The sequence below is a fragment of the Streptomyces xylophagus genome (genome assembly GCF_000716435.1).
Classification (GTDB): domain Bacteria; phylum Actinomycetota; class Actinomycetes; order Streptomycetales; family Streptomycetaceae; genus Streptomyces; species Streptomyces xylophagus.
Window position 1 is genome coordinate 1 of the sequence record NZ_JNWO01000029.1, and the last position, 57,671, is coordinate 57,671.

48 protein-coding genes, 2 tRNA genes, 1 pseudogene and 1 riboswitch (1 of these 52 running past the window's edge) are annotated in these 57,671 nt (G+C 70.2%); of the genes and pseudogenes, 22 read left to right on the plus strand and 29 right to left on the minus strand.

The window, feature by feature from the left end; translation table 11 throughout:
• Positions 1 to 415 precede the first annotated feature (415 nt).
• On the minus strand, positions 416 to 964 hold the full coding sequence (locus tag OO70_RS41945; protein ID WP_043684080.1) for a MarR family winged helix-turn-helix transcriptional regulator: 549 nt from the start codon (positions 962 to 964) through the stop codon (positions 416 to 418).
• Positions 965 to 1,062: 98 nt separating this feature from the next.
• On the opposite strand from OO70_RS41945, the gene OO70_RS41950 reads away from it, so the two are divergent.
• A complete protein-coding gene (locus OO70_RS41950) occupies positions 1,063 to 2,346 on the plus strand; it encodes an MFS transporter (protein ID WP_199827509.1) in 1,284 nt (427 codons plus the stop codon).
• A 1-nt stretch (position 2,347) separates the two neighbouring features.
• Here OO70_RS41950 and OO70_RS41955 read toward each other — a convergent pair whose 3' ends face one another.
• Positions 2,348 to 4,006 (minus strand): ATP-binding SpoIIE family protein phosphatase, encoded by a 1,659-nt coding sequence (locus OO70_RS41955; protein ID WP_043684086.1) that lies wholly within the window; start codon positions 4,004 to 4,006, stop codon positions 2,348 to 2,350.
• Positions 4,007 to 4,221: 215 nt separating this feature from the next.
• The gene (locus OO70_RS41960; protein WP_043684088.1) at positions 4,222 to 5,589 is read right to left on the minus strand and encodes an NAD(P)/FAD-dependent oxidoreductase; all 1,368 of its coding nucleotides are present in this window, start codon (positions 5,587 to 5,589) and stop codon (positions 4,222 to 4,224) included.
• 377 nt (positions 5,590 to 5,966) lie between these two features.
• On the opposite strand from OO70_RS41960, the gene OO70_RS41965 reads away from it, so the two are divergent.
• Both OO70_RS41965 and OO70_RS41970 read left to right on the plus strand, forming a co-directional pair.
• Positions 5,967 to 6,740 (plus strand): TetR/AcrR family transcriptional regulator, encoded by a 774-nt coding sequence (locus tag OO70_RS41965; protein WP_043684090.1) that lies wholly within the window; start codon positions 5,967 to 5,969, stop codon positions 6,738 to 6,740.
• Between the two features lie 446 nt (positions 6,741 to 7,186).
• On the plus strand, positions 7,187 to 9,100 hold the full coding sequence (locus OO70_RS41970) for a sigma-70 family RNA polymerase sigma factor (RefSeq protein WP_043684092.1): 1,914 nt from the start codon (positions 7,187 to 7,189) through the stop codon (positions 9,098 to 9,100).
• On the opposite strand, the gene OO70_RS41975 is transcribed toward OO70_RS41970, so the two are convergent.
• Both OO70_RS41975 and OO70_RS41980 read right to left on the minus strand, forming a co-directional pair.
• Positions 9,087 to 12,326: a BTAD domain-containing putative transcriptional regulator gene (locus OO70_RS41975; protein WP_043684204.1), complete on the minus strand. Its 3,240-nt coding sequence runs from the start codon at positions 12,324 to 12,326 to the stop codon at positions 9,087 to 9,089. The genes OO70_RS41970 and OO70_RS41975 overlap by 14 nt on opposite strands.
• A 379-nt stretch (positions 12,327 to 12,705) precedes the next feature.
• Complete coding sequence (locus tag OO70_RS41980; protein WP_043684094.1) at positions 12,706 to 14,805, minus strand: asparagine synthase-related protein; 2,100 nt, start codon at positions 14,803 to 14,805, stop codon at positions 12,706 to 12,708.
• 671 nt (positions 14,806 to 15,476) lie between these two features.
• Here OO70_RS41980 and OO70_RS41985 point away from each other — a divergent pair.
• From OO70_RS41985 to OO70_RS42000, 4 genes are all read left to right on the plus strand, one after another.
• Positions 15,477 to 16,901, plus strand: a complete 1,425-nt coding sequence (locus OO70_RS41985; protein WP_043684096.1) for a hypothetical protein — start codon at positions 15,477 to 15,479, stop codon at positions 16,899 to 16,901.
• A gap of 149 nt (positions 16,902 to 17,050) precedes the next feature.
• Entirely contained in the window at positions 17,051 to 18,301 is a 1,251-nt protein-coding gene (lhgO, locus tag OO70_RS41990) for an L-2-hydroxyglutarate oxidase (RefSeq protein ID WP_078651764.1), read from the plus strand.
• Between the two features lie 115 nt (positions 18,302 to 18,416).
• Complete coding sequence (gene trmB / locus OO70_RS41995) at positions 18,417 to 19,190, plus strand: tRNA (guanosine(46)-N7)-methyltransferase TrmB (RefSeq protein WP_234337058.1); 774 nt, start codon at positions 18,417 to 18,419, stop codon at positions 19,188 to 19,190.
• 62 nt (positions 19,191 to 19,252) lie between these two features.
• Positions 19,253 to 20,560 carry a PrsW family intramembrane metalloprotease gene (locus tag OO70_RS42000; RefSeq protein WP_043684100.1) on the plus strand — a complete coding sequence of 436 codons (1,308 nt, stop codon included), beginning with the start codon at positions 19,253 to 19,255 and terminating at the stop codon, positions 20,558 to 20,560.
• A 17-nt stretch (positions 20,561 to 20,577) separates the two neighbouring features.
• On the opposite strand, the gene OO70_RS42005 is transcribed toward OO70_RS42000, so the two are convergent.
• The 6 genes from OO70_RS42005 to OO70_RS42030 all read right to left on the minus strand — a co-directional run bounded on the left by OO70_RS42005 (position 20,578) and on the right by OO70_RS42030 (position 27,005).
• The gene (locus OO70_RS42005; RefSeq protein ID WP_043684102.1) at positions 20,578 to 21,522 is read right to left on the minus strand and encodes an aldo/keto reductase; all 945 of its coding nucleotides are present in this window, start codon (positions 21,520 to 21,522) and stop codon (positions 20,578 to 20,580) included.
• 73 nt (positions 21,523 to 21,595) lie between these two features.
• Positions 21,596 to 22,603 (minus strand): M23 family metallopeptidase, encoded by a 1,008-nt coding sequence (locus OO70_RS42010; RefSeq protein WP_043684104.1) that lies wholly within the window; start codon positions 22,601 to 22,603, stop codon positions 21,596 to 21,598.
• An 11-nt stretch (positions 22,604 to 22,614) separates the two neighbouring features.
• Positions 22,615 to 22,771, minus strand: a riboswitch (cyclic di-AMP (ydaO/yuaA leader).
• 246 nt (positions 22,772 to 23,017) lie between these two features.
• Positions 23,018 to 24,172, minus strand: coding sequence for a PP2C family protein-serine/threonine phosphatase (locus tag OO70_RS42015; RefSeq protein ID WP_043684106.1), 1,155 nt, complete (start codon positions 24,170 to 24,172; stop codon positions 23,018 to 23,020).
• A 124-nt stretch (positions 24,173 to 24,296) separates the two neighbouring features.
• A tRNA-Met gene (locus tag OO70_RS42020) sits at positions 24,297 to 24,370 on the minus strand.
• Between the two features lie 52 nt (positions 24,371 to 24,422).
• On the minus strand, positions 24,423 to 25,628 hold the full coding sequence (locus OO70_RS42025; RefSeq protein WP_043684109.1) for an alginate lyase family protein: 1,206 nt from the start codon (positions 25,626 to 25,628) through the stop codon (positions 24,423 to 24,425).
• Positions 25,629 to 25,874: 246 nt separating this feature from the next.
• A complete protein-coding gene (locus tag OO70_RS42030) occupies positions 25,875 to 27,005 on the minus strand; it encodes a dihydrofolate reductase family protein (RefSeq protein WP_043684111.1) in 1,131 nt (376 codons plus the stop codon).
• Between the two features lie 84 nt (positions 27,006 to 27,089).
• On the opposite strand from OO70_RS42030, the gene OO70_RS42035 reads away from it, so the two are divergent.
• The 6 genes from OO70_RS42035 to OO70_RS42060 all read left to right on the plus strand — a co-directional run bounded on the left by OO70_RS42035 (position 27,090) and on the right by OO70_RS42060 (position 34,356).
• Positions 27,090 to 27,587 (plus strand): MarR family winged helix-turn-helix transcriptional regulator, encoded by a 498-nt coding sequence (locus tag OO70_RS42035; protein ID WP_043684113.1) that lies wholly within the window; start codon positions 27,090 to 27,092, stop codon positions 27,585 to 27,587.
• A 172-nt stretch (positions 27,588 to 27,759) separates the two neighbouring features.
• Positions 27,760 to 28,401 (plus strand): GTP cyclohydrolase II, encoded by a 642-nt coding sequence (locus OO70_RS42040; RefSeq protein WP_043684115.1) that lies wholly within the window; start codon positions 27,760 to 27,762, stop codon positions 28,399 to 28,401.
• A gap of 180 nt (positions 28,402 to 28,581) precedes the next feature.
• Positions 28,582 to 30,795, plus strand: a complete 2,214-nt coding sequence (locus tag OO70_RS42045; RefSeq protein WP_043684116.1) for an MMPL family transporter — start codon at positions 28,582 to 28,584, stop codon at positions 30,793 to 30,795.
• A gap of 192 nt (positions 30,796 to 30,987) precedes the next feature.
• Positions 30,988 to 31,932 carry an SGNH/GDSL hydrolase family protein gene (locus tag OO70_RS42050; RefSeq protein WP_043684118.1) on the plus strand — a complete coding sequence of 315 codons (945 nt, stop codon included), beginning with the start codon at positions 30,988 to 30,990 and terminating at the stop codon, positions 31,930 to 31,932.
• A gap of 131 nt (positions 31,933 to 32,063) precedes the next feature.
• Positions 32,064 to 33,770: a carboxylesterase/lipase family protein gene (locus OO70_RS42055; protein ID WP_078651765.1), complete on the plus strand. Its 1,707-nt coding sequence runs from the start codon at positions 32,064 to 32,066 to the stop codon at positions 33,768 to 33,770.
• 79 nt (positions 33,771 to 33,849) lie between these two features.
• Complete coding sequence (locus OO70_RS42060; protein ID WP_234337059.1) at positions 33,850 to 34,356, plus strand: TetR-like C-terminal domain-containing protein; 507 nt, start codon at positions 33,850 to 33,852, stop codon at positions 34,354 to 34,356.
• 39 nt (positions 34,357 to 34,395) lie between these two features.
• On the opposite strand, the gene OO70_RS42065 is transcribed toward OO70_RS42060, so the two are convergent.
• The 6 genes from OO70_RS42065 to OO70_RS42090 all read right to left on the minus strand — a co-directional run bounded on the left by OO70_RS42065 (position 34,396) and on the right by OO70_RS42090 (position 39,643).
• Positions 34,396 to 35,115: a leucine-rich repeat domain-containing protein gene (locus OO70_RS42065; protein WP_043684120.1), complete on the minus strand. Its 720-nt coding sequence runs from the start codon at positions 35,113 to 35,115 to the stop codon at positions 34,396 to 34,398.
• A 12-nt stretch (positions 35,116 to 35,127) separates the two neighbouring features.
• Entirely contained in the window at positions 35,128 to 35,574 is a 447-nt protein-coding gene (locus OO70_RS42070; protein WP_043684122.1) for an NUDIX domain-containing protein, read from the minus strand.
• Entirely contained in the window at positions 35,571 to 37,880 is a 2,310-nt protein-coding gene (locus OO70_RS51470; protein ID WP_051742101.1) for a hypothetical protein, read from the minus strand. Before OO70_RS51470 ends, OO70_RS42070 begins: the two co-directional genes overlap by 4 nt.
• A 196-nt stretch (positions 37,881 to 38,076) precedes the next feature.
• Positions 38,077 to 38,502, minus strand: a complete 426-nt coding sequence (locus OO70_RS42080) for an arsenate reductase ArsC (protein ID WP_043684124.1) — start codon at positions 38,500 to 38,502, stop codon at positions 38,077 to 38,079.
• 29 nt (positions 38,503 to 38,531) lie between these two features.
• On the minus strand, positions 38,532 to 39,266 hold the full coding sequence (locus OO70_RS42085; protein ID WP_043684126.1) for an aquaporin: 735 nt from the start codon (positions 39,264 to 39,266) through the stop codon (positions 38,532 to 38,534).
• A complete protein-coding gene (locus tag OO70_RS42090) occupies positions 39,263 to 39,643 on the minus strand; it encodes an ArsR/SmtB family transcription factor (protein WP_043684128.1) in 381 nt (126 codons plus the stop codon). Before OO70_RS42090 ends, OO70_RS42085 begins: the two co-directional genes overlap by 4 nt.
• Before the next feature lie 83 nt (positions 39,644 to 39,726).
• Between OO70_RS42090 and arsM the strand changes: the two genes are divergently transcribed.
• Positions 39,727 to 40,548, plus strand: coding sequence for an arsenite methyltransferase (gene arsM / locus OO70_RS42095; RefSeq protein ID WP_043684130.1), 822 nt, complete (start codon positions 39,727 to 39,729; stop codon positions 40,546 to 40,548).
• Between the two features lie 4 nt (positions 40,549 to 40,552).
• Here arsM and OO70_RS42100 read toward each other — a convergent pair whose 3' ends face one another.
• The 4 genes from OO70_RS42100 to OO70_RS42115 all read right to left on the minus strand — a co-directional run bounded on the left by OO70_RS42100 (position 40,553) and on the right by OO70_RS42115 (position 43,691).
• Positions 40,553 to 41,146, minus strand: a complete 594-nt coding sequence (locus OO70_RS42100; RefSeq protein ID WP_043684132.1) for a TetR/AcrR family transcriptional regulator — start codon at positions 41,144 to 41,146, stop codon at positions 40,553 to 40,555.
• Between the two features lie 114 nt (positions 41,147 to 41,260).
• Entirely contained in the window at positions 41,261 to 42,127 is an 867-nt protein-coding gene (locus tag OO70_RS42105) for an alpha/beta fold hydrolase (RefSeq protein ID WP_043684134.1), read from the minus strand.
• A gap of 18 nt (positions 42,128 to 42,145) precedes the next feature.
• Positions 42,146 to 42,892, minus strand: a complete 747-nt coding sequence (locus tag OO70_RS42110; RefSeq protein ID WP_043684136.1) for an SDR family NAD(P)-dependent oxidoreductase — start codon at positions 42,890 to 42,892, stop codon at positions 42,146 to 42,148.
• 79 nt (positions 42,893 to 42,971) lie between these two features.
• Positions 42,972 to 43,691 carry an SDR family NAD(P)-dependent oxidoreductase gene (locus OO70_RS42115; protein ID WP_043684138.1) on the minus strand — a complete coding sequence of 240 codons (720 nt, stop codon included), beginning with the start codon at positions 43,689 to 43,691 and terminating at the stop codon, positions 42,972 to 42,974.
• 211 nt (positions 43,692 to 43,902) lie between these two features.
• Between OO70_RS42115 and OO70_RS42120 the strand changes: the two genes are divergently transcribed.
• From OO70_RS42120 to OO70_RS42140, 5 genes are all read left to right on the plus strand, one after another.
• The gene (locus tag OO70_RS42120) at positions 43,903 to 44,256 is read left to right on the plus strand and encodes a VOC family protein (RefSeq protein ID WP_043684140.1); all 354 of its coding nucleotides are present in this window, start codon (positions 43,903 to 43,905) and stop codon (positions 44,254 to 44,256) included.
• A gap of 28 nt (positions 44,257 to 44,284) precedes the next feature.
• A complete protein-coding gene (locus OO70_RS42125) occupies positions 44,285 to 44,659 on the plus strand; it encodes a DUF427 domain-containing protein (RefSeq protein ID WP_043684213.1) in 375 nt (124 codons plus the stop codon).
• Positions 44,660 to 44,960: 301 nt separating this feature from the next.
• Positions 44,961 to 45,899, plus strand: a complete 939-nt coding sequence (locus OO70_RS42130; RefSeq protein ID WP_234337060.1) for a Ppx/GppA phosphatase family protein — start codon at positions 44,961 to 44,963, stop codon at positions 45,897 to 45,899.
• 96 nt (positions 45,900 to 45,995) lie between these two features.
• Complete coding sequence (locus OO70_RS42135) at positions 45,996 to 46,859, plus strand: cation:proton antiporter (RefSeq protein ID WP_234337061.1); 864 nt, start codon at positions 45,996 to 45,998, stop codon at positions 46,857 to 46,859.
• On the plus strand, positions 46,856 to 47,698 hold the full coding sequence (locus OO70_RS42140) for an aminoglycoside N(3)-acetyltransferase (protein ID WP_051742104.1): 843 nt from the start codon (positions 46,856 to 46,858) through the stop codon (positions 47,696 to 47,698). The genes OO70_RS42135 and OO70_RS42140 overlap by 4 nt, the downstream gene beginning before the upstream one ends.
• Positions 47,699 to 47,854: 156 nt before the next feature.
• Here OO70_RS42140 and OO70_RS42145 read toward each other — a convergent pair whose 3' ends face one another.
• Positions 47,855 to 48,463, minus strand: coding sequence for a TetR/AcrR family transcriptional regulator (locus tag OO70_RS42145; protein ID WP_043684144.1), 609 nt, complete (start codon positions 48,461 to 48,463; stop codon positions 47,855 to 47,857).
• 57 nt (positions 48,464 to 48,520) lie between these two features.
• Between OO70_RS42145 and OO70_RS42150 the strand changes: the two genes are divergently transcribed.
• Positions 48,521 to 49,420, plus strand: coding sequence for an alpha/beta fold hydrolase (locus OO70_RS42150; RefSeq protein ID WP_106971866.1), 900 nt, complete (start codon positions 48,521 to 48,523; stop codon positions 49,418 to 49,420).
• Between the two features lie 82 nt (positions 49,421 to 49,502).
• Here OO70_RS42150 and OO70_RS42155 read toward each other — a convergent pair whose 3' ends face one another.
• From OO70_RS42155 to OO70_RS42165, 3 genes are all read right to left on the minus strand, one after another.
• Positions 49,503 to 50,456 (minus strand): LysR family transcriptional regulator, encoded by a 954-nt coding sequence (locus OO70_RS42155; protein WP_158711580.1) that lies wholly within the window; start codon positions 50,454 to 50,456, stop codon positions 49,503 to 49,505.
• Between the two features lie 201 nt (positions 50,457 to 50,657).
• On the minus strand, positions 50,658 to 51,032 hold the full coding sequence (locus tag OO70_RS42160; RefSeq protein WP_043684150.1) for a (R)-mandelonitrile lyase: 375 nt from the start codon (positions 51,030 to 51,032) through the stop codon (positions 50,658 to 50,660).
• Between the two features lie 98 nt (positions 51,033 to 51,130).
• The gene (locus OO70_RS42165) at positions 51,131 to 52,600 is read right to left on the minus strand and encodes an MFS transporter (RefSeq protein ID WP_234337062.1); all 1,470 of its coding nucleotides are present in this window, start codon (positions 52,598 to 52,600) and stop codon (positions 51,131 to 51,133) included.
• Positions 52,601 to 52,791: 191 nt separating this feature from the next.
• Here OO70_RS42165 and OO70_RS42170 point away from each other — a divergent pair.
• Together OO70_RS42170 and OO70_RS54870 are read left to right on the plus strand one after the other, a co-directional pair.
• Positions 52,792 to 53,283, plus strand: a pseudogene (locus OO70_RS42170) (site-specific integrase); the annotation flags it as partial.
• Between the two features lie 91 nt (positions 53,284 to 53,374).
• Positions 53,375 to 54,307 (plus strand): hypothetical protein, encoded by a 933-nt coding sequence (locus OO70_RS54870; protein ID WP_234337063.1) that lies wholly within the window; start codon positions 53,375 to 53,377, stop codon positions 54,305 to 54,307.
• Positions 54,308 to 54,522: 215 nt separating this feature from the next.
• Here the strand turns inward: OO70_RS54870 and OO70_RS42175 are convergent, their stop codons facing one another.
• The 4 genes from OO70_RS42175 to OO70_RS42190 form a co-directional block, all read right to left on the minus strand.
• Complete coding sequence (locus tag OO70_RS42175; protein ID WP_158711582.1) at positions 54,523 to 55,254, minus strand: peptidase inhibitor family I36 protein; 732 nt, start codon at positions 55,252 to 55,254, stop codon at positions 54,523 to 54,525.
• A 53-nt stretch (positions 55,255 to 55,307) separates the two neighbouring features.
• A complete protein-coding gene (locus OO70_RS53130) occupies positions 55,308 to 55,940 on the minus strand; it encodes a hypothetical protein (RefSeq protein ID WP_158711583.1) in 633 nt (210 codons plus the stop codon).
• Between the two features lie 771 nt (positions 55,941 to 56,711).
• Positions 56,712 to 56,784, minus strand: a tRNA-Lys gene (locus OO70_RS42185).
• A gap of 109 nt (positions 56,785 to 56,893) precedes the next feature.
• Positions 56,894 to 57,671: the end of an amino acid permease gene (locus OO70_RS42190; protein ID WP_043684156.1), read on the minus strand. Its footprint extends 782 nt past the window's final position; only the last 778 of its 1,560 coding nucleotides appear in the window; its start codon lies beyond the right edge, outside the window; its stop codon occupies positions 56,894 to 56,896.

The following is a 57,671-nucleotide window of genomic DNA, read 5'->3' on the forward strand; positions in this document are numbered from 1 at the left end:
GTCTTGCGTTTCCGACTCTATCAGACCGTTTCCGGTTCCGATTTCCTCGGTGCTTTCCAGGTTTCCGCTTCCGCGTTTCCCTTTCCGGCGGTTCCGACTCTACCAGACCCTTTCGGGCCTGACTCCCAGTCAGAGTGGGCTGCCTTCCCGGCCCTTGGGCCGTTCCGACGTTTCAAACCTTAGCGGATCCGCTCTGCAGCTCCTAATCGGGCTACCGAACCGTCGTACCCAAATCGAATTGAATTCGGGCACGCCGAAATCAATCCCGTTGGGAGATCGCGCTGATGGTTTGGGGTGCCGCTGATGCGGCGGAGGTGCTGCCGGAGAACCGTTACGGCTCGGCGGCAACCCGAAGAACTTTACGGATCGACCGGGGGCGTGTCAAGCACCCTCTGTCAAGATCTTTTATTCGAGCTCAGTCCAGGTCGCTGAGACGCCCGCCGGCGTCCGGCTGGGCGTGTTCCACCCTGCGCAGCAGGCGGGTGAGGACCTCGCCGAGAGCGGTGCGCTCCTCCGGTGACAGGTCCTGGAGGAGTTCGCCCTCGAAGACCGTCGCCATGCGCATCGCCTCCAGCCACTTGCCGCGGCCCTCGGGCGTCAGCTCCACGATCACGCGGACGCGGTTGGACTCGTCCCGTTCTCTGGTGACCAGGCCCTCGGCGACCATGCGGTCGATCCGGTGGGTCATCGCGGCCGGCGTGAGGCCGAGGCGCTTGGCGAGGTCGCTCGGGCCCATCCGGTAGGGGGCGCCGGAGAGGACGAGGGCCTTGAGGACCTCCCAGTCGGCGCTGCTGATGCCGAGGTTCGCGGTCTGACGGCCGTAGGCGACGTTCATACGACGGTTGAGCCGGCCCAGGGCCGAGACGATCTTCTCGACCTGGGGGTCGAGGTCCCGGAACTCGCGCTGGTAGGCGGCGATCTGTTCGTCGAGCGTCGGCTCCGGGACGCCGCTGGTGTCGGCCATGCGCGCAGTATGGCACGGGCTTCCTTTGCCTTGAAGTCCTTGAGTATGTACTCTTTAGCTTCTAAGTCTTCAGATCTAACTAGTTGATTGAGGTGACCGTGACCAGGGCGATGGGCGCAGCGATGCGCCGGATCCACGTGGGAAACGCACTCAGCGCGTTCGGGCTCGGCTTCACCGTCCCGTACCTGTACGTCTATGTGGCGCAGGTGCGGGGCCTTGGAGCCATGACGGCGGGTCTCGTGCTCGCCGTCTTCGCCGTGGCCGCGTTGATCGTGCTGCCGTTCGCCGGGCGGGCCATCGTCCGGCGCGGTCCGCAACCGGTTCTCATCGTCGCCCTGGTCCTCGCCGCTCTCGGGTCCATGAGCCTGGGGCTCGCGGGCAGTGCGACGGCGGTGCTGCTGTCGGCCGCCGCGCTCGGGGCCGGGCAGGCCGTGATGCAGCCGGCGCTCGCCACGATGATCGTGGACTGCTCTACGGCCGAGACGCGGTCGCGTGCCTTTGCGATGCAGTTCTTTCTGCAGAACCTCGGGCTCGGGGTCGGCGGGCTCATCGGCGGTCATCTGGTCGACACGACCAGCGCCGCCTCCTTCACGCTGCTCTTCGGGATCGAGTCGGTGATGTTCCTGGTGCTCGCCGGGGTCGTCGCGACCGTGCGGATGCCGCATTCGCCGAGCATCGGTGCCGCTCCTTCGCAGTCCGCCAAGGGTGCCTGGAAGCAGCTGCTCGGCAACCGCGCCATGGTGCAGCTGAGCGTGCTCGGCTTCGTGCTGTTCTTCGCCTGCTACGGGCAGTTCGAGTCCGGGTTGAGTGCGTACGGGGTCGAGGCCGCCGGTATCTCGACGTCCGCGCTCGGGACGGCGCTGGCCGCGAACACCGCGATGATCGTGGTCGCGCAGTTCGCCGTGCTGAAGTTCGTCGAGCGGCGTCGGCGCTCGCGCGTGATCGCGGCCGTAGGAATGATCTGGGCGCTGGCCTGGGTCACCGCCGGGTTCGCGGGGCTCGGGCACGGGAGTCAGGAGATGGCCACGGCCGCCTTCGTGTCGACGTACGCGCTGTTCGGGCTCGGTGAGGCGATGCTGTCGCCGACCGTCGCTCCGCTGGTCGCCGATCTGGCGCCGGAGGGGATGGCCGGGCAGTACAACTCGGCCTTCGCCCTGGTGAAGCAGCTCGCGCTGGCCCTCGGGCCCGCGGTGGGCGGGCCGCTCGGGGCCTCGCTGCCCGGCCCGTACGTCGTGACGTTCTTCTTGTTCTCGCTGGGGATCAGCGTGCTCGCCGTGCGGCTGGGGCGGCAGTTGACCGCCGTACAGGATCAGCCGTGGCGGGCGAAGGGGAGTCGGGTTGTCGCCCGGGGCAGTGTCGAGCCTGTGGGTGTGGAGGCGTAGGTCATACCTGGGCCGTCTTCGGGAGTACGAACTCGCACCAGACCGCCTTGCCGCCGCCCGGTGTGCGGCGGGAGCCCCAGTTCGAGGCGATGGTGGCGACGATCGCGATGCCTCGGCCGGACTCGTCTGCCGGTTCCGCGCGGCGGCGGCGTGGGAGGTGGTCGTCGCCGTCCGTCACCTCGACGATGAGGCGGCGGTCGGTGCGGCGGAGGCGTAGGCGCATGGGCGGGGTGCCGTGCTGGAGGCTGTTGGCGACGAGTTCGCTGGCGGCCAGGACGCCCAGGTCGTGGAGTTCGGTGGGGAAGCGCCAGCTGGTGAGGACGCCGGAGGCGAACGCACGCGCGCGTGGGGCCGCTTCGACTCCGCCGAGGAGCTCCAGGGCCGCGTTGCGGAAGAGTTCGCCGTGCGGGCCGGAGCGGGCCGGGTGCTGGATGACCAGAACGGCCACGTCGTCGTCGTGGTCCGCGGTGACGCCAAGGGAGCGGACCAGGCGGTCGCAGACCACCTGGGGGGTGCCGGTGGCGCCGGCCAGGGCGCGCTCCAGGGAGGCGATTCCCTCGTCCAGATCCTCGTCCCTGCGCTCCACCAGGCCGTCCGTGTAGAGGACCGCCGTAGAACCGGGGCTGAGCGGGATCGAGCCCGAGGAGTGGATCCAGCCGCCGGTGCCGAGCGGCGGGCCGGTGGGTTCGTCGGCGCGCTGGACCGCTCCGCTCTCGTCGCGGACGAGGATCGGGAGGTGGCCCGCCGAGGCGTACACCAGGCGGCCCTCGTTCGGGTCGAAGATGGCGTACACGCAGGTGGCGATCTGGTTGGCGTCGATCTCCGTGGCGAGGCCGTCCAGGAGCTGGAGTACCTCGTGCGGGGGCAGGTCGAGGCGGGCGTACGCGCGGACCGCCGTGCGGAGTTGGCCCATGACCGCCGCCGCCCGCACGCCTCGGCCCATGACGTCGCCGATGACCAGGGCGGTGCGGCCGCCGCCGAGGGTGATCACGTCGTACCAGTCGCCGCCGACCGCCGCCTCGGTGCCGCCGGGCTGGTAGGTCGCGGCGATGCGGAGGTCGTCGGGCTCTTCGAGTTCCTGGGGGAGGAGAGAGCGCTGGAGTGTGACGGCTGTTTCGCGCTGGCGGCGTTCGCTGGCGCGCAGGCGTTCGGCGGCCTCGGCGTGGTCGGTGACGTCGGTGGCGAAGATCAGGACGCCGCCCTCGGCGCTGTCGGCGCTCTTGGCGACCGGGGTGCAGGTGAAGGTGTACGAGCGGCCGTCGGGGCCCTTGCGGGACTTGAGGGTGCGGGGCTTGCCGCTGCGCAGGACCTGGTCGAGGAGCGGGAGCAGGCCGAGTTCGTCGAGCTCGGGGAGTGCCTCGCGGGCCGGTGCGCCCAGGGGGCGGGCGCCGAAGGCCGCGGCGTAGGCGTCGTTCACGTACGCGATGCGCTGGTCGGGGCCGTGCACGAGGGCGACGAGGGCCGGGACGCGGTCGAGTACCTCGCGGACGGGCAGGTCGTCGACGGCGGGGACGGGCGGTGGCTCGTCGGTGAGCTGCTCGGCGCGGGCCGCGGGCACGGAACCTTCTCCCCGCCGGTCCGGGGTGACCGTGTGGTCGGTCCGCGCTGCGGCGCGGCGCTGCGTTCCGGGGAGCCGGGCGCTCCAGCGCGTGAAGTTCACGAATCCTTGCCTCGTGTAGGTGGTGTCGGCCCGCTCCGGACCCTGCCGGGGGTCCGGGGGTTGGCCCCCGGGGGATGCAGCACAGTGGGGAAAGCCTCTTGGGTGAGAAGGGCGAGCGCGGGCCCGCCCGAAGTCGTGGACCAGTCTGGCAGTGTGACCGAACCTGGGCGACATTCGTCAGACGCCGGGGCGGTCGGTGGAGTTCCTCGGTCCGGTCAGTTCGACCCCTTCGGGTCGTGTGGAGGCTTTCCACCGGCCGCGAGTTCGAACTCCGCTCGGGGATGTTCGAGCGAACCGAGGGAGACGATCTCCCGTTTGAAGAGCCCCGCCAGCGTCCATTCGGCGAGCACACGGGCCTTGCGGTTGAAGGTGGGCACCCTGCTGAGGTGGTAGACGCGGTGCATGAACCAGGCAGGGTAGCCCTTCAGCTTGCGTCCGTAGACCTGCGCGACGCCTTTGTGCAGTCCCAGGGAGGCGACCGAGCCGACGTACTTGTGGGCGTACGTCTGAAGGGGCTCCTCGCGCAGGGAGTGCGCGATGTTGTCGCCGAGGACCTTGGCCTGGCGTACGGCGTGTTGGGCGTTGGGGGCGGTGTCCGTGCCGGGTGCGGACGCGGTGACATCGGGGACGGCGGCCGCGTCTCCCGCCGCCCACGCGTGCGTGGCGCCCTCGATCGTCAGCTCGGCGGTGCACTTGAGGCGGCCGTGGGTGGTGAGCGGGAGGTCGGTGGCGGCGAGGACCGGGTGGGGTTTCACGCCGGCCGTCCACACGAGCGTGCGGGTCGGGAAGCGCTGGCCGTCGCTGATGACGGCGACACGGTCGACGCAGGATTCGAGGCGGGTCTCCAGGAGGACCTGGATGTTGCGTCTGCGGAGCTGGGTGACGGTGTAGGTGCCCATCTCCTCGCCGACCTCGGGGAGGATGCGGTTCGAGGCCTCTACGAGGATCCACTTCATGTCGTCGACGTCGACGTTGTGGTAGTAGCGCACGGCGTAACGGGCCATGTCCTCCAGCTCGCCGAGTGCCTCGACGCCGGCGTAACCGCCTCCTACGAAGACGAAGGTCAGGGCCGCGTCGCGGATCGCGGGGTCGCGGGTGGAGGAGGCGATGTCCATCTGCTCGATGACGTGGTTGCGCAGGCCGATGGCCTCCTCGACGGTCTTGAAGCCGATGCCGTGGTCGGCGAGGCCGGGGATCGGGAGGGTGCGCGAGATCGAGCCGGGGGCCAGGACGAGTTCGTCGTACGACAGCTCTTCCGTGCCGGTGCCCTCCTCCTCGGTGGCGAGGGTGCTGAGGGTCGCGGTGCGCTTGCCGTGGTCGATGGCGGTGGCCTCGCCGATGACGATCCGGCACCGGTCGAGGACGCGGCGCAGGGGGACGACGACGTGGCGGGGGGAGATCGAACCGGCGGCGGCCTCGGGGAGAAACGGCTGATACGTCATGTAAGGGTCGGGGGAGACGACCGTGATCTCGACCTGCCCTCGCCTGATTTCACGTTTCAACTTCTTCTGAAGGCGCAGGGCTGTGTACATCCCGACGTAGCCGCCACCGACAACCAGAATGCGCGCGCGTTCCTTCACCATCCCATGACGCACCCGGCGCTGGAGTTTGTCCACAGCCTCGACAATTTGTGTGACCGGCGGCGGAGGGCGCGCGGGGCCGCCGGAATTGCCGGAGTGCGGGGCAGGTGCGCAGGTCAGTAGGGGTGATCGGGGTGGTGCCCGACGGCGCAATCGGGACTTATGTGATCCGTACTCCGATCGGGGGGCGCTCCGTGCGGAACCTGCCCCTTCTGAATTGACCCCCTCTCAACTATGTTCGTGTGTCGACGGGGTGAAGGGGGATGTGCTCAGCGAGTCCGCGAAGAGCGGGGCTCGCGAACCGGGCTTGTCTCACGATGCTCCGGCTGCCGATGGCGGGGAGTCTCCGGGGGGAGACGTCATTAACCGGGGGAACGTGTATGCATATTCAGGACTCGCATTGGACATCCGCGTCAGCCGTCGCATCCGGCGGCGCGGTCGGAGCGACGGCGGGAAACGGACGCGGGGACAGTTCGCGTACGACGCCGTTGCGGGTGGACGCACAGCGCAATCTGGAGCATGTGCTGCGTGCGGCGCGTGAGGTCTTCGGCGAGCTGGGATACGGCGCGCCGATGGAGGACGTGGCGCGGCGCGCGCGGGTCGGTGTCGGCACGGTGTACCGGCGCTTCCCGAGCAAGGACGTCCTGGTGCGTCGGATAGCCGAGGAGGAGACCTCCCGGCTGACCGACCAGGCGCGTTCGGCGCTCGGCCAGGAGGACGAGCCGTGGTCGGCGCTGTCGCGCTTCCTGCGGACGTCGGTGGCCTCGGGCGCGGGGCGGCTGCTGCCGCCGCAGGTGCTGCGGGTTGGCGTCGCCGATGAGGGTGAGGGTGCTGCTCTCCTCGACGAGGCGCGGGTGCCGCAGCAGCGGACACAACCGGGTACGGGTGAACTGCGGCTGGTGCCGGAGGAGTCGGCGGGGGTCTTGAGCTCCGCGGACTACGACGCCGGGGCGGTGGCGCTGCTGGAGGTCGTGGGGCAGTTGGTGGATCGGGCGCGGGCGGCTGGGCAGTTGCGGGCGGACGTGTCGGTCTCGGATGTGCTGCTGGTGATTGCCACGGCGGCGCCCTCGTTGCCGGATGCGGCGCAGCAGGCTGCGGCGTCGGCGCGGTTGCTGGATATTTTGTTGGAGGGGTTGCGGTCGCGGCCTCTGTGAGGGGCGGGGGGCGCGGTGACGTGGTCCTTGGCGGATGTGGCACCCGGTGTTGGTGCGGGCGTCTTCTGGGGGCTGCGCCCCCAGACCCCCATCGGCCCTGAAGGGGCCTCGTCCTCAAACGCCGGACGGGCTGATTTTGCGGGCCTGTGCCGAAAAGGTGCCGGACGGGCTGAAAATGCCGGCCCGCAGCCCGTTCGCGGGTGACTCGAATAGGTGACTGTGGGGCGGGGGTGCCGGGCATTTCGGTCACCGTCGCCAACTCCCGATCCGGGGGCGAGAGTTGAGCCTTCCCCGGAGGGGTGAACGCTAGTACTGCGTTGCGGGAAGTCCCCACGGATGAGTGGAAGGTCTGTCCGACGGGGTCCTGAACAAAAGCCAATATGGCACGCTGACCCGGTGTTCGGGACTGGTTGGACTGGCTGGGCAGGCGGCGGGGGCTTTCCGCGATGAGCGTTGACGGGCGGGACGAGTCACTGGGTGACGGTGACCCGGAGGCCGGTGGGCTGACCTCACCACAGGTGCCGAGTCAGGGTGGGCCGAGCGGTGTCCCCCAGGGTGGCGATCCCGGCGAGGGCAGCGTCCCGCCGCAGCGCGAAGGCAGCGTTCTGCCGCCGCCCCCGGCGCCGTTGGAGCTGCCGCCCGCCGATGCCTCGCTGATCGAGCGGATGCGCGCCGGTGACGACACGGCGTACGAGGCGTTGTACCGGCGCCACGCGGACGCCGTGCGCCGCTACGCCCGTACCTGCTGCCGGGACGCGCACACCGCCGACGACCTCACCGCCGAGGTCTTCGCCCGCATGCTCCAGGCGGTGCGCGGCGGCTCCGGGCCCGAGCACGCCGTACGCGCGTATCTGCTGACGTCCGTCCGGCGCGTCGCCGCGAACTGGACGAAGTCAGCGAAGCGGGAGCAACTCGTCGACGACTTCGCGGTGTTCGCCGCGCAGTCCGCGCGGGTGTCGGAAGTGTCGGACGACGACACGCTCGACCTGGGCGCCGACGTACGCGCCATGCACGAAGCCGAGCAGTCGATGGCGATGCAGGCCTTCCGGTCGCTGCCCGAGCGGTGGCAGGCCGTGCTGTGGCACACCGAGGTCGAGGACGAGTCGCCGAGCGAGGTCGCCACGCTCTTCGGGCTCGACGCCAACGGCACGCGCGTGCTGGCCAGTCGGGCCCGCGAGGGCCTCAAGCAGGCCTATCTCCAGGCCCATGTCAGCACCACCCTCACCGACGACGAGGAGTGCGCGCGCTACGCCGACCAGCTCGGCACCTACGCCCGCCGCCGCCTGCGCACCCGCGCCGAACGCGGGCTGCGCAAGCACCTGGAGGAGTGCGCCAAGTGCCGGCTGGCCGCGCTGCAGATCGAAGAGGTCGCCAGCGGTATCCCGGCGGTCGTCCCGGTCGCGGTCATCGGCTGGTTCGGCGCCGCCGGGTACGCGAAGGCGGTCGCGCTCATCGCAGGTGGTGCGAGCGCGGGTGCGGCCGGTGCCGCGGGTGCCGCCGCCGCTGCGGGCGGGAGTTCGTCCGGCGGGGCCGGTGCCGGGGGCGCGGCGGCCTCCGAGGGGCTCGGCGCGCCGGTGAAGGCGGGCATCGCGGCCGGTGTGGTCGCCACGGCGGCAGCGGCCGCGATCGCCCTCGCGCTGGCCGGCAGCACCCACAGCCCGGCGAAGAAGCCCGAGGCGAAACCGGCGCCCTCGTCCTCCCCCATCGCCCAGCCCGAGTCGACGCCCCCGGCGCCCCCGAAGAAGCAACCGGCCCCGGAACCAGCGGTGTTGAAGCCCCGGCCCACGCCCACTCCGACCCCGACGCCCACCTCCCGGGCGAAGCCGACGCCGACACCCAGGGCCACCCCGACCCCGAGGCCGACACCCACGCCCACCCCGACGCCCACTCCCACCCCGACCCCGACCCCGACGCCCCCACCAGCGCCGACGATCTTCCAGGTCAGCGAGCTCTCGTACAACGTCAACGGCGACGGCACCGCGCCGGAGATCCAGCTCGGCGAGAGCAGTTGGGTGTGGCAGCGCCACGGCGTCTCGATCGGCGGCACGCGGTACGCGCACGGGGCGACCGTGCACGGCCGGTCCTCCGTCACGATCGACCTCAACCGCCAGTGCGTCTCCTACGACGCGACGGTCGGCGTCGACGACATGACGCTGGGGCTCGGCAAGGTCTACTTCTCGGTGTACGCCGACGGGGTCCGGCTGTGGAGGTCCGGGGAGATCGACGGCGGGGACCCGGCGGTGCCCGTCCATGTCGACATCGCCGGGCGGAAGACCGTACGGCTCGTGGTCGAACCGCACAGCTCCTTCGACGACCTGGCGCTGGCGGACTGGGCGGAGTCGAAATTCACGTGCCGGTAGGGCGCTCTGCCCGGCCGGGCAGCTGGGCCAGTACGTCGGCGACGGTGAGGGTCCCGCCGCGGGCGCGCTCGGCGGCGTAGCGCTCGGGGCCCAGTGCGGTGCGGGCGGCGGCTTCGACGCGTTCGGCGTGTCCCCGCTCCGGCATGGGGCGGGGATGGCCGCCGCGCCATTGGTCGGCGGCCGCCAACAGCCGCACCGCGCGCGGTAGTTCGTCGAGCTCGGCGAGTAGCAGTGCCCCGTGGTCCAGCAGGGCGGCGGTAACCGCCTCGGCGCAGCGCAGTTCCACGGCCTCGCGCAGGGCGGCGGTCATCGCCTCCAGCCCGCGCTCCGGGCCGGACTCGGCGCTCGTGACCAGGGCGTCGACCGCGCCCAGTGCCGCCCGGAACTGGGGCGGCGGTGTGCCGCGTCCGCTCTCCGCGCGGGCCTGGTCGCAGAACTCGCGGGCCCGGGCCGGCTCCCCGTCCTCCAGGGCGATGTGGGCGCGCAGCAGCAGGATGAACGCGTGGGCGTCCGCCACCCCGTGCCGGTCGGTCGCCTCGGTCGCCTCGTCCAGGCCCGCGAGCGCGCTCTCGCGGTCCCCGGCGCGGAAGGCCAGCTCGGCGAGGCGGGCGATGAGGAACGGCGTCTCGGTGTACGCGCCGACCTCGTAGGCGAGCGCCAGCGCCTCCTCGTAGGCCTCCTTCGCCTCCTCGAAGCGGCTGCGGCTCATGGCGGCCTCGCCGATCGCGCTGGAGACCTGGGCCCGCACCCAGCGGTCGCCGACGCGGCGGCAGAGCCCGCGCAGTTCCTCCAGGTCGTCGTCGACGCCGGCCATGCCGCCCGGGGAGTCGACGACCATGTGCGTGCGGAACATCAGGATGACGGCGACCTCCCAGTCGCCGCCGTACGCACGGGCGTTGGCGACCGCCACGTCCATGACGTCCCGGATGTCCATCGTGTCGCGCAGGAAGTAGGCGGTGAACGGCCAGGCGAGCCCCGGCATCCGGGCCGCGTCCGGGCCGCCCTCGGCGAAGTGGCCCTGCACCAGCGTGACGTACCGGCGCAGCCGCTCGTCGCGCAGTCCGTTCGGCAGGTGGTCCAGGGCGCCGGACTCGGCCCCGAGGAAGAGGTGCAGCATGCGGAGGTTCATCCGCTGGGCGCGCAGCGGATGGCCGATGTCCGCGTCCGGGTCGGCGAGGTAGGCGCCGAACGGGTCGGGCGCGCCCGCGGCCGTGATGAGGGCGAGGATGCGCTCGGCCCATTCGACGCCCTCGCGGCGGTAGTTGCGCAGCCACCAGAACCAGCCGACGGCGAGGGCCAGCGCGCCCGCCCGGTCCTCCTCGCCCGCGGTGACGGCCCGGTCCAGGGCGGCGCGGATGTTGTCCAGCTCGGTCTCCAGGCGGGCGATCCACGGGAGTTGGTCGCCGGAGCGGAGCAGTGGTTCGGCCTTCTCGACGAGGGCGCGCACCCAGGCCCCGTGCCGGCGCTCGGCGGCCGTCCGCAGGTCGGGGGTCTCGGCGGCGCGCTCCACGGCGTACTCGTGGATGGTCTCCAGCATGCGGTAGCGCATGCCGTCGTGCGCCTCGCCCGGGGTGGCCACGATCAGGGACTTGTCGACCAGGGCGCCGACGAGGTGGGCGGCGGGGCCGGTGCACACGGTCTCCGCCGCCGCGAGGTCCCAGCCGCCGGCGAACACGGAGACCTCGCGCAGCAGGGTGCGCTCGTCCTCGTCGAGCAGGTCCCAGGACCAGTCGACAACGGCCCGCAGGGTCTGCTGGCGGGGCAGGACCGTACGGCTGCCGGAGGTGAGGAGGCGGAAGCGGTCGTCGAGGCGGTCGGCGATCTGCCGCGGGGTGAGCAACCGGAGCCGGGCGGCGGCCAGTTCGATGGCGAGGGGCAGGCCGTCGAGGCGGCGGCAGATCTCCGCGACCGCCTCCGTGTCCTGGAGCACGGTCCCCGCGTCGGGGCGGACGGCGGCGGCGCGCTCCGCGAACAGACGGTGTGCCTGGTCGGGGACGAGGGGCTCGACCGGGCGCACCGACTCGCCGGGGACGCCCAGGGGTTCACGGCTGGTGGCGAGGATCGTGAGGCCCGGGCAGCGGGTCAGGAGGGTCTCGGCGAGGTCGGCCACCGCGTCGATGACATGTTCGCAGTTGTCAAGGATCAGGAGCCGGCCGCGCGCGGCGCAGTGCTCCAACAGCAGGGCGACCGGGTCGTCCTGCGGGCTCGCCAGCTCGGTGGTCATCAGCACGGTCTCGCGCAGACCGAGGGCACTGACCACCGCGCCCGGCACCGCCTCCGGCCGGTCGAGCCGGGCCAGCTCGACCAGCCACGCCTGCGGCAGCCCGGCGGCGGCTTCCTCGGCGAGACGGGTCTTTCCGGAGCCGCCCGGTCCGGTGAGGGTGACGAGGCGGGCCCTGTGCACTTCGGAACGGATGGCGGCGATCTCGGGTTCCCGGCCCACGAAAGAGGTAAGCCGTGGACGCAGGTTGCCGTTGCGTTCGGGCTGTTGAGTGGGGCGGACCGATGGCGCCGGCCTGAGCAACTCGCCGTGCAGCGCCCGCAGTTCCGGCCCGGGGTCGGTGCCCAGTTCCTCCGCGAGCGCGCGCCGGAGGGCCTCGTACGCGGCCAGCGCGTCGGCCTCCCGGCCCGAGTCGCGCAGGGCGCGGATGAGGAGGGCGTGCAGCGGTTCGTCGTAGGGATGCGCGGAGGTCAGTTCCTTCAGCTCCGGTACGGCGTCGACCGCGCGGCCCAGCAGCAGGTCGGCCTCGACGCGGGCGCGGGTCGCCTCCTGGCGCAGCGCGTCCGGGCGGGCGGCGGCGGAGCGGTCGGGGAGGTCGGCGAGGGCCGGGCCGCGCCACAGGGCGAGTGCCTCGTCGAGGTCGCGGGCGGCGACGGTCGCCTCGCCCCGGTCGAGGGCGGCCGTACCCCGGCGTACGAGGTGTTCGAAGACGAACAGGTCGACGTCGTCCCGGGTCGCCGCGAGGCGGTAGCCGCCCGGGTCGGAGGCGATCGCGTCCTTGCCGACCGTGCGGCGGAGGCGGCCGACGAGGGCCTGGAGGGCGGCCGGGGCGTCCTGGGGAGGTTCGTCCGCCCACACCTCGTCGATCAGGGTGCCGAAGGGGACGACCCGGCCCGGGTGCAGGGCGAGGGCGGCGAGCAGGGCGCGCAGCCGCGCACCGCCGAGGGGTACGGCGGTGCCCTGGTCGTCCTCCGCCCGGGTGCTGCCCAGGATTCTGTACCGCACCGGGCCATTGTCGCCGGGTACGTGGTCCAAGGTCACGGCGTTTCGCGGCGGGGCACTGGGCTTGGGCTGGTTTGTGGCGATGTGCTGCTCGTCGGGGTGCGGGGTCCGTAGGGCGACACGGGCAGCCAGCCGGGCGGGCGGCGACGGCCGACCGAGGCAGCGGAGATCATGAACTGGCGGACAGGATGCTGACGTTGACGTTGCGCGGGCTGAAGCCGTAGCGCAATGGGTTGTTGGTCGTCTGCGGCGCCGTCGTGGCCGGTCGCGCAGTTCCTCGCGCCCCTTCAGGGCAATAACACCTGCGTAGACCTGCCACCCTCGCCGCCCGTTCCCGCTCGGGAGATTCCCCGCCGGAACTCCCGGACTCAGCGCACCCTGCTCACACCACCCCCGCACCCCCGCCGGAGGCCAACGCCCCCCGCTGCGGCCTGATCCCCGCCGGTACCGCACGCGCGCGTGCGGGTGTTCCCGTCCAGCATGTGCCCCGGCGGGCCAGCAGCCGGCCCAGCCACAGTTCCAGGGAGACCAGGTCCGCGAGGCCGTCCAGGGGCAGCGGCTCGCCCTGTGCCGCCGCGCGCAGCGCCTTGCGGACGACGCGGGCCTCCACCAGGCCGGCCTGCGCGAGCAGCGGTGTGTCGAAGAGGTCGATCAAGGAGTCCGCGGCCACCCGGAGTCCCGTGCGGGCCGCGGCTGCCGACGACGCGTGGGAGGGGGCGCCCCAGCCGGGCGGGAGGTCGCCCACGCCGGCGCCCTCCAGGACCGTACGGAGGATGGCAGCCCGGGCCCCGGGCTGGACCCGTAGCGCCTCGGGAAGGGTGCGACAGGCGCGGACTACCTGGTTGTCGAGGAAGGGCATGTGCAGCCGCTGGGAGCGGATCTCGGCGGCCTGTTCGAGGACGCGCAGGTCCCCCGCGTGCCGGGCGAGTGCGGCCCGTGCGCGGAAGTCGCCGGGGCGCTGTCCCGGGCCGACCCCCTGGCCCTGGCGGCTGGGCGCCCCTTGTAGGCGAACCGATACTTCTGCGAGGGCCTCGCCGGTCAGCCAGCGGGCCGCGGGGCCCGGTCTGGCCCAGGTGAGCGCGGCGAGGGACGCCCCGACGGCGCCGCCGGGCTCCTCGAAGCGCTGGTGCAGGAGGCGGTCGGCGAGAACTTCGAGACCCGCGCCGTAGGGCGTGCGGGCGAGGCGGCGGGCCGCGCCGTACACGCGCGCGGGGACCATCACCGAACCGTCCGCCTTCGCCAACGCGGCCACCGGGCGCACCAGATGACGTCGTTTGCGGTCCATCAGCAAATCCGCGAGACGCGCGGGGTGTGCGTCCAGGACCTGGCGGGCGCCGTATCCGGTGAAGTGGTCGGCGCTGCCCGCCGCGAGCCGCGCGCGGTGGCGGGCGGCGGTGATCAGGGAGGGGCCGGGTTCGTCGGTGAGGGGGCCGTCGAGTTCGGCGTACGGCAGGACGTCCTCGCCGCCGGTCACCACCACGTGGTGCAGTCGGGGGTTGGCCGCGAGGGTGCCCGCCCGCTCCACCTCGGACTCGCGCCCGCGCACGGCGAGATCGTTGAACGTGACGGCGAGGAGCCGCTCGCCCGCGCCGGTGCCGTGCCCCAGGACCGTGCCCGGCGCCCCCGGCAGCCCGGCGGCGAGCAGGGCGAGGGTCCCAGAGGCAGGGCCCCCGGAGAGGTCGGCGCCGATCCCGGGGACGGGCATCCCGCGCGCGGCACGCCGTTCCGCGGGCCCCATGCCGGGGACAGGCCCCGGGTCGATGTCGGGAACGTGCCGGGGCGCGGACAGGCGCGCACGCACGGCTTCGACGAGTGCGTCGCGTACGGCGTCCACCGCACTGTCGGGGTCAACAGGCGCGGCGGCGACGGCGAGGGAGGCGACCGGCTCGTACCCGGCGATCTCGCGCGCCCCGGCGCGCAGGATCAGCGCATGCCCCGGCGGAATGCGACGTACCCCGTCGTACGGCGTGGAGTCGTGCAGCGCGCCCGGCACGTCCGGGGCGGCGAGCAGCGCGGCGAGGTGCCCGAAGTCGAGGTTGGCCTCGATGAGGTCGGCGAGCGGGAGCGCGGCAGTTGAGTAGGCCGTACCGCCGGCCCAGGGGGTGTAGAACACCGGCTTGGCGCCCGCGAGATCGCCGCAGACCATGGTGCGGCGGCCGACCTTGACGACCGCCGTGTAACTGCCGGACCAGGCCGTCAGATGCCGAAGTGCCCCTCCGCGCGCGGAGAACAGGCTGAGGCGCAATTCCTCGTCGGTGGCACCGCACGTACCGAGGACCGCGATGCGGGTCTCCGCGTCGACCTTCACGACCCGCACCTCGTCGGGCCGCCAGTCGCCGACCGCCCAGAGCGGATCCGGGTCGCCCCACAGGAGTTGGGACCCCACCGGGTGCACCGTCTCCCCGTCGAGCCCGGTCGCGCCCGCGGAACCGATCGCGGCGGCTCCAGCGGCGGTACTGCTCCATCCCACCAACCACCGCATCGACGCCTCCACAGGCTGTGGACAACCAGTGCACCGCACGAACTGGGCACCATGCTGCCATGAAGGACGCCTTCCGGAGAGCGCGAGAAGCCGCTCGAGATCGCGTAAGTACGCCCAGGACAAGGGACAACCGGACAACGACGACCCTACGTCCGCGACGCGAATGCGCCCCCGATACGCTCCCCCAAAACACCTAACGCGCCCTCAACTCCCGTGGTAGGAGCGGTATTCGGCGCCGAGAGGCGGGGGCGATTTTCGGCCAAATCGGCTTTCGGAGCACAGGCTTGCGCACGCTCCGTACATGCCCTGCGCACCGCTTCGTGCCGCGCACAGTCCGGGAGGCGGAGTACGCCTCCCGGACCGGTCCGCCGCCCGCGGGGATGTAGGCGGCGGTGTCCCCCAGCCCACTGGATCCAGTACAGCGGGCCGACCCACGCACGATCCATCGAAGCGCTCCCGCGATGGCCGGAGAAGAGCGCACACACGGGCGCACGGCCACACGGCGGGGGCACGTCGCAACCCTGCGTGCAAACCCCGCACTCGCGTACGGACCACAATCCCGCCAACCGGAACAATGCCCCTTAACGCTTGGGATGCGGCGAACTACGCTGGGTTTACGAATGCCGCATGGTTATGCCAGCGCGGCAGCCGTCTGTGTCGAGGGGTGGCGCATGTCCAGGGAGCAACGCGGGCCGAACGAAAAACTCGGCACCGTTCTCGCCCTCGCGGGAATCAGCAACGCAGGACTCGCGCGTCGCGTCAACGATCTTGGCGCTCAACGCGGGTTGACACTTCGCTACGACAAGACGTCGGTGGCGCGCTGGGTGTCGAAGGGAATGGTGCCCCAGGGCGCCGCCCCGCACCTCATCGCGGCCGCCATCGGCCAGAAGCTCGGCCGCCCGGTGCCGCTCCACGAGATCGGCCTGGCGGACGCGGATCCCGCACCGGAAGTGGGCCTCGCCTTCCCCAGGGACGTCGGTCAAGCCGTGCGTTCCGCAACGGAGTTGTACCGCCTGGACCTCGCCGGCCGCCGTGCGGGAAGCGGCGGCATCTGGCAGTCGCTCGCCGGGTCGTTCGCAGTCAGCGCATACGCAACGCCCGCCTCACGCTGGCTGATAACCCCGGCCGACAGTTCGGTGGCGCGCGAGGCCAACTCCTCGGAGGGCGCGAGCGCACCGCTCAAAGTCGGCCACAGCGATGTGCAGAAGCTGCGGGAGGCCGCGGAGGACGCCAGGCGCTGGGACTCCAAGTACGGGGGCGGCGACTGGCGTTCGTCGATGGTGCCGGAATGTCTGCGGGTCGAGGCGGCACCGCTGCTGCTCGGCTCGTACTCCGACGAGGTCGGCAGAGCCCTGTTCGGCGCGAGCGCCGAACTCACGCGTCTCGCCGGGTGGATGGCCTTCGACACCGGTCAACAGGAGGCGGCGCAGCGGTACTACATCCAGGCGCTGCGGCTCGCCCGCGCGGCGGCGGATGTGCCGTTGGGCGGCTATGTGCTGGCGTCGATGTCGTTGCAGGCGACCTATCGCGGCTTCGGCGACGAGGGTGTCGATCTCGCGCAGGCCGCGTTGGAGCGCAACCGGGGGCTCGCGACTGCCCGCACCATGAGCTTCTTCCGGCTTGTCGAGGCGCGGTCCCATGCGAAGGCGGGTGACGCCCAGGCGGCCGGGGCGGCGCTGAAGGCGGCGGAGGGGTGGCTGGAGCGGTCCCGTGACGGCGACAACGATCCGTCCTGGCTCGGGTTCTACTCCTACGACCGGTTCGCCGCGGACGCCGCCGAGTGCTACCGCGACTTGAAGGCGCCTCGTCAGGTGCGGCGGTTCACTGAGCAGGCGTTGTCGAAGCCGACGGAGGAGTTCGTGCGGTCGCATGGTCTCCGGCTCGTTGTCTCGGCGGTTGCCGAGTTGGAGTCGGGGAATCTTGATGCGGCGTGTGAGCAGGGGGTGCGGGCGGTGGAGGTTGCCGGGCGGATCTCGTCGGCCCGTACGACCGAGTATGTGAAGGATCTTCTGCATCGGCTGGAGCCTTATGGGGACGAGCCGCGGGTGGTGGAGCTGCGGGAGAGGGCTCGGCCGTTGTTGATGGCCCCCGCCTAAGGATTTGCCCGGTTTCGGTAGATGCGCGAGTGACGGTTCGTCGTGGCTGGTCGCGCAGTTCCCCGCGCCCCTGGGTTGGCATGCCCTTCCCGGGTTTGAAGGCACTGTCAGTGGCGCAGTGCACTATCGGAGGCGGGAGGTGGTGCACTGTGGTCGGGTACGACTGTGACGTGCTCGTGGTCGGTGGTGGGATCGTCGGGCTGTCCACCGCGTATGCGATCAGCCGTGCCGCACCTGGCACGCGGGTGACCGTGCTGGAGAAGGAGGCGGGCCCGGCTCGCCACCAGACAGGGCGCAACAGCGGGGTGATCCACAGCGGGATCTACTACAAACCCGGGTCGCTCAAGGCGCGGTACGCGGTGCGGGGTGCTGCCGAGATGGTCAAGTTCTGCGCGGAGTACGGCATTCCGCATGCCGTCACCGGCAAGCTGATCGTCGCCACGGAGCGCGCCGAACTGCCTCGCCTGCACGCGCTCGTGCAGCGCGGCCGGGAGAACGGCATCGCGGTGCGGGAGTTGGGCGGCTCCCAGATCGCCGAGTACGAACCGGAGGTGCGCGGCCTGGCCGCCATACAGGTCGCCACGACCGGCATCTGTGACTACACCGAGGTCGCCCGCCACCTGGCCGAGGCCTCCGGCGCGGAGATCCGCTACGGCGCCCGCGTCGCCCACATCGACCGACGCCCCGAGCGCGGGGTCGCCGTCCGCACGGAGTCCCCGACCGGCGGTGACGTGGTTCGCGCGCGCGTGCTGGTGAACTGCGCCGGCCTGCAGTGCGACGAGGTGGCCCGGCTGACCGGTGACGACCCCGGGATGCGGATCGTGCCGTTCCGGGGCGAGTACTACACCCTGACGCGCCCCGAGCTGGTGAAGGGCCTGGTGTACCCGGTCCCCGACCCAGCCTTCCCGTTCCTCGGCGTCCACCTCACCCGCGGCATCGACGGAAGCATCCACGTAGGGCCGAACGCGGTGCCGGCGCTGGCCCGCGAGGGCTACGGCTGGAGCGTCGTGCGACCCCGGGAGATCGCGGCAACGGCAGCGTGGCCCGGGGTGTGGCGGATGGCCCGGCAGCACTGGCGGTACGGAGTGGGGGAGCTGCGGCGGTCCGTGTCCAAGAGCGCGTTCACGAGCGCCGTACAGCGACTGCTCCCGGCCGTGACCCCCGACGACCTGGTGCCTTCGGCGGCCGGCGTCCGCGCGCAGGCGGTCCTGCGGGACGGCACCCTCGTAGACGACTTCCTGATCAAGGAAGGCCCCCGCACGGTCCACGTCCTCAACGCCCCGAGCCCGGCGGCGACCGCGTCTCTGCCGATCGGCAGAGAGGTGGCGAGGCGAGCACTGGCCGTACTGGGCGAGGAGAAACGCCTCCCACTCAAAACCCCGGGAAGGGCAACCCCCTAGGGGCGCGAGGAACTGCGCGACAAGCCACGACGGACCGGCACTCGCGCACCCACCGCACCACGCAGACGACTGGGCGGCGCCACCCGACAACACCCTCCCGTAAAATCGACGCATTGTGACCGACTCCCCCAACACCCGAGCCAAGGGCGAACCCCGCTTCCCCGACGGGCCGCGGCCCGACCCCGCCGGCTCCCACTTCGAACGCCGCATCCGAAGTTTCCAGCCGCGCCGGAGCCGGGTAACCGCAGGCCAAGCCGACGCCCTGGAACGCCTGTGGCCCAAATGGGGCCTGGACATCGACGGCCAACGGAACCTCGACCTCACCGAGCTGTTCGGAAACGACAACCCGGTCGTGTTGGAGATCGGCTTCGGGATGGGCGAAGCCACCGCGCAGATGGCCGCCGACACCCCGGGGACAAACATCCTCGCCGCCGACGTGCACACCCCGGGGCAGGGCAACCTCCTCAACCTCGCCGACCACCACGGCCTGTCCAACATCCGCGTCGCCAACGGGGACGCCATCATCCTGTTGCGCGAGATGCTCGCCCCGGATTCGATCGACGGGCTGCGCGTGTACTTCCCGGACCCCTGGCCCAAGAAGCGGCACCACAAGCGCCGGTTGATCCAGGAGGAGTTCCTCTCCCTCGCCGCGACCCGCCTCAAGCCAGGGGCAACCGTGCACTGCGCGACCGACTGGGAGCCGTACGCCGAACAGATGCTCGAAGTGCTCGACGCGCACCCGGACTTCGAGAACAGCCAACCCGACGGCGGTTTTGCGCCCCGTCCGGACTTCCGGCCGCTGACCCGTTTCGAGGGCCAGGGACTGGACAAGGGACATGTCGTGAACGATCTGCTCTTCCGTCGCGTACCCCACGACGACCAGCACTGACGATCAGCGCTGACGCCAGGCTCCCTCGCGGGCCGTGCCCTTACCTCGTTAGGGTCGATGCCGTGGCCACGTTTTCGCCGTACCCCCCACACCCCGGCCACCCCGCCGGTGGTGTGCCCGGGCACGGGCCGCGCGGCCGCTGGTGGCAGCGGACCTGGGTCCGCAACGGCGCGCTGATCACCCTGCTCACGCTCTCCGGGCTCGTCATCCTCGCGCTCGTCCGCCAACAGACCGGCACGGAGGGCTTCTTGGTGGGCCTCGGGCTCGCCGTACTGCCCGTGCCGCTGCTCGTCGCCGCGTTCCGCTGGCTGGACCGCGTCGACCCCGGCCCCTGGCGGAACCTCCTGTTCTCCTTCGCGTGGGGTGCCTGCGCCGCCGCGCTGATAGCGATCGTCGCCAACAGCTTCGCGACGAGATGGATAGCGACCACGACCGCGGATCCCTCCAGCGCGGACACCCTCGGCGCGACCGTCATAGCCCCGATCGTCGAGGAGTCGGCGAAAGCGGCGGCCGTGCTGCTCGTCTTTCTCTTCCGCAGACGGGACTTCACCGGGATCGTCGACGGGGTGGTGATCGCCGGGGTCACCGCCACCGGCTTCGCGTTCACCGAGAACATCCTCTACCTCGGCACCGCCTTCGGCACCGACCAGCTCACCGGCGACCGCGGCTTCACCTCCGTCACCGCGGCGACCTTCTTCGTGCGCATCGTCATGTCCCCGTTCGCGCACCCCCTGTTCACCGTCCTCACCGGCATCGGCTTCGGCATCGCCGCCCTCTCCCCCGACCGGCACCACGTCCGGCGCGTCCTGGTCCCCCTGACCGGTCTGCTCCTGGCGATGGCCATGCACGCGATGTGGAACGGCTCCTCCACGTTCGGCCAGTACGGCTTCTTCGAGGTCTACGGCGCCTTCATGGTCCCCGCGTTCGGCCTGCTCACCTGGCTCGCGATCTGGACCCGGCAGCGCGAACTGCGCACCGTGCGCGAGGAGTTGCCCGTGTACGTCTTCGCGGGCTGGCTGCCCCCGGCGGAACCCTTCGTGCTCGGCTCGATGAAGGCCCGCCGCCTGGCCCGCCAGTACGCGGGCCACCGTCTCGGCAGACCGGCCGCCCGTTCGGTCGCCCAGTACGAGGCGTACGCGACCACCCTGGCGTTCCTGCGGCACCGGGCCGGACGGGGCCGCGCCGGCGCCGACTTCGCCGTACGGGAAAGGGAGTTGCTGCACGAGCTGTGGCTGCGCCGGGAGGTGGCGCGGCCCGCGCTGGACTTCGCGGCGCGGCGGACGGCGCCGCCGGTGCCGGTGGTGGTGCCGCCGTGGCCGCCGGTGTACGGGTCGTACGGGGCTCCCCTGTACAACCCGTACCGGTCCTGACGGCCCCCCGAAGGCCCTTAGGCCGACGCCTCCGTCAGCTTCGCGATCTCCGCGTCCGTAAGCTCCAGTTCCGCCACGGCCAGCAGCGCGGGCAGTTGGTCGACCGTGCGGGCGGAGGCGATCGGGGCCGCGACCGTCGGCCGGGCGGCGAGCCAGGCCAGGGCGACCGTCGCGACCGGGGCGTCGTGGGCCTGGGCGACCTCGTCCAGGGCGGTCAACACCCGCCGGCCGCGCTCCGATTCGAGGTACTGGGCCGCCCGCCCGGCGCGCGGGCTGTCGACCGTCGTACCGGGGCGGTACTTGCCGGTGAGGAAGCCGGCCGCCAGCGCGAAGTACGGCAGTGCCGAGAGGCCGCCGCGTTCGGCGACGTCCCGCAGTTCGCCCTCGTAGGTGTCGCGGGAGACGAGGTTGTAGTGGGGCTGGATCGCGACGTAGCGCGCGAGGCCCTCGCGATCGGAGAAGTCCAGGGACGCCTGGAGCCGCTCGGGCGAGATGTTGGAGGCGGCGATGTGCCGCACCTTGCCCGCCTTGACCAGGTCGTCGAGCGCGCCGACGATCTCCTCGACCGGCACTTCCTCCTTGTCGAAGTGCGGGTAGTAGAGGTCGATGTAGTCGGTGCCGAGCCGGGTGAGGGAGGCGTCGGCCGCGGCCTTGATGTTGGCGGCGGACAGGCCCGGGTACTCGGGGTGCTGGCTGACCTTGGTGGCGATGACGACGTCGGCGCGGTTGCCGCGGGCCTTGAGCCACTTGCCGATGACGGTCTCGGACTCACCGCCCTTGTTGCCCTCGATCCACGCCGTGTACGAGTCGGCGGTGTCGACGAAGTTGCCCCCGGCGGCGGTGTAGGCGTCCAGCACGGCGAAGGATTCCGCCTCGTCGGCGGTCCAGCCGAAGACGTTGCCGCCGAGGACGAGCGGGAAGACCTCGAGGTCCGAGCGGCCCAGCTTGCGAAGAGAAGTCATGGACAACGTCAACGCCCGCGCCGGAACCGGATATTCCAGACCAGCGCGGGCGGACGGGGCAGCTCGGCTCGGCTCAGGGGTTGAGGCCCTTGCTGCGCAGCCAGGGCGCCGGGTCGCTCGCGGTGGCCGCGCCGTTGAGGTGTACCTCCAGGTGGAGGTGCGGTCCGGTCACGTTGCCGGTGGCGCCCACGCGGCCGATGACGTCACCGGTGGCGACCTTCTGGCCGACGCTGACGTTGATCGAGGACTGGTGGCAGAACCACAGCTCGGTGCCGTCGCTGAGGGTGATGATCGTGCGGTAGCCGTACGCCCCGGCCCAGCCCGCCTCGGTGACCGTGCCGCTGTGGATGGCCTTGATCAGCGTGCCGGTGGGCGCGGCGAAGTCGAGGCCGGTGTGGTAGCCGGAGGACCACATCGAGCCGGCCTGACCGAAGGTGCCGGTGATCGTGTAGGAGACGACCGGCAGCGTGTACTGCTTGGCCAGCGCGGCGAGCTTCGCGGCCTCGACCTTCTTCTTGGCGGCGGCCTCCGCGGCCTTCTTCGCGTCGGCGGCCTTGGCGGCCGCGTCCTTCTCGGCCTTCGCGGCGGCGGCGTCGACCTGCTTGGCGACGGCGGCCTCGGCGGCGGCCTGCGACTTGCCGTCGACCTGGAGCTGCTGGAGCTCGGCCTGCTCCATGATCCGGTTGCGCAGCAGCTCGCCCGCGTCCGAGGTGCCCTTGGCGGTCTCGGTGGTGGTCACACCGACACTGCTGAGCGCGGTCGCGGAACCCTTGGGGGTGCTCGAGGAGTCGTCCAGCAGGTGGCCCACGGAGGGCAGGTCCGGCATGGAGATCGAGACGGGCGGCTTGCCGGTGTTGGCGCTGGCCATCCCGCCCGCGCTCACCGCGGCTATGACACCGACGCCCAGGACGGTGGAGCTGCGGGCGAATCCTCCGCCACCACGCTGCTTGGCGACACGGTGCTTGCCGCGGTTGGGAAGAACGGACTCCGCGCTGGGATTCCACTCCTCCCAGGGGCCCTCGTCGGGGCGGAAGCCGCCGTAGACGAACGGGGCTTCTGGGGCAGCAGAGTTGGACGCCACGTGGGCGTGCTCCTTTCCTTCCTTCTCGCCTACCGGGTTAGCTGACGGGTTCGGAGCAGGAAGGTCTCCTACGCGCGTAAACCTGCCGTGTTCCCACGGCTGTCGACGAGCGATTCACCCCAAGTGGTGGTTCCCCGGTTCCCTTGCGGAATTCGGCGCGTGAGCACGGAGCCGTCTCTTGTGACGGCTGGGACGACCGCGCTGCGTTATCGAACGTTAATAGACCCGGGCACCCGATTCCAAGCTGTTCGGCTTGATCATTAACCTTTCCTTGCTGGACGAACGGCCCACCACCGGCGAAAAACGGGCGAGTTGACCAAGTCTCAGAATTCCCACAGCTATTGACGGTATGTCAGTTGTTATGCGGAGGGCGCTCACCCGATCACGGCCCGTGACAACCGCCGTTCATGCCGGTCATGGATGCCGTACGGCGATCATCGCCATGTCGTCCGTCATCCCGCCCCCGGAGTACCTGCGCACCTCCTTGGCGAGGATGCCGAGCAGCGCCTGGGGACTGCGGAAGGTCCGGCCGGCCAGCCGCTCCCCGGGGTCGTAGAAGACGCCGTGGGAGTCGCGGGCCTCGGACAGGCCGTCGGTGTACAGAAGCAGGGTGGAGCCGCCGGGGAACGCGAACTCCTCGGCCCGGTCGGGCCAGAACCCCAACTCCCCCATTCCGAGCGGCAGTGCGGGCTCCTTGACGAGCAGGGTGTCCACGGTGCCGTCCTCGTGAAGGAGCAGCGGCGGCGGGTGGCCCCGGTCGACGATCCGTACGACGCCGTCGCCGTGCGGGAGTTCGGCGAGGACGGCCGTGGTGAACCCCTCGAACGCGTCGAGCCCGTCACGCCGGGTGCCCTCGCGCGCCAGCGCCCGCTCCAGCCGCTGCGCGACCGCCTCCAGGGTGACCTCCTGCTCGGCGGCCTCCCGGAACGCCCCGATGACCACGGCGACGGCGGCGACCGCGCCCATGCCCTTGCCGCGCACGTCACCGACGACCAGCCGTACGCCGTGCGGGGTGTCCTGCACGGCGTACAGGTCGCCGCCGATGAACGCGCCCTCCTGCGCCGCCTCGTAGCGTGCCGCGATCTCGAACCCGCCGATCCGCTCGGCCGGTTCGGGCAGTACGGCGCGCTGGGCGGCCTCCGCGATCTCGCGCACGGAGGCGAGCTGTTCGCTGCTGCGGCGGACGAGGACGTTGATGAGGACGGCGAGGACGGCGACCGTCGCCACGGTGGCCACCTCGGTGACCGCGTCGGCGTGCAGGACGATGCCGAGCCTGATGTGGATCACCAGGACGACGGCGACGGCGGCCAGGCCGGTGAGCACGGTGCCGCGCCGCGAGTAGAGCGGGGCGGCGACGAGCGGGGCGGCGGTGAAGAACGGGGCCGCGGTGAAGGCCTGCGGGGTGAAGTAGTCGTAGAACGCGCCGACGATCAGCAGCAGCGCGGGCAGGCGGCGGACGACGGCGCGGGTGTTCGAGATCCGCCGTCCCTCGACGGGGCCGAGGCCGGGATCGGGCACGGGATCGCCGGGCAGGCGCCCGCCGGCTCGCACATACGGACCCTCCTCCACGCGTCCAGTTTTTCCCGGTGGGGGGAGCGCTGCGAGCGGGGTGGGCCGATCGAGGAAACCGAGAGAGGGGGGGAGAAACACCAAGGGCCGGAATCCATTTCTGGATTCCGGCCCTTGGCCTTAGTAGCGGGGACAGGATTTGAACCTGCGACCTCTGGGTTATGAGCCCAGCGAGCTACCGAGCTGCTCCACCCCGCGCCGTTGTGATTGCAACTATACGCCATCCGCGGGGTCCGATGTCACACGTGTTTCAGTCGGCCGGGTTCCCGGCGTGCGTGAGGGTCTCCCAGGAGACGAAGAGGTCGTCGCTGCCGGCCGGCCGGGTCGACTCGGCGAGCCGGTGCGCGGAGGGCACCTTCATGCCGAGCCGGTCCTCCAGGTGGTTGAGAGCGACCTCCAGGTCGGGCCCCATGTTCCGGTCGACCTTTCCTCCGCACAGCCAGGCCGGCGCGGCCTCGCCGAGCTGGTAGCGGGCGTGGAAATCGAGGGCGGCGGCAAGCCGGTCCTTGACCTCCTTGTACAGGTCGACGCCCTGGTGCCAGGCGGTCTCGGCGATGTGCGCGGTGGCGGCGAGCGAGTACCCGACGTGCTTGAAGTTGCGGCAGGTCTCCTGGGCGACGCCGTCCTTGAAGGTGGTCTGCTTGAACCAGTACGTCGTCAGCTTCTGCGGGGTGGTGACGGTGGAGCGGGCCGGGGTGAGCGGCACCTTGCCGTCCTTCTCCAGGTAGAAGTAGGCGGGCACGCGGTCGCGGAACCGTGTGACGGCCGCGTCGAAGGCCTTGTGGTCGTCGAGGAAGACGGCGATGCCGATCGCGGCGTCGGTCATCGCGAGGTCCCAGTTGCCGTTGTAGTCCGGCAGGTCCTTCGTCACCTCGGGCTGGTAGGCGGTACGCAGCATGGTCGCGAAGCGCTGGACGCGGTCGGTGGGCCAGCCGGCGCCCGGCGCGTACCGCACGATCTCCGCCGCCCGCACCCACGTCGACCCGGCCCACGCGGTCTGCAGCCCGGCGTCCTCGGAGGTGTGCTCCTTCATCTTCGCCGACCAGTCGTCCATGATCTCCCGCGCCTTGAGCGCGTGGTGCTGCTTCCCGGTGATGCTGAACAGCAGGGCCTGCGTGTACGCCGCGATCGCGTCCTCGCGCTCCTCGACACAGCCGTGCGCGGCCTTGCCGTTCCAGGGGCAGTCGACGTCCGCGTACGGCTTCGCCGTGTACTTGTACGACCCGTACTTGCTGTCCCGCATCCCGAAGTACGCCTTCAGCCAGGGCTGCTTCCCGGCGGTCACGTTCTTCCGTACGGCGTCCAACTGGCCCTTGCTGACCAGGACTCCGGGGTGCGTGAACGCCGCGTCGGCGGGCAGCGCCCTTGCCATGGTCCGGGTGCCGGTGTCCGCCGTCCCGCACGAGGCGAGTAGCCCTACGACCACGGTCGCGCCCAGCACCGCGACTGCCCTCATGTGTCCTACCTCCGCGTTGTCCGCACCGGCTTCCTTGTGAGCGTGGCCCTTCGGGGATTGAGCCGCAGGATTTGATGGGCCGATTGGTCGTGGTGGGGCGGTGTTGGGGTGGGCGTAGCTGGGGGCTGCGCCCCCAGACCCCCATCGGCCCTGAAGGGGCCTCGTCCTCAAACGCCGGACGGGCTGAAAAATGCCGGCCTGAGTCAAGAGGTGCCGGCCGGAACCAAAAAGGCGCAGCCCAGCTCCTCAGCCCAGCAGATGCCCGTTCGGCGCCTTCGCTCGCTCCTCGTACTCCGGCAGGACCACCACCGACACCCCCCGCGCCGCCAACATCCCGCTCCCGTCCGCCCCCTCCACGAACGTGTCCGGCTCGCGCCAAGCGGTCACCACTCGCCGCACCCCCGCGTCGAGGATCAGGCGGGCGCAGGGCTTGGGGCGGGAGGCGCGGTGGGTGCAGGGTTCGAGGCTGGTGTAGACCGTGGCGGTGGGGAGGCGGGGGTCCGCCGGATCCAGCTTGGCCAGGGCCGCCTCCTCCGCGTGGACCACCGGGTCGCCGGACTCCCGGGAGTGGCCTCGGGACAACTCCGTACCGTCCGCCGCGACCACCACCGCGCCGACGCTGAACGCCGTCTCCGAGGGCGGGCAGTCCGCGGCCAGGTCGCAGGCCAGGGCGAGCCAGTGGTGGTCGGCGGCGGAGGGGAGGTCGCCGGTGCCGGGGGCGGTGGGTTCGTAGCGGATGAGGACCACGTCCTCGATGGGGCGGGTCTCCACGAGGCGGAGGCGGCCTGCCTGGTAGGTGCCCGGGCCGAAGAGGCGGGGGGCGTCCGGGGTGCCGACGAAGAGCGGGGACAGGACGAGGTGGAGTTCGTCGGCCAGGCCCTGTTGGAGCAGTTGGGTGTGGATCGTGCCGCCGCCCTCGACCATCAGGCGGTCAACTCCCCTGACGGAGTGGAGGTGTTCGAGCAGTCGGCGCCAGTCGAGTTCGGGGCCGAGGGCCACGATGTCTGCTGCCAGGCCGAGTTGGCGTGCTCGCTCCGCGCCCTTGTCCGTCGTGACGACGAGCTTGTCGCCGCCCGTGTGCCAGAAGTTGGCCGTCGGGTCCAGGTCGCCGGAGCCGCTGACCGTGACCTTGAGGGGGTACTCCGGTTTGCCGGCGGCGACGCGGGCGGCTCGGCGCTCGGGGGAGTTGACCAGGAGGCGGGGGTTGTCCGCGCGGATCGTGCCGGCGCCGATGAGGATCGCGTCCACGGACGCCCTGACCTCGTCGACACGGTCGAAGTCGGCCGGGCTGGAGAGGAGCAGCCGGTCGGGGCCGGTGTCGTCGAGGTAGCCGTCGAGGGAGACGGCGGCGGACAGCAGGACGTGGGGGAAGGACATCGACGCGCTCTCGGCTCGACGGAACAGCGGGGCTTGGAAACGGCGGGGCTTGGTTCAAGTTTGAAACAAACCTACACTGGGGGCATGACGACTCGCTGGCTCAGCACCGAGGAGCAGCGCGCATGGCGCGCGTACATCGCCGCGACGCACCTCCTGGAGGACGCGATCGACCGGCAGCTCCAGCAGGAGGCCGGCATGCCCCACCTGTACTACTCCATCCTGGCCAACCTCTCCGACGTACCGGACCACCGGCTGCGGATGACCGACCTCGCCGAGAAGTCGAAGATCACCCGGAGCCGGCTGACGTACGCCGTGACGCGGCTGGAGAAGGACGGTCTGGTGCGGCGGGAGGGGTGTCCGTCGGACAAGCGGGGCAGTACCGCGGTCCTGACCGACGAGGGCATGGAGGTCCTGGTGCGCACGGCGCCGGGCCATGTCGAGACCGTCCGCGCCGCGATCTTCGACCATCTCACTCCGGAGCAGGTGAGCCAGCTGGAGGAGATCAGTACCGGTATCGCGCGGGCGCTGGAGGCGCCGGAGGACGTGCCGTGGCGCCGCCGCTCCTCACCCTCGTGTTCGTGAGCCGTCGTTCGTGAGCCCGTTGTTCGCAGGTCGCCGTTCGTGACTCGTCACACAAATCTGTTGCTTCAAATTTAAAGCAAGGGTAGTGTCCGTGATCGTGGATGTGCTTCAAAACTGAAGCATCACGCCGAAGCGCATCCGAGCCGATGCCGAACGGACCACGGAGACCCGCATGCCCGACTTCCCCGCCGCCACCCCGCGTGCCCGCGTCCGGGTACCGCTGCGCTTCCAGGACGGCTACGGCGTCGACGCCGAACTCGTCACCTTCCACGGCCTGACCGACGGCCAGGAACATGTCGCGGTCGTCCTCGGCGACCCCGCCCCCGGCACCACCCCGCTGGTCCGGCTGCACTCCGAGTGCCTGACCGGCGACGTCTTCGGCTCCGCCCGCTGCGACTGCGGGCCCCAGCTGCGCGAGGCCGTCGAGCGCATCGCCGACCGCGGCGGTGTCCTGCTCTACCTGCGCCAGGAGGGCCGGGGCATCGGCCTCTACAACAAGCTCGACGCGTACGCCCTCCAGGACCAGGGCCTCGACACCTACGCGGCGAACACCGCGCTGGGCCTGCCCGAGGACGCCCGCGACTACACGGCCGCCGCGCAGATGCTCACCGCCCTCGGGATCACGTCCCTGGACCTGCTCTCCAACAACCCTGACAAGGCGGACCAGTTGCGCGGCCTGGGCATCGACGTCCACGACCGCGTCCCGACCGGTGTGTTCACCACCCCGCACAACGTCCGGTACCTACGCGCGAAGGTGCTGCAGACCCAGCACACGCTGCCGCTGGGCCAGTTGACGGAGCTGCACGCGGGCTGAGCACGGGCTGAGCGGCTCGCGGATGGTGTAGCGGGCTACACCATCCATTCGGGAGAGCACTCCCTCGTACCGGAAGGCCGTCGCCGGAAGGCTTGAGACCACGATCACGCACGCGATCACCACGATCACGCACGCGATCCGGATCTCGACCGACCGCCGACACGGAGGCCTTCCCCAGCCATGGCTACTCTCCTCTATCACTTGGGCCGTGTGGCCTTCCGGTGGCGCTGGTTCGTCACCCTCCTGTGGGTGGCGGTCCTGGGCGCCGTCGGATTCGCCGCCACCAAGGCCCCCGCCGCTCCCGACGACGGCTTCACCATGCCCGGCATCGAGTCGCAGAAGGCGTTCGACCTGCTGGAGCAGCGCTTCCCCGGCACCGCGGCGGACGGCGCGAGCGCCCGGATCGTCTTCGTCGCCCCGAACGGCGAGAAGGTCACCGCGACGGAGAACAGGGCCGCGATCGAGAAGCTGGTGACGGAGGCGGCCGACGGTTCCCAAGTCGCCTCCGCCGTCGACCCGTTCACCGCGAAGGCGGTGAGCAAGGACGCGTCGACGGCGTACTCCACCGTCACCTTCAAGGTGAAGGCCGACGACCTCACCGACTCCGCCAAGACCCATCTGGAGCGGGCCATCGACACGGCCCGGGACGCGGGCCTGACCGTCGAGGTCGGCGGCGACGCGCTCGCCACCCAGCCCGCGGCCGGCGGCAGCGCCGAGGCGATCGGCATCGCGATAGCCGCCGTGGTCCTGCTCATCACCTTCGGCTCACTGGCGGCAGCCGGCCTGCCCCTCCTCACCGCGATCATCGGCGTCGCGATCAGCATGTCCGGGGTCCTCGCCCTGGGCAGCACCTTCGGTCTCTCCGAGACCACCGGCACCCTCGCCACGATGCTCGGCCTCGCCTGCGGCATCGACTACGCCCTCTTCGTCGTCTCCCGCTACCGGGAGGAACGGGCCAAGGGCCACGCGCCCCGCGAAGCGGCCGGACTGGCGGCCGGTACGGCGGGTTCGGCGGTCGTCTTCGCCGGCCTGACCGTCGTCATCGCCCTCGCCGGACTCTCCGTGGTCGGCATCCCGATGCTGACGAAGATGGGCCTGGCGGCGGCCGGTGCGGTCCTCCTCGCCGTCTTCATCTGCCTGACCCTCGTCCCGGCGATCCTCGGCTTCTGGCCGAACGCCGTCCTCTCCCGCCGCGAACGGAAAGGCAAGGCCAAGGCCGGGCGGGGCAACGGCGAGAACGGCGGCAGCCGTTGGGCCCGGATCGTCGTACGCCACCCGGTCCCCGTCCTGCTGCTCGGCGTCGTGGGCCTCGGCGCGATGGCTCTGCCCGCCCTCAACCTCCAGCTCGGCATGCCCGGCGACGAGGCCAAGTCCACCGCCACCACCGAACGCCGCGCCTACGACGACCTCGCCGAAGGCTTCGGCCCCGGCTTCAACGGCCCCCTGACCATCGTCGTGGACGCCAAGAAGGCAGAGGACGCGAAGACCGCCGTAACGACGATCTCGAAGGAGATAGCGGCCACGGACGGAGTGGTCTCCGTCTCACCGGCCCGCTTCAACTCGGCCGGGGACACCGCGGTGTTCTCCGCGACCCCCGCCACCAGCCCCACCGACGAGAGGACCAAGCAGCTCGTCCAGACGATCCGCGACGAACGATCGGGGATCGAGTCGAAGTCCTCCGGCGCGAGCTTCGAGGTCACCGGGACGACCGCGCTGAACATCGACGTGGCGCAGAAGGTCCAGGACGCGCTGATCCCGTACCTGGCACTGGTGGTGGGCCTGGCGATCGTGCTCCTGCTGCTCGTCTTCCGCTCGCTCCTGGTCCCCCTGAAGGCGGCGCTCGGCTTCCTTCTCTCGGTCCTCGCGGCGCTCGGCGCGGTCGTCGCGGTCTTCCAGGAGGGACACCTGGCGTCCTGGCTTGGCGTCGACCAGACCGGCCCGATCATGAGCCTGATGCCGATCTTCCTGGTGGGCATCGTCTTCGGACTGGCCATGGACTACGAGGTGTTCCTCGTCTCCCGGATGCGCGAGGCCTACGTCCACGGGGACGGGCCCGGGCAGGCGATCGTCTCCGGGTTCCGGCACAGCGCCCGGGTGGTCGTGGCGGCCGCGCTGATCATGATGGCGGTGTTCTCGGGCTTCATCGGCGCGGGCGCCTCGATGATCAAGATGATCGGCTTCGGGCTGGCCATCGCGGTGCTGTTCGACGCGTTCGTGGTCCGGATGGCGATCGTGCCGGCCGTCCTCTCCCTGCTCGGCCACAAGGCCTGGTACCTGCCGCGCTGGCTCGACCGGGTCCTCCCCCGCATGGACGTCGAGGGCGAGGCCCTGAGCCACAAGGTCCCGGCACCGGTCACCGACACCCCGGCCGCCCACCTCACACCGGTCCCGTAGGGGACCCCGCCGACCGGGGCCGCCGAGAGCGGTGGCGGCCTCGCGGCGCCGGATTCCGTGGGGACGGGGACCGGCGCAAGTCCCGGGCCCGGCGACGGGGCACTCCCCCCGCCCGTCGCCGGGCCCGTGGACGTCCAACTCCCATGATTTTCAACGGCTTTCAGCAGATTTCGACAGCGAGAGGGCACATCGATGAAGACCTCCGTACAGGCCGGGGTGGCCGGGCTCCTCGCCTGCGGCACGCTGCTCACCGTCGTACTGGTCACCCGCGACGGCGACGGCAGCCATACCGGCGTCGCCTACTCGGCCCCGGCCAAGGGCCCGTACGTGGCCCTCGGCGACTCCTATACCGCCGGTCCCGGCATCACCGACCCCACCGGAACCCCAGCCGGCTGCGACCGCTCCGCCGGCAACTACCCGGCCCTCGTGGCCGCCGAACTCGGCCTCAAGGGAGGGAAGTTCCGCGATGTGAGCTGCAGTGGCGCCACCACCGCCGACCTCACCACCCCCCAGAAGACCGACGACGGCACCAACTCGCCCCAGCTCAAGGCACTTTCGTCCGACACCCGCCTGGTCACCGTCGGCATCGGCGGCAACGACATCGGCTTCAGTTCGATGATCAAGCGGTGCGTGGCGATGGGCGCGCTGTACCGACTGACCGGCAGCGGCAAGTACTTCACCGAGGACGCGCCCTGTGAGCGCGAGTACGTCAACGGCGACTCCGACAAGGTGAAGCAGAAGATCACCACGGCCGGCGACCGGCTCACCCGAGTCCTGCACGAGGTCAGGCGCCGCGCCCCCGAGGCCCGCGTCTACGTCGTCTCGTACCCGGCGATCCTGCCCTCCGACAGCGCCGACTGCGGCCGGGAGATGTCCCTCGCACCGGGCGACGTGACCTTCCTCCGCGAGAAGGAGCAACAGCTCAACACGGTGCTGCGGCAACGGGCTTCGAAGGCCGGGGTCGGCTACGTCGACACGTACACCCCCTCCGCCGACCACAACGCCTGCACGGCGAAGGCCACCCGCTGGATCGAACCGCTCGCACCGGAGAACCCGGCGGCTCCGGTGCACCCGAACGCGCGCGGGGAGCGGGGCATGGCGGACGCGGTGCTGCGGACGATCAAGTCGGCGCTGTGAGAAGTGTCAACCCGCAGGCCCGCAACCTAAGTTGCACCCGTGGACACTGTGAGTCACGGCAACTCCCTAGGCCGTCCCGGTAGTCCCGGCACAGCATGAGGCGACTCGTCCTCAACTGATCCGGAGACTCAGTGGACCCGCGAGACACACGACACTCGACCCCCTCCCCCACCGACGTCGGCCGCCGCGACCTCCTCGCCCGCACGGCAGGCATCACGGCCGGCGCGACCCTGCTCGGCACCCTCACCCCCACCCCGGCATCGGCCACCACCCCCCACACCACCGCAAGCCACGCCATCAGAACCCAGTCCGGCCTGGTCACGGGTGTCCCCGCCGCCCTCCCCGGCGTCACCGTCTACAAGGGCATCCCCTACGCCGCCTCCACCGCCGGCGAGAACCGCTGGCGTGCCCCGCAGCCACCGCCGTCCTGGCAGGGCGTCCGCAAGGCCGACACCTGCGGCGCGGCCTGCCCCCAGCCTGTCACGGGCATAGCCGCCGACAAGGTCCCGCCACTGAGCGAGGACTGCCTCAACCTCAACATCTGGACGGCAGAGGGGAGTTCGCGCGCATCCCGCGCCCTCCGCCCGGTCTTCGTCTGGATCTACGGCGGCCGCAACAGCGCCATGTGGGCCTCGCAGCCGGTGTACGACGGGGCGAACCTGGCGGCCAAGGGCGCGGTCGTGGTGACGTACAACCACCGTGTGGGCGCCTTCGGCAACCTCGCGCATCCGGCGCTGAGTTCGGAGGGCGGGCACGGTGGTTCAGGGAACTGGGGTGTGCAGGACACGGTGGCGGCGCTGCGGTGGATCCGCCGCAACATCGCCGCGTTCGGGGGCGATCCGGAGCGGGTGACGCTGGCGGGCTGGTCGCACGGCTCGTCGTTCGTGAACATCCTGATGATCTCGAAGCTCGCGCGGGGCCTGTTCCACCGGGCCCTCCTGTCGGCCGGTGTGCAGTACACCAAGGACCCGGCACTGGGTCATGTGGCGGGCGGCTACGCGCAGTTGGCGGCGGCGGAGGCCAACGGGACGGCATTCGCGACGTACATGGGCGCGACGTCGCTGTCGGACCTGCGCGCTCTCCCGGCCGACGAGATCGTCACCAAGGTGTACGCGCAGGGCGCCCCGGCGGCGGGCACGAACTTCGGCAACGTCCTGGACGGCTACGTCCTGCCGAAGTCGTACACGGCCGCGATGAAGTCCCGTACCGAGTACGACATCCCGGTCCTCACCGGCAACAACAAGGACGAGAACGGCGCCTCACCGACACTGACGATGACGGTGGCGGCGTACGAGGCCTACGCGACAACCACGTTCGGCGACAAGGCGGCCGATTTCCTCGCCCTCTACCCCGCCACGACGGACGCGGAGGCGGCAGCCCAGTACAACAACTACGCCCGCGACGAGGAACGCGTCTCCACCTTCCTCTGGGGCACACAGTTCCGGACGACGGCCGCCAATCGCAGCCCCGTCCACACCTACTGGTGGACCCACGTCCCCCCGGGCCACGACACCACCAACCCCATCGAGCCGGCGGACGGCGCGGGCGCCTACCACGGCGCCGAGAAGTACTACCTCTTCGGCAACCTCTACGGCACCGACCGCCCCTGGACAGCGGCGGATTACGCGATCGCCGACACGACGTCGTCGTACGTCGCGAACTTCGCGGCAACGGGCAACCCGAACGGGCACGGGCTGCCGCCGTGGCCGGCGTTGCGGACGTCGAAGCCGGTGTCGATGGAGCTGGGCGACCACTTCGCGCCGCTTCCGGCGGCGGATTCGGGGGCCAAGTACGCGTTTTTGAAGGGGTATTTGGAGGGGCAGATGACGGAGTACTGAGGCCGCGCATGCGGGGGGGGCATGGACTCGCTGATACTTCGCCACACGCGACGACCTGGTCACGACACTGATCAACGACGTGTACACCGCGCTGGCCGACACCGTGGACTCCGCCTGGGAGACCGCCCCCGCCCAGGACCCGGCCGCCCGCATCGAGGCGTGGGCCCGCGCGTTCCGCGGCTGGGCCCTGGCCCACCCCGAAGGTTTCCGCCTCATCTACGGCGACCCCGTCCCCGGCTACCGCTCCCCCGAGGGCGGCGCCGCCCCGGACGCCGCCCGCCGTGTCTGCACCGGCATCACCGCGCTGGCGGCCGCGGCCTGGCCGTACGCCGAACACCGCTACGCGGACAGCGACTTCACCTGGTCGGACTTCGACGCGGGCCTCCTCGACAAGGTCCGCCCGGCCTTCCCCGACCTGCCCCCGGCCGCAGTGGCCCTTGCCCTGCGCCTCTGGAGCCGCCTGCACGGCCTGGTCTCACTGGAGATCTACGGCCACCTGCGGAACCAGACACTCAGCCCGGACAAACTCTTCCGCGAGGAACTGACCCAGCTCATCCGGACCTTGGACATCGCCCCGCAGCGGTAGGAGGTATGCACGGGGGCACCTGCGGGGGCGCCCCACCGCTCACAAGAGGACAACACACCCTCGCCGCTCCAACTCCCCCAACAGCGACAAGGACGGATCGCACGCGTTCCACCGCAGGTCCAGCTTCTCCAGGGAGGGCAGGTCCAGCAGCCAGTCCGGGAGCAGGGTGAGCCGGTTGCTGCGTACGTCGAGCTGGCGGAGTCGGGGCAAGTCGGCCAGGGAGTGCGGGAGTTCGGTGAGCGCGTTCTCCCGTAGATCCAGGTGACGGAGTTCGTGGAGGTCGGTCACGGATGACGGCAGGCGGGCGATCTCGTTGCCCCGGAGCCAGAGTTCGCGCAGGTCGAGGAGATCCCCGATGCTGTCGGGCAGTGTGGTGAGCCGGTTGTGCTGTGCCCGGAGTTCGATCAGGGCTGTCATGCGGCCGATGGTCTCGGGCAGGGCGGTGAGGGCGTTCTCGCCGACGTTCAGGTAGCGCAGCCGGGTCAAGTCCCCCAGGGCGTGCGGGAGTTCGGGCAACGCGTTGTCGTGCAGGTAGAGGCAGCCGTCGAGGCCGGGCAGGTCGCCGAGTTCGTCGGGCAGCGAGGTGAGGTGGTTGTGACCGAGGTCCAGGGTGGTCAGCCGGTGCAGTCGGCCGATCGCGGGTGACAGGTCCGTTAGTCCGTTGTCCGCGAGGATCAGGACCTGGAGTCCGGTGTCCTGCCATACCGACTCCGGTACTTCTCCCAGCTGTCGGCGCCATAGATTCAGCGTGTTCGGCATGTGCGGCACGGTCTACACCCAACCGTGCAGGGACACCTCTGTCCAACTCCCGCTGAGGTAATGGTCGAGCGCCCCAGCATTCCCCCGGACGAAGTTCCCAGGAACGGCGTCGACATCGACCCAACGGACCTCCGCGTGCTTGAGAGGCTCGCGGTTCTCCGGTTCGCCGGTCCACTTGTCCGTGGCGAAGACGACCGTGAGGTAGCCGCTCGGTGCCTCGACGCCCAAGGCGGCATGGACGACGTGGACGACCTTCAGCGACTCCGCCGTCACGACGAGCCCGGTCTCCTCGTACAGTTCGCGCACGGCCGTGGCGGTGACGGGCTCGCCGGGTTCGTTCTTGCCTACGGGGAGATCCCACATGCCGCGGCCGAACTTGGCGTACTCGCCGCGTTGGATGAGGACGACGCGACCCGCGGCCCGGTCGTGGACGATGACGGCGGCGACCAGCAGGGTCATGGCGTGCCGGGCCGGACGGTGAGGTAGGTCCAGCCGCTCCAGGCGGAGCCGGTCTGCGCGCCCGTGCTCGGCGGGGTGTAGTGGCCGCGCAGGCGGTAACGGCCGTTGTCCGCGAAGAGTTTGAGGGCGCGGCTGTAGCCGTACCAGCCGTCGCTGTACAACGGCACGCACTTCTGCGAGGTGACCTGGTGCCACGCTCCCGAGGTGTAGCGCTCGACGTACACCGACATGCATCCGGTGGACTGGTGGGGAGCGACCTCGAGGTCGTAGCCCATGTTCACTTCGGACTTGTAGAAGACCTGATACGTCGTCGCACCGATCCGGGTGGTCGCGAGCGGCCATTGCAGCTGGGTCCGTGTCACGGCCGGGGTGAGCGTCACGCCGTGCGTCGCGGTGCGTGGGGCGTAGCGGTAGTCGCCCGCGAAGACCGCGGTGAAGGTGGTGTTGCGGGTGACCTTGACGGTCGCCACCAGGTTGCCCGACGAGTCGACGCGGCCGGTCTTGAGCTGGGTGCGGGACTTTCCGGCGGGCTGCGAATAGAGCGTCACCGTACGGGAGTTGTACGTCGTCCCGAGGTGCGCGGTGACCTTGGCCGTGGCGCCGGAACGGTAGGCGCCCGCGTTCGTCGTGACAGTCAGGGCCGGAGTGGCCCGGGAGACCTGGACGTTCGCGGACGAGGTCACCGGGAGGTAGGCCGTGCCGCCGTCGTAGGTGACGGTGTAGGTGTTGGTGCTGCCGACCTGCGGTGTGTCGTGGACGGTGAAGGTGCCGTCGGCGGCGGGCGTGACCGCGGGGAGGGTGTAGCCGGACGGGTGGGCCGCGTCCTTCTTGACGACGTGGACCGTGCCGGTCGTCAAGTGGGCGTGGGGCCAGGTGAGTTGGCCGGTGACGGCGAGCGGCGCGGCGCGGTTGCCGGTGGCGGGTGCCGACAGGGTCAGCTTCGGCTGGTACTTGGCGAGGGGGATGTCGAAGGTCCGGGTGGCCGGGGCGTAGTGGCCGCCGCCGGAGTAGTCGACGCGGTAGCTCAGGGTGCCGGTGAGCGGGGCGGTGTCGTGGACGCGGTACAGGCCGAAGGTGGCGATCGGACTCGCCGGGACCTTTGTCGCGTCGGGCACGACCACGCCGTCCGGATGGGCGTCGTCGTAGCGCGTTATCCGTACGGAGCCCGGGAGTTGACCGTTGTCGCCCGCGTCGAGCGAGAGCGTGGAGTCGAACACCGCCGAGAAGGACAGGGGTTCCCCGGGAGCGAGCGGCTCGGTGGCGGGCCCGATGATCCTGACGGCGGCGGTCTCCGGGGACCGGGTCTGCTGCAACGTCGGTGTTCCGCCGGCGGGGTCCACGGACACGGCGTACAGCCGGCTCTCGTCCGGCGCCCAGGCGAGCCCGTGCGCGGCCGGCCGTAGCGGATCGTCGATCAGGTGCTCGCTGTAGAAGCCGGAGCCGCTCACCGGAACGGCCAGATACTCCCGGCCGTCCCAGCCGGCCAGGGTGCCGTCGGGCGCGACGGCCAGGGCCGGGGCGCCCAGCGCGTTGGCGAACGAGCCTTCCCTTGCCAGGTCGGAGAAGCGGAGCCGGTTGGCGAACACGTTCCGCGACGACGCGACGGCGACATCCTGCCCGTCCGCGGTGACCGCGAAGTCGGTCAGGTCGGGGATCGGCTCCGTCTGGGCCGCCTGCCGCGTCAGCGCGCCGCCGTCCGCGATCCGGTACGTGACGAACGCCGAGGTGTCGCCCGTCTGTACGGCCGCGACGAGCGCGCCGGACGGCGTCGGAGTCGTCCCCAGCGTGGGCGAACCGGCCCAACTCCCGTCGTCCCGCGCTGTCTTCACCGTCCCAGTGGCGTCCACCGACCCGATGCCACCGGTGCCCGCCGCCGTCCCGTACCCGAACCAGAGCGTGCCCCCGGCGACGGCCAGCGAGTCGGGCCGGGTACCGGCACCGGTGCCGTAGCGGGCGGTCTCCGCCAGCGTGTCCGTACTGATCGCGGCGATCGCGTCCTGGTCCGGCAGCGCCGCGTAGAGCGTGGAACCGTCGTCCGACAGCGCCAGCCCCGTGGCCCCCGGCTCCCCGCCGATCGTCGTCGCGTCGCCGCCGTCGAGATCGGTCACGAGGATGCCGTCCGTGCCGGCGCCCCCGCTGAAGAAGAGATGACCGTGGGCGGCGTCCACCAGCAGATGCGAGAAGTGCGCGATCGGCAGCGCCACCCCCGACGCCGCGTACGAGTCGGCCGCCCCGGGGACGATCACCCCCGTCAGCCCCAGCACCGTCGCCGCCGCGGTCAGCAGCGAGAAACGCCTCGTCTTCACGCAGGTCCCCCCGGACACACGATGAGGCCCCGGCCGCGGGACGGCGGCCGGGGCGAAACCCTCAGGTCAAGTTCTGCGCGGATCGTACTACGTGGTCCACGGCGGCCCTTCGGCACGCGGACCCCGGATCGGACGGCGGCGGCGCCACCCGCGCGGTGAAGAAGACACGGCGTGAGCCGACCCCGCTCCCCTTGGATCAGGCCGACGCCGCCGGAATTCCGAGCTCGCCCAGCAGACCTCGTACCCGCCGCTCGATCTCCTCCCGGACGGGCCGCACGGCGTCCACCCCTTGCCCCGCCGGGTCGTCGAGTTGCCAGTCCAGGTACCGCTTGCCCGGGAAGACGGGGCAGGCGTCCCCGCAGCCCATCGTGATCACGACGTCCGAGGACCGCACGGCCTCGACGGTGAGCACCTTCGGCGTCTCGGCGGAGATATCGATCCCCACCTCCGCCATGGCCTCGACCACCGCCGGGTTGACCGTGTCGGCGGGAGCGGAGCCCGCCGACCGGACCTCGACCCGGTCACCGGCGAGACGGGTGAGGAAGGCCGCGCCCATCTGGGAGCGGCCGGCGTTGTGGACGCAGACGAACAACACGGAGGGGCGCGGGGCGGCGGAAGTCATGGCGGGTGTCCTTGGAGGCTGAAGTCCGGTCAGGGGGAGGCGAGTTCGGGCTCGCCGTGCGGGGCGACGACGACGGCCGCGGTGCGGGCAGGACGTCCGTACACGACTGCCACGGCCCCCAACCCGGCTACGGCGCCCAGCAGTTGTGCCCCGACGAACGGGGCGACGGAGGCGGGCGCGATCCCGGCGAAGGTGTCGGTGAAGGCGCGGCCGACGGTGACGGCGGGATTCGCGAAGGAGGTCGAGGACGTGAACCAGTAGGCGGCCCCGACGTAGGAGGCCACGGCTGCCGGGGCGAGCGCGGCGCGGCCGACGCGCTCCAGCCCCAGCACGAGCAGGACCAGCCCACCCGTGGCGACGACCTCACCCAGCAACAGGTGCCCGGCGGAACGGTCGTGGGTGGAGAACTCCACCAGCGGCTCGGCGAACATGGCGTCGGCCAGCACCGCGCCCGCGATCGCCCCGGCAACCTGCGCGGGTACGTACGCGGCGACCTCCCGCAGGCTCGGCCCGGTTCCGCTACGACGGCCGGTCACCCAAGTGGCCAGCGTCACGGCGGGGTTGAAGTGCGCGCCGGAAACCGGCCCCAGCAGCGTGATCAGCACACCCAGGCCGAGGACGGTGGCCAGGGAGTTGGCCAGCAACTGCACGCCGACGTCGTGGGACAGCTCGGTCGCCTGGATGCCGGAGCCCACGACCACGGTCACCAGCAGCCCGGTCCCGACCGCCTCGGCGACGGCACGGCGAGCGAGGGAGGCCGTCACGCGGTCACTTCCGTGACGGCCTGCGGCGTCGTCAGGAACGCGGCGAGCTTGTCCAGAACCCCGGGCAGCGCCCAGTAGTACACCCACGTCCCACGGCGTTCGCAGTCGATCAGACCGGCCTGCCGCAGCAGCTTGAGGTGGTGGGAGATCGTCGGCTGGGACAGGTCGAAGGCCGGCGTCATCTCGCACACGCAGACCTCGCCGCCCTCCCGCGAGGCGATCATCGACAGCAGACGCAGCCGCACCGGATCGCCCAGCGCCTTGAACACCTTCGCCAGCTCCGTGGCACATTCGTCGTCCAGGGGCGCGGAGGCCAGACCGGGGCAGCACGAGGCGTCCTGGCCGATCGCGATCACCTCAAGCTCTTGTTTCGACACCCTTCTATATTGACGTCTCTCGATCCAAGGCGCAAGGTTGCATCAACGAACGTCAATACAGGCAGTTAGGAGTGGATCCAGCCATGAGCGAACAGTCCACCGAGCCCACCGACCTGCGTGAAACCGTCCGCCGGCGGTACGCCTCCGCAGCCCTGAAGGTCACCGAGGGCGGCACCGCCTGCTGCGGCCCCGAGCCCGTCGAGATCGAGACCGAAACCGAGACCGACGAGAACTTCGGCTCCGCGCTCTACCCCACCGCCGAACGCGACAGCCTCCCCACCGAAGCGGTCGCCGCCTCCCTCGGCTGCGGCAACCCCACCGCCGTAGCCGAACTCCGCGAGGGCGAACGCGTCCTGGACCTCGGTTCCGGCGGCGGCATCGACGTCCTGCTCTCCGCACGCCGCGTCGGCCCGACCGGCAAGGCGTACGGGCTGGACATGACGGAGGAGATGCTCGCCCTCGCCCTGGGCAACGCCGAGAGGGCGGGCGCCACCAACGTGGAGTTCCTCAAGGGCACCATCGAGGCGATCCCGCTGCCCGCGAACACCGTCGACGTGGTCATCTCGAACTGCGTGATCAACCTGTCCGTCGACAAGCCCGCCGTCTTCACCGAGACCTTCCGCGTCCTCCGGCCCGGCGGCCGTATCGGCGTCTCCGACGTCGTCGCCGACGACACGCTCACCCCCGAACAGCGCGCGCAGCGCGGTGACTACGTCGGCTGCATCGCCGGTGCGCTGTCCTTCGCGGAGTACCGCACCGGCCTCGAAGCCGCCGGTTTCACCGGCATCGCCATCACCCCGGCCCACCCCGTCGCGGACGGCATGCACTCGGCCGTCATCCGCGCCACCAAGCCCCGAGACCAGAACAGCGCCCGACCGACCGAAGTCGACTCAGGCGCTGCGTAGCGGGTCAGGGAGCGTTTCTGTCCTTGACCGCCGCGTCGAACAGGGCGGCGGCTGCCGCGCGGGCGGTCGTCGCCGCCGACGGGTCGCGGTCCATCCGTGCCGAGATCCCGGCGCCGTCGTACAGCAGATGGAGCTGCCGTGCCAGCTCTTCGGGATCGGCGACGCCGGCCTCGCGGGCCAGGTCCGTGAACAGGGTCCGTACCCAGAGCCGGTACCGGTCGGCGGCACCCTCGACAGGGCTGCCGGGCCGTACCTCCGCGCTGGCCGCCATGTGCGCACAGCCGTTGAAGCCGGGCTCGGTGAACAGCTGGCCCTGCCCGTCGAAGACGCCCAGCAGCCGCTCGCGTGGCGTCCGGAACCGGGTCAGGACGCGCTCGATCTGCTCACGGGTGCTGGCGTGGCGGGCATCGAGGTATGCCTGCACCAGCTCCTCCTTGCTGCCGAACAGGTTGTAGAGCGACGCCTTGGCCACTCCGGCCTTCTGCACGATGCGGTCGATGCCCACCGTCTGCACGCCCTCGCTGTAGAACAGCTCGTCGGCGGCGGCCAGCAGACGCTCACGCACGGACGGCTTCGAGGCGCTGGCCTTGGTGGACATGGTCACTTCCTTCTTTCAGACTGGCGGTCCAGTCTACGGCTCGCCGCAGGGGCTCATTCGTCCCCCACCCCCTCCAACAAAGCCAGACAGACCTGTCTTCCCGTACTCCCCGTACTACTCGCACTGCCGGTCGAGGAAGAGCTTGGTGTGGGTGACGAACCGCTCGGGGTACTGGAAGTGGGCGCCGTGGTTGGCGTCCGGGTAGAGGATCAACTCGGCGTCCGGGAGGAACTGCTGGAGGATGTACGAGTTGATCGTGGGGATGATGATGTCGTCGGTGCCGTTGACCACCAGGACCGGGATCGTGATGTTCTTCAGGACCGCGTAGGCGGGGTCCTTCGTGGCGCCGTAGGTGTGGATGGCGGTGCCCTGGCCGGCGTAGACCTGCTCGCCGAACGGGGAGGCGTCGCGGTCCTTGCGGGCCACGATCCGCTCGACGTAGGCACGGCCCAGTTTCTGGCTGGTCACCGTCGGGGCGAACAGGACCGGCAGCCACATGTCCTCCTGCCGGGACAGCTTGACGGTGAACAGGGCGGCGGTCTCCGCCGGAGTCTCGCCGATGCCCACCCCGCCGCGCGGGCCGGTGCCGACCAGGACCAGCCTGCGGGTCAAGTCCGGGCGCTGGATGGCGACTTGCTGTGCGACCAGGCCGCCCATGGAGTGGCCGATCAGGTCCGCCCTCGTCAGCCCGAGGGCGTCGATGAAGATGCCCGCGTCGGTGGCCATCTGCTCGATGGTGTCCGGGACGACCCCGCTGGTGGAGGCGACGCCGGTGTTGTTGAACAGGATGACCTCGCGGTCGGTGGCGAGGCCGTCACTGATCGCCGGGTCGTGGTCGTCCAGGTTGCCGATGAAGTGCTGGAAGAACACGACCGGCGTCCGGCAGTCGTCCATGTTGCCGAAGCGACGGTAGGCGAAACGGATGCCGCCGGCCTCGACGAACCGGGTGGGGGCGGTGTCGTGCGTGTAGTGATCGTCCATGGTGGCGCTGCTCCTGGATCAGTTGGCGCTGTGGCCGCCGTCGGCGTTGAGGATGTGACCGGTGATGAACGACGCCTCGTCCGACGCGATGAACACGATCGCGGCGGCGACCTCCTCCGAGAGGCCGAGGCGGGCTAGCGGGACCTCGCTCACCAGGGCCGCCTTGTTCTCCGGCGTGCCGGTGAAACGGGTCAGCATGCCGGTGTCCGTCGGGCCGGGGGCCACGCCGTTGACGCGGATTCCCGAGGCGGCGACCTCCAGGGCCACCGACTTGGTGATGCCCTCGACGGCGTGCTTGCTGCCGACGTAGACGGAGGCACCGGCCGCGCCCTCGTGGCCGTAGGTCGAGGAGATGTTGACGATGCTGCCGCTGCCCTGCTCCTTCATGACGCGCACCTGGTGCTTCATGCTCAGGAGCACGCCGAGGACGTTCGTGTCGAACGTCGCGTTGTACGTCTCCGCGCTCTGGTCGGTGATCGGGCTGGGCCGGCCTTCGGTGCCGGCGTTGTTCACCGCGATGTCGAGACGGCCGAACCGGGTGACGGTGTCGTCGACCATGGCGCGTACGTCGTCCTCGTCGCGGACGTCGGCGTTGACGAACTCGGCCCACGAGCCGAGCCCGCGCAGTTCCTCGACCAGCGCCTTGCCGGCCTCGTCGCGCCGGCCGGCGACGACGACGTTCGCGCCCTGCTTGGCGAAGGCGACGGCGGCCGCGCGGCCGATGCCGGTGAGTCCACCGGTGATCAGTACGACGGGGTTGTCCATTGCTGTGCTCGGTTTCTGTAGGTGTGGTGGGGTGGTGGAGTTCTGCAGGTGTGGTGGGTGTCTGCAGGTGGGGTGGGGGTCAGACGGCGGTGCGTCCGCCGTCGGCGGGGACGACGGCGCCGGTGACGTACCGGGCGGCCGGCGAGGCCAGAAACGCGATGACGTCGGCGATCTCCTCGGCCTCCGCCGCGCGGGCCAGGAGCGTGGTCGTGCCCAGGGCCGTGATGCTCTCCCTGTCGGAGCCGCCGGTGTGGACCGGCCCGGGGGCGATGGTGTTGATCCGCACGCCTCGCGGGCTGTACTCGGCGGCCCAGGAACGGGTCAGTGAGGTGAGCGCGGCCTTGGTGGCGCTGTAGGCGGCGCCGCCGGCCAGGCCGATCTGCCCGGCCATGCTGCCCAGGTTGATCACGACGCCCGCGCCGCGCTCGGCCATCGCCGGCGCGATGACGGCGGTGAGGTAGTAGGCGCTGCGCACGTTGGCGTCGAACAGCGCGTCGAACGTGTCGGGCTCCAGGTCGGCGGTGGGCCCGAACCAGGAGAACCCCGCGTTGTTGACGAGGACGTCGACGCCCTTGGCCGCGGCCCCCAGTTGCATGATCGCGCGGACGTCGGTGAGGTCGGCGGCGAGGAACTCGGCGCTGCCGCCGGCCCCCTCGATCTCCTTGACCACCCCGGCCCCGCGCTCGGCGTCACGGCCGTGGACCAGCACCCGGAACCCGTCCCGGGCGAGCTTCAGCGCCGCGGCCCGGCCGATCCCGGACGTCGCACCTGTGACCAGGGCTGTGCGTGTCTCGGTCATGGTCGTATCTCCTGCCAAGTAGTTAGACCGGTCTGTCTGCTTCTGCGGTTCAGCTAAACAGACCGGTCTGGTCTCGTCAACTCAAACGCGAAAGATCCGAGCCATCAACCTCGCTCCAATAGCGTTTGACGTGCACTGAAGGCGGGGCCTACGGTGGAGACACGGAAAAGACAGACTGGTCTAATCAATTCATGAGAGCGAGGAGCGAAGCATGAGCACGACCTTCTTCGGCGTGTCCTTCGACGCCGCCGACGCCGCACGCGCCGCGCGGTTCTGGGCTGCCGTCCTGGACCGAAAGGTCGCCGACGGTGCCGACGAGCACGATGCGGTCGTAGAGGCCGGCGATCCCGTCGGCGGACCGCGCCTGGCCTTCCACAAGGTGCCCGAGGCCAAGAGCGTCAAGAACCGGTTCCACCCGGATCTGATCACCGGCGACTACGAGGGCGAGAGTGAACGTCTGCTCGCGCTCGGGGCGACCAAGCTCCACGAAGTCGTGCGCGGCGGCGCCCGGTGGACCACGTTCGCCGATGTCGAGGGCAACGAGTTCGACCTCATCGCCGGCTGAACCACCCACGAGGCAAAGGGAGATGACCATGACGGCACGGGAACCCAAGATCCCCGGACCCGAGCACCCCATCACCATCGAGGCCACCGGCGTGCGCGTGGTGGCCCGCGTCGGCACGCACGTCGTCGCCGACACCACGCGGGCCCTGACCCTGCGCGAGGCCGACTACCCGCCGGTGCAGTACATCCCGCTCGACGACGTCGACCGGACGCTGCTCACGGACAGCGCCACCAGGACGTACTGCCCGTACAAGGGCGACGCGTCGTACTACGGCCTCGCCCTCACCGACGGCACGCGGGCCGACGCCGTCTGGTTCTACGCCGAGCCGTACGACGCCGTCGCGGAGATCGCCGGCCACGTCGCCTTCTACACCGACCAGGTGGACGTCCGGGCCGGCGCCTGACACCTCCGGGGAGGAGATCGCGGGCCTCCTCCCCGGAGGTGTCCGAGGGTGCGGCGGGACCATGATCACCGCCGTGCGGATTGCCGCCCGGCCACCGCGGCAGATGCCGGCACCCGCTCGCGATCGGGCTGCCGCTCCGTGGACGGACCGGAGGGTGCACAACTGGTGACGATATGCTGGCCAGCTGGGCCGGAATCCCCGTCACGCCGTCGTCCGCGCTGTCGGAGGACGGGCGAGGGGGGAAGAAGCCGGTCGTGTCGAACACGGGATCAGGGGAGGCGATGGAGTGCGGCAGGCAGGTGTGCTCGATGTCGGGTGCCACAGTGCTCTGCTGACGGTCGTACGGCGAAGCCCGGGTGCGGTGCTGGAGCCGGTGTTCTCCCGCAAGGTGCGGCTGAGACTGCACGAGACCCTCGACCACAAGGGACGGCTCGACCGGGCCGGCGTGAGAAGCGTCGAGCGGGCGGTGGCCGAGACCGTCGCCGCGAACCCGCGTCCGCGCGGCCCGGAAGTGTTCGCGTTCGCCACCTCCGTCATCCGGGACGCGCCCAACCGGGACGCGATCATCGCGCACGTGGCCCGCACCACGGGCACCCACCTGCGCGTGCTGACCGGCGAGGAGGAGGCACGGCTGGCCTACGTGGCCGCCCGCCAGTGGGCCGGCCCGGTGACCAGGCCCCTGCTCGTCCTGGACATCGGCGGCGGCACCCTGGAGATCGCCTCCGGCACCGGAGACCAGCCCCACACCGTCCTCTCTCTGCCGCTCGGCGCGCGCAGGATCACCCGGGACTGGCTGCCCGGCAACACGGCACCGCCCTCACGCCGCCTGGCCGAGATCCGGAAGTACCTGCGCCGGTCCCTGGAAGCCGTCCCCGACCTGCCGCAGGCCGAATCGGGCGTGCGGGTGCTGGCCTGCTCCAAAACCTTCGAGCAGCTCGCCAGGCTCGCCGCGGCCCGGGGCAAAGCGCCGCGACGCGGACGACAGCTCACCCTGCCCCAAGTACGCGCTGCGGTCGCCCTGTTGGCCGCGGCGAAGCCGTCCCGCCGCGGCAACCTGCCAGGCATCTCCCGACACCGCGCCGAACAGTCCCTGGCCGGCGCCCTGATCGCTCAAACCCTCATGGAAGCCTGCGGAGCGAAGAGCGTCGAGATCTGCCCCTGGTCCACCCGGGAAGGCCTCCTGCTGGAACACCTCGGCGTGCCGCCCACGACAGCCGCCCGCTCCCGCCGGGCCGGCTGAATCCCGACGCTCTGCTCCGGGAGCGTCGCCCTCGCCTACTGGCTGTACGCCCGTCATGCGGAGGTCGGCGGCCACCGGGTCGACTCGCTCGCCTTCGTGCTCTTCGTCGGCGCGGCCATGGCCATCACCGCGTTCCCGGTGCTCGCCCGGATCGTCACGGACTGCGGGCTGCGCAAGAAGCGCGTGGGCGCGCTCGCCCTGGCCTCCGCCGCAGTGGGCGACCTGATCGCCTGGTGCCTGCTCGTCGTCGTGTCGGTGATAGCCGCAGCGGGAGGTCCCGGGCGGCTGGTCCAGGTCGCGGCGCTGAGCGCCGTACACGCTGCGGTCCTGATCCTGGTCGTACGGCCGCTGCTGCGCCGTCTGCTCCGCCCGCGCGACGGCCGGCTGCTCGGGCACGTCCTGCCGGTGCTCGCGGCCGGTGTGCTCGCCTCCGGCTACGCCGCCGCCGCGATCGGCCTGGACGGCATCTTCGGCGCCTTCGCCTTCGGCCTGATCATGCCCCGCGACCTCGGGCACGAACTGAGCGAGCGGATCGGCGCCCCGGTACGGCAGGTCACCACGCTGCTCATGCCCGTCTTCTTCGTCACCACCGGTCTCTCCGTCGACATCACCCGGATCGCCGGCGGTGCCCTGCTCGAACTCGCCGGGATCCTCGCCGTGGCCTGCCTCGGCAAGATGGCCGCCGCCTATGTCTCCGGGCGGCTGATCGGGCTCTCGCGGCGGGACTCCCGGCTGCTGGGCTTCCTGATGAACACCCGGGGTCTGACCGAACTGGTCATTCTGAACGCCGGAGTGACCCTGGGCGTCCTCGATCAGTCCATGTTCACCATGATGGTGATCATGGCACTGGTCACCACCGGCATGGCCGGTTTCGTCCTTCCCGCCGCCGAACCCGAGCGGCTCGCACCGTTCGACCCCGTCGCACCGGCCCGGGCTGTCCCGTCGAGGAGCGCCGCATGACCCAGAACACCGTCCGTCACGGCGAGCAGCCGGTCGTCACCGGCAAGGATCTGCGCGCCGGGTTCGAGGAACTCGGCCTGCCCAGCGCGGCGGTGGTGATCGCGCACGCTTCCCTGTCCGCTTTCGGCCACGTAGACGGCGGCGCCGCGACGGTCCTGGGCGCGCTGCGCGACCACCTCGGCCCGGAGGGCACCGTGGTCGTGCCCGCGTTCACCGGGGACGCGGTGCGCGATCCGCACCCGGGCGCCGGGCCCGACGCGGGAGCGGACGTCGACGCGGACCGAGCGGCCGTCCCCCTGTTCCACGACGGGTTGCCCACCCTCATGGGCGCGTTGCCCACCGCCCTGCTCGCTGATCCGGACCGGCTGCGCAGTGCGCACCCGCAGGCGTCCGTCGCGGCCGTCGGCGCCCAGGCGCGGGAGATCACCGAGCGGCAGCCGTTCGCGTACGCGGTGGGACGTGACTCACCGTTCGACCGGCTGCACGCCCTCGGCGCCTACATCCTGCTGCTCGGTGTGGGCCACGACCGCAACTCCTTCCTGCACTACGCCGAGTCGCTGATCCCGAACCACCGGCGCAAACTGCGGCGGTTCCCGTACGTCGTGGCCGGTGAGCGGGTCTGGGTGGAGGTACCGGACGTGGGCGATGACAACGGCCGGCACTTCCCCGGCGTCGGTGCGGAGGCGGAACGGGAAGGACTGCTGCGCATCGGCCGGATCGGCGCCGCCGACTGCCGGCTGATGGCGAGCGTGCCCTTCACCGAGTTCGCCCACCGACGACTCCAGGAACGGCTGACGCGAGAGGGACGCCAGAGCGACCGGCAGTCTTCCGCCCCGTGACCTCACCCTTGAGGGAGGACTCGGGCAGCCCACCCACGAGCAGAAAGCCCGCGCGGCACCGTGAGTCGTCACACCGCACTGCCGGTGTGACGGTCTCCGTCCCCTGTCACTCAGGCAGTCATTGCCGTCACTCCCACCAAGGTCTCGCGTTCGCGCCTATCGCGGCCCCGACGGTTCGGCCGGTCCATTCGGCACAGCCTCGGCATTTTTGGCGGCGGCCGCCGCGACGGTTGCCAGGTCCTCGCCCGAGAAGCCGGCTCGGCTCAGCACCGCCAGGGACTTGTTCGTCGCCAGCGTGCACAACGCCAGCTCCGCCGCCTCCCGCTCACCGGCCCCCGCCGCCAGCAACGCCTGCTCCAGCCTCGCCCGCAGACCGTCGATCGTGGCGCGGACCATCGCCCGGCCCTCCGCGTCGAGCGCCGGGAACTGCGTTGCCGACACCGTGAGCAGGCAGCCGTCCGGGACCGTCGGGTCGGCGATGCGGTTCAGGGCGACCTGCAGGTAGGCGGCCACAACGGCGCTCGGGCTCGGGTGGGGGCCGGACAGTGCCTGCTCGTACAGCGGTTGGTAGGTCTGCGCGTACCGCTGGAGGCTTTTCCGGAAGAGGGCGCTCTTGTCGCCGAAGGTGCCGTAGAGCGAGCCCCGGCCCAGGCCCGTGCCCTCGGTCAGGCGATCGATCGAGGCCTCCGAATAACCCCAGCGCCAGAAGACGTGCATCGCACGTCGTAGCGCCTCGTCCACGTCGAACTGCTTGCGGCCTGCCATGGTCCGTCAGCCTACACATCTTGTACCGATCGTTCAAAGATGGGTAGGGTCCCCGGCATGACAAGCCTGAGTTCGCTACGGCTGCCCGACGGATTCCTCGACGTCTTCACCAGCCGCCACGTGGAGGTGAACGGACTGCGCCTGCACGCCGTCACCGGTGGGGACGGCCCGCCCCTGCTCCTGATCGGCGGGTGGCCCCAGACCTGGTACGCCTGGCGGGAGGTGATGCCCACGCTCGCCAGCCGGCACACCGTCGTCGCCGTCGACTCGCGCGGCGCCGGGCTCTCCGACAAGCCCGACGACGGGTACGACGCCGGCACGCTGGCCGCCGACCTGGTCGCGTTGATGGCCGCGCTCGGGCACGACCGGTTCGACGTGGTCGGCCACGACATCGGTACGTGGACCAGCTACGCCCTCGCCGCCGATCACCCCGAGCGGGTGGGCCGGCTCGCCATCGTCGAAGCGGTGATCCCCGGTCTCACGCCGTCCCCGCCGTTCTTCGGCCCGGCCGCGGCCAACCAGCGGCTCTGGCAGTTCGGCTTCAACCGGCTCGACGACCTCAACGAGGAACTGGTCCGGGGACGGGAACGGCTCTTCTTCGGCTGGCAGTTCGCCACCAAGGCCGCCACGCCGACCGCGATCCCCGCGTACGCCGTCGACGCCTACGTCGACGCGATCACCGCGGATCCTCGCGCGCTGCGGGCGAGCTTCGCGTACTACCGGGCGCTGGACGAGACGATCGCGCAGAACGAGCAGCGCAGCAGGACCCGGCTGACACTCCCGGTGCTCGCCGCCGGCGGCGCGCTGTGGAGCGGCGAGAATGCCGCCCAGACGATGCGGCTGGCGGCCGACGACGTCACGGGGGTCGTCCTCGACGACTGCGGCCACTACCCGGCCGAGGAACAGCCGGCGCGGTTCGCCGAGATCCTGGAGGACTTCCTCGCGGCCGACCGGTAGCAGGCACGCCACACGGCCGAACTTCGCGACGCCTTCGTCTTCCTGGCACGCGGCCTCACCGTGAGGACCGTAGATCTCCCGCTCAGCCCGTCCTGGCGCCGGCCGCTGCCGATCCGCCGACGGCGGCCCGCGCCATGGCGATGAAACGCGGTATCAAAGGGTGTCCACCGAGTCGGGGGTAGACCAGGTTGAGTGGCACGCGCGGTGCGTCCGGAATGTCAAGAAAAGACACGAAGGAATGGATATGCTGCCGCCCGACGAATTCGGGCACTACGCCTACTCCTTTGTTCGAGGCGATGGCCTCCAACCACTCGTCGAAATTGCGGCAGACGACGGAGACTCCGGGCCGGCAGTCCGCGGGCCATTCGGCCAGGTTCGTCGTCCCACTCACCTCGTTGATGACGAGTTGCTGGTCGGCGATCTCCCGCCAGCGGATCTCCTCCCTCCCGGCGAGCTCCGAGCGCGTGGAGACGGCCGCGACCCTTCGTTCGTGCAGCAGTGTGACGACCTCCATGTGGGGCGCCTCTGTCCGGCCTCGCAGGATCGCCAGGTCGGCGTCACCGCGGTCCACTCCTGCGAGCGTGGCATCGTGCCGGTGCACGTGAACCGACATGCCGGTCTCCTCCTCGAAACCCGCGATGACTTCCTGCGGCCAACCCGTGGGGAAGCCCCAGGCGAATCCCACCCGAAAGGTGTCGCCACCAGGTTCGGGATGCAGTGCGGACTCCAACTGGGGTATCAGGATGCGGAGTTGGTCGTAGAGATGCTCGCCGGCCGGCGTGAGGGCCACTTGGCGCGTGGTCCGTTCGAGCAGGCGTCGCCCGAGCAGTTCCTCCAGCCTTCGGATGTTGCGACTGAGTGTCGGCTGGGACACGTTCATGCGCTTCGCCGCCCGAGTGAAGTGCTTCTCGTCCGCCAAGGCCAAGAACCCGCGCAGGTGGTGCAGCTCGATGCTCATGGACAGCAGGATATGCAGTGCCGCGAAAGCGCTCTCAGTACCGTTGAATGGCCCCGCATCCCGCGATAGTGGATGCACCTGACCGCTCTCTCCATGGAATCTCAGGGGAAGTTTCCAGTAGACCTTGCATCCGCACCCCGGCGGTATCCGGCCCGGCCCCCACAAGGTGAGCGAAGTTCACGGACACTTACGGAACTACGTGGGTCGCATTTCAGTCATCTCCGGTCGGCATCCGCACCCGGCGTCCCGGCCGTCCGACCGGGACGCGTATACGGGATTTCAGGCGTCGTACTCCTCGTCCGTCACGTGATCCTTCCAATCGGTCGGGCCGTCGGTGACGGCGATGTGGGTCATGAAAGTGCCCGGTGCCGCACCGTGCCAGTGCTCCTCGCCCGGGTGGCAGATCACCGTGTCACCGGCCCTGATCTCCTGGCGTTCGCCGTCCCGGGACTGTACGAGGCCCACACCTTCCGTGACGTGCAGCACCTGGCCCGCGGGGTGCCGATGCCAGGCGCTACGAGATCCGGGCGTGAACAGCACATTGCGGACTTCGGCGTTGACGGTCGCGCCGATCCGTGGCCACAGCCACACGTCGCCGGAGAATCGGTCCTCCGGTCCCTTGATCGCGTCTCCGGGGTGGCGGTTCACGTCCATGGCTTGAACTCCTTCATGATCATTCGTGTCGTAGGTCGGTTGTTGCCTTCTGACAGCTGGAAGCCGCGCCCTCGAGGCCCCTTCCGGATCAGCGCAGTTCACTGATCGGTGTCTTCGAGCCGGGTCGCGCCAGGTGTGGCCCTTTCGGCGAAGAGGATCAGCGCGGAGGCGGCGACCGACACGGCGGCCAGGACGGCGTTGGTCGTGCTGAACGCGGCCGACGGTGCCCTGCCCCGTGCGACGAGGTCCAGGTAGACGGTGCCGAAGACAGCCACCCCGAGGGTTCCGCCGATCTGCAGCGTCGTGTTGAACAGACCGCTCACGTCCGGCGCGTAGCGGGCCTCGACGGATTCGGTCAGGTGGGCCAGAGTCCCGCTGAACGCCGCGCCGTAGCCGATGCCGCCGACGCCCAGGAGGGCGATCAGCCAGCCGGTGCTGTGCGCCCCGGCCGCCACCGCGGCGAACGAGACCGTCATCAGCAGACCGCCGACCGGGGCCGCGAGCATCCTGACGCGTGCCCCGGCCCGACCGAGGATCGGACCGACCAGGGCGAACGTCGCCACCCACGCGATGGGGATCAGGCCGGAGTAGACCGCGCTCTTGCCGAGCCCCTGCTGCAGAAAGAGCGCAAGGACGAAGAGAAGCGCGAAGTAGCCAGCCCGGGTGGCGGCTTGGGAGACCAGCGCCAGGGCGACATGCTTGCGGGCGAGCAGCGCGACGTTCATCAGCGGGTCGCCCGCGCGCCGCGCGATGCCGCGTTCCCACCTGGCGAACAGAGCGAACACCGGCAGCGAGGCGGCGAGACACAGCCAGGTCCACAGCGGCCAGCCGGCATCCGGACCGAGTATCAGCGGGGTCACCAGCAGAAACAGCCCGAGCGACAGCAGCGCGACCCCGAGCGCGTCCAGCTTCTTCTGTTCCAAGGTCTCGTCGTCCGGCAGGAACACGTACGAGGTGGCCATCAGGACGGCGCCGATCGGCACGTTGACCAGGAAGATGGGCCGCCATCCGGTACCCATGATGTCGGCGGCCACCAGGACCCCGCCCAATGCCTGGCCGATGACGGAACTCGCCCCGAGGACACCGGTGTACGCGCCCAGAGCCCGACGGCGCGCGGAGCCGTCGAAATGCACCTGAATGCTCGTCAGAACCTGGGAGACCATCAGCGCCGCACCGACGCCCTGCACCACGCGGGCCCCCACCAGAGCGGCGCTGCCGGGGGCGAGGCCGCAGGCCAACGAGGACAGGGTGAAGACGGCGAGTCCGACCAGGTATGTCCAACGCCGGCCGCGTATCTCGCCCAGCCGCGCACCGGTGATCAGCAGCATGGCGTACGCCAGCGTGTACCCCGAAACGATGAGCTCCAGCTGGCCGCCGGACGCGCGCAGGTGGTCGCGGATCGAGGGGATCGCGACATTGACCACCGCGATGTCGACGTTCCCGAGGAACATGCCTCCGAGCAGGGAGGCCAGCATCCAGCCCGGCCGTCTCCCCCGTAGTCCGGACAGGCCGTGCCGCTCCCCGGCCAGGGCCGGATCGATTGCAACAGACGTCTTCAAGGAATCCACACCCGTGAATGTAACTACTAGTATGTACAGCCCGCAACCCGGGCCTGCAGCAGGGGTGTTGACCCTGCGAGGCAGCCAGGGAGCGCCTGAGCGGGCTCCCTGGCGCCCTTGCGGTCGTGCTAGACCGCGTCCCGTTGGACCAGCTGGAACTGGATTCCGCCGGAGGTCTCCGGCTGGGTCCAGGCGTTGAGGTTCGGGCCAAGGAGATCGTGGTGGACGGCTGCGACCCCTACGAGTCCGAGCCCAAGACGGACGGCAGCGCGAACACGATCGCGCTCGACAGCACGACCATCTCCGAACTGCGCGACCACAAAGCCCGCCAGGACAAGACACGTGCGCAGTGGGGCGATGCCTGGCAGGACACCGGCAAGGTCTTCACGAAGGAAGACGGCTCGTGGCTCCATCCCGGCACGGTCTCCGAGACCTTCCGCCGCATCCTCGCCACGACCGACCTGCCGCCCATCACACTGCGGGACCTCCGCCACGTCACCGCGACGCTCACGCACGGAGGCGGTGGCGACATCCACACGGTGAAGGAGACGCTGCGGCACTCCACCATCACGCTGACCTCGGACACGTACACGAGCCTGCTCCCTGAACTGGACCGTGAGATCGCCGAGAAGGCGGCGAAGCTGATCCCCCGGTCTCGTCCGGCAGCCACCGATTCGTCCGCATCAGAGTGACCAAGGACGTGGGATCGTCGACCTGTTCTGTCGTCAGCTGTCGATCAGCCAGTTCGTGAATGTCGAAGGACTTCGGAAACAGGGGACTGCCGTGCCCGGAGGCATCGACCAGGATGCGGCTCGGCCTGAGTTCGCCGTGGATCAATCCGTATTCGGTTCGCGGATACCCATACGGCCCGGACATCACATAAAATGTGGCAAAATATTCATGCTTGATCCACCGACGTGGGGCGGGGAATTGATGTTGTCGTTTGAGCGGCTCGACTTCGGCAGGGTTGAATTCATGACGGGCATCTCTGAGAGTGTGGCGCAACTTCACGACCCACCTTTCGGCGGCCCGTATATCTATACCAGAGACATTGGACTGAATCTAACGACTCGGGTGATCGGCGGTGTGGCTGCGAGCGCCTGGTTTCCCACGACGATAGAGCGTTGGCGTAACTCGGATGGATCGGGCCGCCTCGTGCGTAGAGAATACCCTCCCGAGTTTTCCTCAACTGGCGCAGCTGGGATTTGGGGGGAAGCAGATGCGGTGCTCCACGATGTGCAGGTAATTGATCGCCCGGTTCGGGCAGGAGAGTACAGCACGCTCAAGGACGTATGGGAAGGCATCATGCCTTTATCTCACAATCCTGAGAGCCTTTCACGGCAGCTGATGTCTGTGAGCGGTGGAAGCGCGCAGGCGCTGCTTGGGACTGTGAGGGACATCTATTATGACCTGGGGGTTGTGGAGGCGTCACTGCGTGCCGCGATTCTGCGTGTGCTGGCAGGAGCGGAGGGCCTGAGGCTTGCAGGAATAGCCTCAGATAAATCCGGCCGTGAGGTTTTCGGTGTTTCCGCACAGGCAGATGGCCAGGGGGTGCAGTTCACTCTTATTTTTGATCCGGCGACGGGGGAATTGAACGCGCACCAAGAAGTTCTGGTGAAGCGTGCCGAGAAACTTGACCTGGAGCCCCCCGGGCTTCTCTCCTACGGTGAGCGGCAGGTATGGGGAAGAACGTGGGACACCGGATCGCATCCTTGAGCAGCGGCCGACGGGGCCCTGAGTGAATTGGTGCCCAGATCGAGAGAATGCTGCTCCAGGACCGCAGCCAACGGTCCTGGAGCAGCGGTTCCTCGATGGCGTCGAACCGTGGAGGCACTTACGGCCGGGGCTCCTTGGCGATAGCGCGGATGCCGTGTGGCCCGGGCCGCGGTTTCTCCGGCGTTTAGACGCCTACTGATCGCTCCTGAGCTTGGTCAGCCGCATGACTCGAAGTAGCGGGCCTGGTCGTTGTGGGCGGAGCCGACGTAGGCGGACAGGGAGTTCGGGGCCTCGGTCCAGATCCGCTCGACGCGGCTGTCCCAAACGGTGACCTCCAAGAATCCGGTGTTGACCCAGGAAGAGGTCTTGTTCACGAAGGTCCAGTCCGCGAAGTCGATGAAATCGTCGCAGTGCGGGTCACTCCACTGCAGGCGGCGCCCCGCGATGACTTCGTTCCAGTCCCGGTTCTCGTAGAAGCAGTACCAGCGCACGAGATCGCCCCGCGGGCACCCGTGGTAGTCAGCCGCGGGCAGGGGCGGGACGGCCGCCGCGCCACTGGAGCGCGCAGCACCCTCCAGCTTGGCGTAGAGGGCCTGGAGCTGCGGGCTGTCGGAGGGAGTCTGCTTGACGCCCGGCAGGGGCAGAACCATTACGACCTTGCCACCGCGCCAGGCGATCTCGTTCGAGCTGATCTGGACCCCGCCAGGCTCGGAACGGGAGATCGTGTCGTCGATCTCCTGCTGGAGTAAGCCGCGATCGGCGCTGGCGAGTGCCTCGATCTGGGGTCTGCCATCAGCCCGGGCTGCCGCCGGCAGGTTTGTCGGGGCTGCGGCGGTTGAGCTGGCTGTCGAGGCTCCGGCGGCCCAACTGGTCGCTGAGGTCAGGCTGAACACTGCGACGATACTCAGGAACGCCGCGATCACGATTTTGGTCGCTGAGCGGAACAACGCATCCTCCTTCGGAGGGGGGTGGAATGTGTTTTTGTGAGACTGGTTCTGGATCAGCTGGTGCGGAACCAGTTGGCGCGGTCGTTGTTTGCGTCGCCGACATAGGTGGAGTGAGAGTGGTCATTCTCCGTCCACAGTCTGGGACCGGTACCTTGCGGCTTTCCCGCAGTCTGGTCGTAGACCCAGATTGTCTTCCCGCCACCGTTGACCCAGGACGAGGTTTCGTCCTCGAATCCGTAATCCGAGAAGTAGACGTTCGACAGGTGCTCTGCATTCCACAGCAGGCGCCTGTTGCCGTAGTTGTCGTCCTGGTAGAAGCAGTACCAGTCGTTACCGAGAGTTTCAGTGGGGCATCCGCCGACCGTCGCTGCTGTCGGTTGCGCAACAGAGCTGATCGTGATGCCTTGCCTGGCCGCTTCCTTCTGGGCTGCCGTGCGCTGCAGTTCCTGCGCGGCAGCGCTTGACGGCGGAGCCTTCTCCTCTCCGGGAAGCGGGAAGGCCATGATGACGTCTCCGTCGTGCCAGGAGATCTCGTAGGCGCTTATTTGCGTGCCACCGTATTGGGCGATGGTCGAAGCGATCTGCTGCTGAAGTGATTCCGGTGCAGCAGAAGCCGTATTCGTCAGCCCCAGCGCAGCAGCACTGGAAAAGACGAGGATCGCGAGATTCCGGAGTGGTCTGCTCACATGCTTCCTTCGTTGTATTGGCGAGTGGCCCCTGTGCCCACTTGCCCGAAGAGAAGCCATGAAGTCCCTGTGTGCACGTCAACGGTGTTCTGTCTCCCTGCCGTCACGCAGCGTCAGAGAAAAATCTTGATCGATTGGAATGCGGCTCGATAGGAGCTCGCACTAAGACACCCTGTCCTGCGGGTTTAGTCGAGCATGAAACGGATCAGCGAGGACGAGCTGTGTACGACGATGCTCGCCATACCCCCGCCGTGCGCGAGGAGTTCCGCCAAGGCGGAGTTCGCCCATCTGTTTCTGGGGATGGTTGCCGATGAGGTGCCGGCCGGTCTGCAACGCGATCACCTGTGCCCGTCAGACCAACGCCGCGAAGGTCCACGGCCTGTGCGTCGACTACACCGACGGCGGCGCCCTGTTGCAGCTCAAGGGCATTGGCAAGAACGAAGCCCGTCATCGCCGCAGTCGCCTCCTCTGGCCCTGCCGAGGCCGCCCTCGCCGAGCCGGACACCGTCCTGGACTTCGACGCCCTCGGCACGTATGCCGAAGCGGCCCAGGACCAATTCATCGCCCGTGTGAGGGCCTACACCCGGGATGACGTCCACCCGCCGTCCCTGTTGCTCCGCATCGCCCTTGCAGAGCAGACCACCGCCACGGGCACATCCGCTCACGCATCGCTCACGCACAGGCTCGAAAACGAAGCAGCGCCCGACCCGACTGAAGCCGACTCAGGCGCTGCACAGCAGGTCAGGGGCCATAACCCCCACCCACCACAGGTAGACCCTGTGGGACTCGAACCCACAACCAATGGATTAAAAGTCCACTGCTCTGCCAATTGAGCTAAGGGTCCTCGCGATGTTGCCTCCCCGAGCATAGCGGGACGTGGCCGTGTCTCCGATCGGGTATCGGGGACACGGCCGCGCCGGATGAAGAGAAGGGCGCCGGGCTGGTCCGGAGTGTTACGGATCTACCGGTTCGGGCGCGCCGGAACGCGCCGCCTCCCGCGCCTTGGTCCGCGCATGTTCCGGGTTCAGGAACCACTCCCGGGCCGAGGCGAACCACCACGCCGCCGCGAAGCCGAGCACGACCAGTACCGCCACCGGCGCGTAGTTGAAGGACTCCCATGTGACCGGTGAGACCTGGGGCAGCATGAACAGGATGGTGATCACGGCCACCCACACCACCGACACCACACCGATCGGCCGTGACCACCGGCCCAGATGCCACGGCCCGCGCTGGAAGTCGTCCCCCTTGCCCAGCCGCAGCAGCGTCGGGATGACGTACGCGATGTAGAGGCCGATCACCGCGATGGAGGTCACCGCCGCGTACGCCGTCACATTGATCAGGTAGGGGAGGCCCAGGACCAGCGCTCCGGCCGCCGCCAGCCACACCGCCGCCACCGGCGTCCGGGTGCGCGGGCTCACCGTGTGCCAGACCCGCGAGAACGGCAGCGCGCCGTCGCGTGAGAAGGCGTAGATCATGCGGCTGTTGGCCGTCACCGACGCCATCCCGCAGAAGAGCTGCGCCCCGATCACCACCAACAACAGCAACTTGCCCGCCGTCGCTCCCAGCGCGTCGAGGAGGATCTGCGCCGGCGGCGCGCCCGTCGGCGACGCCAGCTCATCGCCGTACGACTGGATCGCGTACGTGAAGCCCAGGAGGAGGACGAAGCCGGCTATCCACGACGTCCAGATGGAGCGGACGATGCCCTTCGGGCCCGCCGTCGACGCGTCGTGG

Excerpts from the sequence above, each read along its gene's own strand:
- OO70_RS41945 (WP_043684080.1), bottom strand. The coding sequence starts at position 964 with ATGGCCGACACCAGCGGCGTCCCGGAGCCGACGCTCGACGAACAGATC.
- OO70_RS41960 (WP_043684088.1), bottom strand. The coding sequence starts at position 5,589 with ATGGTGAAGGAACGCGCGCGCATTCTGGTTGTCGGTGGCGGCTACGTC.
- OO70_RS41965 (WP_043684090.1), top strand. The coding sequence starts at position 5,967 with ATGCATATTCAGGACTCGCATTGGACATCCGCGTCAGCCGTCGCATCC.
- OO70_RS41970 (WP_043684092.1), top strand. The coding sequence starts at position 7,187 with ATGAGCGTTGACGGGCGGGACGAGTCACTGGGTGACGGTGACCCGGAG.
- OO70_RS41980 (WP_043684094.1), bottom strand. The coding sequence starts at position 14,805 with ATGCGGTGGTTGGTGGGATGGAGCAGTACCGCCGCTGGAGCCGCCGCG.
- OO70_RS41985 (WP_043684096.1), top strand. The coding sequence starts at position 15,477 with ATGTCCAGGGAGCAACGCGGGCCGAACGAAAAACTCGGCACCGTTCTC.
- OO70_RS42005 (WP_043684102.1), bottom strand. The coding sequence starts at position 21,522 with ATGACTTCTCTTCGCAAGCTGGGCCGCTCGGACCTCGAGGTCTTCCCG.
- OO70_RS42025 (WP_043684109.1), bottom strand. The coding sequence starts at position 25,628 with ATGAGGGCAGTCGCGGTGCTGGGCGCGACCGTGGTCGTAGGGCTACTC.
- OO70_RS42030 (WP_043684111.1), bottom strand. The coding sequence starts at position 27,005 with ATGTCCTTCCCCCACGTCCTGCTGTCCGCCGCCGTCTCCCTCGACGGC.
- OO70_RS42035 (WP_043684113.1), top strand. The coding sequence starts at position 27,090 with ATGACGACTCGCTGGCTCAGCACCGAGGAGCAGCGCGCATGGCGCGCG.
- OO70_RS42040 (WP_043684115.1), top strand. The coding sequence starts at position 27,760 with ATGCCCGACTTCCCCGCCGCCACCCCGCGTGCCCGCGTCCGGGTACCG.
- OO70_RS42045 (WP_043684116.1), top strand. The coding sequence starts at position 28,582 with ATGGCTACTCTCCTCTATCACTTGGGCCGTGTGGCCTTCCGGTGGCGC.
- OO70_RS42050 (WP_043684118.1), top strand. The coding sequence starts at position 30,988 with ATGAAGACCTCCGTACAGGCCGGGGTGGCCGGGCTCCTCGCCTGCGGC.
- OO70_RS42065 (WP_043684120.1), bottom strand. The coding sequence starts at position 35,115 with ATGCCGAACACGCTGAATCTATGGCGCCGACAGCTGGGAGAAGTACCG.
- OO70_RS42070 (WP_043684122.1), bottom strand. The coding sequence starts at position 35,574 with ATGACCCTGCTGGTCGCCGCCGTCATCGTCCACGACCGGGCCGCGGGT.
- OO70_RS42080 (WP_043684124.1), bottom strand. The coding sequence starts at position 38,502 with ATGACTTCCGCCGCCCCGCGCCCCTCCGTGTTGTTCGTCTGCGTCCAC.
- arsM (WP_043684130.1), top strand. The coding sequence starts at position 39,727 with ATGAGCGAACAGTCCACCGAGCCCACCGACCTGCGTGAAACCGTCCGC.
- OO70_RS42100 (WP_043684132.1), bottom strand. The coding sequence starts at position 41,146 with ATGTCCACCAAGGCCAGCGCCTCGAAGCCGTCCGTGCGTGAGCGTCTG.
- OO70_RS42105 (WP_043684134.1), bottom strand. The coding sequence starts at position 42,127 with ATGGACGATCACTACACGCACGACACCGCCCCCACCCGGTTCGTCGAG.
- OO70_RS42110 (WP_043684136.1), bottom strand. The coding sequence starts at position 42,892 with ATGGACAACCCCGTCGTACTGATCACCGGTGGACTCACCGGCATCGGC.
- OO70_RS42115 (WP_043684138.1), bottom strand. The coding sequence starts at position 43,691 with ATGACCGAGACACGCACAGCCCTGGTCACAGGTGCGACGTCCGGGATC.
- OO70_RS42120 (WP_043684140.1), top strand. The coding sequence starts at position 43,903 with ATGAGCACGACCTTCTTCGGCGTGTCCTTCGACGCCGCCGACGCCGCA.
- OO70_RS42125 (WP_043684213.1), top strand. The coding sequence starts at position 44,285 with ATGACGGCACGGGAACCCAAGATCCCCGGACCCGAGCACCCCATCACC.
- OO70_RS42140 (WP_051742104.1), top strand. The coding sequence starts at position 46,856 with ATGACCCAGAACACCGTCCGTCACGGCGAGCAGCCGGTCGTCACCGGC.
- OO70_RS42145 (WP_043684144.1), bottom strand. The coding sequence starts at position 48,463 with ATGGCAGGCCGCAAGCAGTTCGACGTGGACGAGGCGCTACGACGTGCG.
- OO70_RS42150 (WP_106971866.1), top strand. The coding sequence starts at position 48,521 with ATGACAAGCCTGAGTTCGCTACGGCTGCCCGACGGATTCCTCGACGTC.
- OO70_RS42160 (WP_043684150.1), bottom strand. The coding sequence starts at position 51,032 with ATGGACGTGAACCGCCACCCCGGAGACGCGATCAAGGGACCGGAGGAC.